55 protein-coding genes and 1 pseudogene (2 of these 56 only partly in view) are annotated in these 57303 nt (G+C 65.1%); 27 read left to right on the top strand and 29 right to left on the bottom strand.

Translation table 11 applies throughout. The annotated features are described in order from the left end of the window. The 7 genes from ACIBG0_RS10060 to ACIBG0_RS10090 all read left to right on the top strand — a co-directional run. Positions 1–539, top strand: partial view of a serine hydrolase domain-containing protein gene (locus ACIBG0_RS10060; RefSeq protein WP_397031240.1) — the 3' portion only. Its footprint begins 685 nt before the window's first position; the window shows 539 of its 1224 coding nt (coding positions 686–1224); its start codon lies off the left edge, out of view; it ends in the stop codon at positions 537–539. A 16-nt stretch (positions 540–555) separates the two neighbouring features. Beyond that, positions 556–1947, top strand: coding sequence for a cytochrome P450 (locus ACIBG0_RS10065; protein WP_397031068.1), 1392 nt, complete (start codon positions 556–558; stop codon positions 1945–1947). 383 nt (positions 1948–2330) lie between these two features. Further along, entirely contained in the window at positions 2331–3236 is a 906-nt protein-coding gene (locus tag ACIBG0_RS10070) for an Ig-like domain-containing protein (protein ID WP_397031070.1), read from the top strand. A gap of 365 nt (positions 3237–3601) precedes the next feature. Then, positions 3602–4531: a carbohydrate ABC transporter permease gene (locus ACIBG0_RS10075; protein WP_397031072.1), complete on the top strand. Its 930-nt coding sequence runs from the start codon at positions 3602–3604 to the stop codon at positions 4529–4531. A gap of 39 nt (positions 4532–4570) precedes the next feature. After that, positions 4571–5458, top strand: a complete 888-nt coding sequence (locus tag ACIBG0_RS10080; protein WP_397031074.1) for a carbohydrate ABC transporter permease — start codon at positions 4571–4573, stop codon at positions 5456–5458. A 12-nt stretch (positions 5459–5470) separates the two neighbouring features. Continuing rightward, positions 5471–6799, top strand: a complete 1329-nt coding sequence (locus ACIBG0_RS10085) for an ABC transporter substrate-binding protein (protein ID WP_397031076.1) — start codon at positions 5471–5473, stop codon at positions 6797–6799. Between the two features lie 26 nt (positions 6800–6825). Next, entirely contained in the window at positions 6826–7905 is a 1080-nt protein-coding gene (locus ACIBG0_RS10090; protein WP_397031078.1) for an ABC transporter ATP-binding protein, read from the top strand. Positions 7906–7931: 26 nt separating this feature from the next. On the opposite strand, the gene ACIBG0_RS10095 is transcribed toward ACIBG0_RS10090, so the two are convergent. The 3 genes from ACIBG0_RS10095 to ACIBG0_RS10105 form a co-directional block, all read right to left on the bottom strand. Then, on the bottom strand, positions 7932–9959 hold the full coding sequence (locus ACIBG0_RS10095; protein WP_397031242.1) for a M13 family metallopeptidase: 2028 nt from the start codon (positions 9957–9959) through the stop codon (positions 7932–7934). Positions 9960–10064: 105 nt separating this feature from the next. Beyond that, the gene (locus ACIBG0_RS10100) at positions 10065–10466 is read right to left on the bottom strand and encodes a DUF397 domain-containing protein (protein ID WP_397031080.1); all 402 of its coding nucleotides are present in this window, start codon (positions 10464–10466) and stop codon (positions 10065–10067) included. Continuing rightward, positions 10453–11304, bottom strand: coding sequence for a Scr1 family TA system antitoxin-like transcriptional regulator (locus tag ACIBG0_RS10105; RefSeq protein ID WP_397031082.1), 852 nt, complete (start codon positions 11302–11304; stop codon positions 10453–10455). Before ACIBG0_RS10105 ends, ACIBG0_RS10100 begins: the two co-directional genes overlap by 14 nt. A 132-nt stretch (positions 11305–11436) precedes the next feature. Here ACIBG0_RS10105 and ACIBG0_RS10110 point away from each other — a divergent pair, with 132 nt between their 5' ends. Further along, positions 11437–11988 carry a hypothetical protein gene (locus tag ACIBG0_RS10110; protein WP_397031083.1) on the top strand — a complete coding sequence of 184 codons (552 nt, stop codon included), beginning with the start codon at positions 11437–11439 and terminating at the stop codon, positions 11986–11988. Here the strand turns inward: ACIBG0_RS10110 and ACIBG0_RS10115 are convergent. Both ACIBG0_RS10115 and ACIBG0_RS10120 read right to left on the bottom strand, forming a co-directional pair. Beyond that, the gene (locus ACIBG0_RS10115) at positions 11966–12487 is read right to left on the bottom strand and encodes a DUF4190 domain-containing protein (protein WP_397031085.1); all 522 of its coding nucleotides are present in this window, start codon (positions 12485–12487) and stop codon (positions 11966–11968) included. The genes ACIBG0_RS10110 and ACIBG0_RS10115 overlap by 23 nt on opposite strands. A gap of 68 nt (positions 12488–12555) precedes the next feature. Next, positions 12556–13338 (bottom strand): pirin family protein, encoded by a 783-nt coding sequence (locus tag ACIBG0_RS10120; protein WP_397031086.1) that lies wholly within the window; start codon positions 13336–13338, stop codon positions 12556–12558. A gap of 294 nt (positions 13339–13632) precedes the next feature. On the opposite strand from ACIBG0_RS10120, the gene ACIBG0_RS10125 reads away from it, so the two are divergent. The 5 genes from ACIBG0_RS10125 to ACIBG0_RS10145 all read left to right on the top strand — a co-directional run bounded on the left by ACIBG0_RS10125 (position 13633) and on the right by ACIBG0_RS10145 (position 21286). Continuing rightward, a complete protein-coding gene (locus tag ACIBG0_RS10125; RefSeq protein WP_397031087.1) occupies positions 13633–14094 on the top strand; it encodes an NUDIX domain-containing protein in 462 nt (153 codons plus the stop codon). A 338-nt stretch (positions 14095–14432) separates the two neighbouring features. Further along, positions 14433–15605 carry an exonuclease SbcCD subunit D gene (locus ACIBG0_RS10130; RefSeq protein ID WP_397031089.1) on the top strand — a complete coding sequence of 391 codons (1173 nt, stop codon included), beginning with the start codon at positions 14433–14435 and terminating at the stop codon, positions 15603–15605. 247 nt (positions 15606–15852) lie between these two features. After that, positions 15853–19086, top strand: a complete 3234-nt coding sequence (locus ACIBG0_RS10135; RefSeq protein WP_397031090.1) for an AAA family ATPase — start codon at positions 15853–15855, stop codon at positions 19084–19086. A 77-nt stretch (positions 19087–19163) separates the two neighbouring features. After that, a complete protein-coding gene (locus tag ACIBG0_RS10140; RefSeq protein ID WP_397031244.1) occupies positions 19164–20771 on the top strand; it encodes a DNA-3-methyladenine glycosylase 2 family protein in 1608 nt (535 codons plus the stop codon). Next, the gene (locus ACIBG0_RS10145) at positions 20768–21286 is read left to right on the top strand and encodes a methylated-DNA--[protein]-cysteine S-methyltransferase (protein WP_397031091.1); all 519 of its coding nucleotides are present in this window, start codon (positions 20768–20770) and stop codon (positions 21284–21286) included. Before ACIBG0_RS10140 ends, ACIBG0_RS10145 begins: the two co-directional genes overlap by 4 nt. A 179-nt stretch (positions 21287–21465) precedes the next feature. Here the strand turns inward: ACIBG0_RS10145 and ACIBG0_RS10150 are convergent, their stop codons facing one another. Both ACIBG0_RS10150 and ACIBG0_RS10155 read right to left on the bottom strand, forming a co-directional pair. Further along, positions 21466–21798, bottom strand: a complete 333-nt coding sequence (locus tag ACIBG0_RS10150; RefSeq protein WP_397031092.1) for a YbdD/YjiX family protein — start codon at positions 21796–21798, stop codon at positions 21466–21468. Further along, positions 21711–24023 carry a carbon starvation CstA family protein gene (locus ACIBG0_RS10155; RefSeq protein WP_397031094.1) on the bottom strand — a complete coding sequence of 771 codons (2313 nt, stop codon included), beginning with the start codon at positions 24021–24023 and terminating at the stop codon, positions 21711–21713. The genes ACIBG0_RS10150 and ACIBG0_RS10155 overlap by 88 nt, the downstream gene beginning before the upstream one ends. A gap of 203 nt (positions 24024–24226) precedes the next feature. On the opposite strand from ACIBG0_RS10155, the gene ACIBG0_RS10160 reads away from it, so the two are divergent. Genes ACIBG0_RS10160 through ACIBG0_RS10170 form a run of 3 tightly spaced genes read left to right on the top strand, consistent with a single transcriptional unit; the run spans position 24227 to position 27326 of the window. Further along, complete coding sequence (locus ACIBG0_RS10160) at positions 24227–25510, top strand: ABC transporter substrate-binding protein (RefSeq protein WP_397031095.1); 1284 nt, start codon at positions 24227–24229, stop codon at positions 25508–25510. A 35-nt stretch (positions 25511–25545) separates the two neighbouring features. Next, positions 25546–26424: a carbohydrate ABC transporter permease gene (locus ACIBG0_RS10165; protein ID WP_397031246.1), complete on the top strand. Its 879-nt coding sequence runs from the start codon at positions 25546–25548 to the stop codon at positions 26422–26424. A gap of 11 nt (positions 26425–26435) precedes the next feature. Further along, entirely contained in the window at positions 26436–27326 is an 891-nt protein-coding gene (locus ACIBG0_RS10170) for a carbohydrate ABC transporter permease (RefSeq protein WP_397031248.1), read from the top strand. Positions 27327–27353: 27 nt separating this feature from the next. Here the strand turns inward: ACIBG0_RS10170 and ACIBG0_RS10175 are convergent, their stop codons facing one another. Genes ACIBG0_RS10175 through ACIBG0_RS10185 form a run of 3 tightly spaced genes read right to left on the bottom strand, consistent with a single transcriptional unit; the run spans position 27354 to position 29301 of the window. After that, positions 27354–27779 (bottom strand): VOC family protein, encoded by a 426-nt coding sequence (locus tag ACIBG0_RS10175; RefSeq protein ID WP_397031097.1) that lies wholly within the window; start codon positions 27777–27779, stop codon positions 27354–27356. A gap of 10 nt (positions 27780–27789) precedes the next feature. Beyond that, positions 27790–28626, bottom strand: coding sequence for a helix-turn-helix domain-containing protein (locus ACIBG0_RS10180; RefSeq protein WP_397031099.1), 837 nt, complete (start codon positions 28624–28626; stop codon positions 27790–27792). Positions 28627–28668: 42 nt separating this feature from the next. Next, positions 28669–29301 carry an NAD(P)-dependent oxidoreductase gene (locus ACIBG0_RS10185; RefSeq protein WP_397031101.1) on the bottom strand — a complete coding sequence of 211 codons (633 nt, stop codon included), beginning with the start codon at positions 29299–29301 and terminating at the stop codon, positions 28669–28671. Positions 29302–29379: 78 nt separating this feature from the next. Between ACIBG0_RS10185 and ACIBG0_RS10190 the strand changes: the two genes are divergently transcribed. Next, on the top strand, positions 29380–29958 hold the full coding sequence (locus ACIBG0_RS10190) for a TetR/AcrR family transcriptional regulator (RefSeq protein WP_397031102.1): 579 nt from the start codon (positions 29380–29382) through the stop codon (positions 29956–29958). A 114-nt stretch (positions 29959–30072) separates the two neighbouring features. Continuing rightward, on the top strand, positions 30073–30996 hold the full coding sequence (locus tag ACIBG0_RS10195; protein ID WP_397031103.1) for a zinc-binding alcohol dehydrogenase family protein: 924 nt from the start codon (positions 30073–30075) through the stop codon (positions 30994–30996). A 5-nt stretch (positions 30997–31001) separates the two neighbouring features. On the opposite strand, the gene ACIBG0_RS10200 is transcribed toward ACIBG0_RS10195, so the two are convergent. Then, positions 31002–31229 carry a hypothetical protein gene (locus ACIBG0_RS10200; RefSeq protein WP_397031105.1) on the bottom strand — a complete coding sequence of 76 codons (228 nt, stop codon included), beginning with the start codon at positions 31227–31229 and terminating at the stop codon, positions 31002–31004. A 124-nt stretch (positions 31230–31353) separates the two neighbouring features. Here ACIBG0_RS10200 and ychF point away from each other — a divergent pair, with 124 nt between their 5' ends. After that, positions 31354–32433: a redox-regulated ATPase YchF gene (ychF, locus tag ACIBG0_RS10205; protein WP_397031107.1), complete on the top strand. Its 1080-nt coding sequence runs from the start codon at positions 31354–31356 to the stop codon at positions 32431–32433. Between the two features lie 215 nt (positions 32434–32648). On the opposite strand, the gene ACIBG0_RS10210 is transcribed toward ychF, so the two are convergent. After that, entirely contained in the window at positions 32649–33488 is an 840-nt protein-coding gene (locus ACIBG0_RS10210) for an alpha/beta fold hydrolase (protein WP_397031250.1), read from the bottom strand. Between the two features lie 397 nt (positions 33489–33885). Then, complete coding sequence (locus ACIBG0_RS10215) at positions 33886–34725, bottom strand: LysR family transcriptional regulator (protein WP_397031109.1); 840 nt, start codon at positions 34723–34725, stop codon at positions 33886–33888. Between the two features lie 102 nt (positions 34726–34827). Between ACIBG0_RS10215 and ACIBG0_RS10220 the strand changes: the two are divergent. Continuing rightward, positions 34828–35373: pseudogene (locus ACIBG0_RS10220) on the top strand (SDR family NAD(P)-dependent oxidoreductase); the annotation flags it as partial. Between the two features lie 208 nt (positions 35374–35581). Here the strand turns inward: ACIBG0_RS10220 and ACIBG0_RS10225 are convergent. The 5 genes from ACIBG0_RS10225 to ACIBG0_RS10245 all read right to left on the bottom strand — a co-directional run bounded on the left by ACIBG0_RS10225 (position 35582) and on the right by ACIBG0_RS10245 (position 41238). Further along, on the bottom strand, positions 35582–35968 hold the full coding sequence (locus ACIBG0_RS10225; protein ID WP_397031111.1) for a VOC family protein: 387 nt from the start codon (positions 35966–35968) through the stop codon (positions 35582–35584). A gap of 592 nt (positions 35969–36560) precedes the next feature. Continuing rightward, positions 36561–38696 carry a protein kinase gene (locus tag ACIBG0_RS10230; protein WP_397031113.1) on the bottom strand — a complete coding sequence of 712 codons (2136 nt, stop codon included), beginning with the start codon at positions 38694–38696 and terminating at the stop codon, positions 36561–36563. Positions 38697–38778: 82 nt separating this feature from the next. Then, on the bottom strand, positions 38779–39723 hold the full coding sequence (locus ACIBG0_RS10235) for a hypothetical protein (protein ID WP_397031116.1): 945 nt from the start codon (positions 39721–39723) through the stop codon (positions 38779–38781). Beyond that, the gene (locus ACIBG0_RS10240) at positions 39720–40283 is read right to left on the bottom strand and encodes a hypothetical protein (protein WP_397031117.1); all 564 of its coding nucleotides are present in this window, start codon (positions 40281–40283) and stop codon (positions 39720–39722) included. The genes ACIBG0_RS10235 and ACIBG0_RS10240 overlap by 4 nt, the downstream gene beginning before the upstream one ends. A gap of 64 nt (positions 40284–40347) precedes the next feature. After that, entirely contained in the window at positions 40348–41238 is an 891-nt protein-coding gene (locus tag ACIBG0_RS10245; RefSeq protein ID WP_397031119.1) for a DMT family transporter, read from the bottom strand. A gap of 62 nt (positions 41239–41300) precedes the next feature. Here ACIBG0_RS10245 and ACIBG0_RS10250 point away from each other — a divergent pair, with 62 nt between their 5' ends. Beyond that, positions 41301–42212, top strand: coding sequence for an AraC family transcriptional regulator (locus tag ACIBG0_RS10250; RefSeq protein ID WP_397031121.1), 912 nt, complete (start codon positions 41301–41303; stop codon positions 42210–42212). Here ACIBG0_RS10250 and ACIBG0_RS10255 read toward each other — a convergent pair. Together ACIBG0_RS10255 and ACIBG0_RS10260 are read right to left on the bottom strand one after the other, a co-directional pair. Then, complete coding sequence (locus ACIBG0_RS10255) at positions 42122–42724, bottom strand: hypothetical protein (protein WP_397031123.1); 603 nt, start codon at positions 42722–42724, stop codon at positions 42122–42124. The genes ACIBG0_RS10250 and ACIBG0_RS10255 overlap by 91 nt on opposite strands. A 61-nt stretch (positions 42725–42785) precedes the next feature. Then, positions 42786–43268: a MarR family winged helix-turn-helix transcriptional regulator gene (locus tag ACIBG0_RS10260; RefSeq protein WP_397031124.1), complete on the bottom strand. Its 483-nt coding sequence runs from the start codon at positions 43266–43268 to the stop codon at positions 42786–42788. Positions 43269–43343: 75 nt separating this feature from the next. Here ACIBG0_RS10260 and ACIBG0_RS10265 point away from each other — a divergent pair, with 75 nt between their 5' ends. Beyond that, positions 43344–44801, top strand: a complete 1458-nt coding sequence (locus ACIBG0_RS10265) for an MFS transporter (protein ID WP_397031126.1) — start codon at positions 43344–43346, stop codon at positions 44799–44801. A 122-nt stretch (positions 44802–44923) separates the two neighbouring features. On the opposite strand, the gene ACIBG0_RS10270 is transcribed toward ACIBG0_RS10265, so the two are convergent. Further along, entirely contained in the window at positions 44924–45652 is a 729-nt protein-coding gene (locus ACIBG0_RS10270; protein ID WP_397031127.1) for a helix-turn-helix domain-containing protein, read from the bottom strand. A gap of 108 nt (positions 45653–45760) precedes the next feature. Continuing rightward, on the bottom strand, positions 45761–46732 hold the full coding sequence (locus tag ACIBG0_RS10275) for a helix-turn-helix transcriptional regulator (protein ID WP_397031129.1): 972 nt from the start codon (positions 46730–46732) through the stop codon (positions 45761–45763). Positions 46733–46843: 111 nt separating this feature from the next. Here ACIBG0_RS10275 and ACIBG0_RS10280 point away from each other — a divergent pair, with 111 nt between their 5' ends. Then, a complete protein-coding gene (locus ACIBG0_RS10280; RefSeq protein WP_397031130.1) occupies positions 46844–47497 on the top strand; it encodes a TIGR03086 family metal-binding protein in 654 nt (217 codons plus the stop codon). Between the two features lie 44 nt (positions 47498–47541). Here ACIBG0_RS10280 and ACIBG0_RS10285 read toward each other — a convergent pair whose 3' ends face one another. Genes ACIBG0_RS10285 through ACIBG0_RS10300 form a run of 4 tightly spaced genes read right to left on the bottom strand, consistent with a single transcriptional unit; the run spans position 47542 to position 51116 of the window. Continuing rightward, positions 47542–48507, bottom strand: coding sequence for a glycine betaine ABC transporter substrate-binding protein (locus ACIBG0_RS10285; protein WP_397031132.1), 966 nt, complete (start codon positions 48505–48507; stop codon positions 47542–47544). Beyond that, positions 48504–49283: an ABC transporter permease gene (locus ACIBG0_RS10290; RefSeq protein ID WP_397031134.1), complete on the bottom strand. Its 780-nt coding sequence runs from the start codon at positions 49281–49283 to the stop codon at positions 48504–48506. The genes ACIBG0_RS10285 and ACIBG0_RS10290 overlap by 4 nt, the downstream gene beginning before the upstream one ends. Further along, complete coding sequence (locus ACIBG0_RS10295) at positions 49280–50473, bottom strand: ABC transporter ATP-binding protein (RefSeq protein WP_397031136.1); 1194 nt, start codon at positions 50471–50473, stop codon at positions 49280–49282. Before ACIBG0_RS10295 ends, ACIBG0_RS10290 begins: the two co-directional genes overlap by 4 nt. Then, positions 50466–51116: an ABC transporter permease gene (locus ACIBG0_RS10300; protein ID WP_397031252.1), complete on the bottom strand. Its 651-nt coding sequence runs from the start codon at positions 51114–51116 to the stop codon at positions 50466–50468. Before ACIBG0_RS10300 ends, ACIBG0_RS10295 begins: the two co-directional genes overlap by 8 nt. A 214-nt stretch (positions 51117–51330) precedes the next feature. Between ACIBG0_RS10300 and ACIBG0_RS10305 the strand changes: the two genes are divergently transcribed. From ACIBG0_RS10305 to ACIBG0_RS10315, 3 genes are all read left to right on the top strand, one after another. Further along, the gene (locus ACIBG0_RS10305) at positions 51331–51921 is read left to right on the top strand and encodes a CHAP domain-containing protein (RefSeq protein WP_397031138.1); all 591 of its coding nucleotides are present in this window, start codon (positions 51331–51333) and stop codon (positions 51919–51921) included. 237 nt (positions 51922–52158) lie between these two features. Then, positions 52159–53286: a hypothetical protein gene (locus ACIBG0_RS10310; RefSeq protein WP_397031140.1), complete on the top strand. Its 1128-nt coding sequence runs from the start codon at positions 52159–52161 to the stop codon at positions 53284–53286. 180 nt (positions 53287–53466) lie between these two features. Then, on the top strand, positions 53467–54174 hold the full coding sequence (locus tag ACIBG0_RS10315) for a DUF1906 domain-containing protein (RefSeq protein WP_397031141.1): 708 nt from the start codon (positions 53467–53469) through the stop codon (positions 54172–54174). 79 nt (positions 54175–54253) lie between these two features. On the opposite strand, the gene ACIBG0_RS10320 is transcribed toward ACIBG0_RS10315, so the two are convergent. Beyond that, entirely contained in the window at positions 54254–54631 is a 378-nt protein-coding gene (locus tag ACIBG0_RS10320; protein ID WP_397031142.1) for a hypothetical protein, read from the bottom strand. Between the two features lie 201 nt (positions 54632–54832). After that, complete coding sequence (locus ACIBG0_RS10325) at positions 54833–55600, bottom strand: hypothetical protein (protein ID WP_397031144.1); 768 nt, start codon at positions 55598–55600, stop codon at positions 54833–54835. A gap of 444 nt (positions 55601–56044) precedes the next feature. On the opposite strand from ACIBG0_RS10325, the gene ACIBG0_RS10330 reads away from it, so the two are divergent. Continuing rightward, positions 56045–57271: a mannosyltransferase gene (locus tag ACIBG0_RS10330; protein ID WP_397031146.1), complete on the top strand. Its 1227-nt coding sequence runs from the start codon at positions 56045–56047 to the stop codon at positions 57269–57271. Here the strand turns inward: ACIBG0_RS10330 and ACIBG0_RS10335 are convergent. Further along, positions 57210–57303: the 3' portion of a 4a-hydroxytetrahydrobiopterin dehydratase gene (locus ACIBG0_RS10335; RefSeq protein WP_397031148.1), read on the bottom strand. It continues 203 nt past the right edge of the window; 94 of the gene's 297 nt are visible here — the last part of the coding sequence; the start codon falls outside the window, past its right edge — the gene reads right to left on this strand; its stop codon occupies positions 57210–57212. The two genes, ACIBG0_RS10330 and ACIBG0_RS10335, sit on opposite strands and share 62 nt — an antisense overlap.

Here is a 57303-nt window from a genome sequence, read left to right on the forward strand (position 1 = left end):
GCGGCCTCGCCGAGGCGGGTATGCCGGAGAGTTTCGACGAACTGGTCCGCGATCCGCGCGTGCACGATGCGGTGATGCCCGGCTGGAACGGTGTCTTTTCGGCGCGCGGACTGGCCAGAATGTATGGGGCCCTGGCGAACGGGGGTCGGGTCGAGGCGCTGGATCCCGAACGCGGCGGTCACCGCATCGAGGCGGCGCAGTTCCTGCGGCCGGAGACGATCGCGATCATCAATCAGACCCAGCGCGCCGACAGCCGCGACTATGTGCTCGGGGTGCCGCTGAAATTCACTCTCGGCTATCACCGGCCGGTGGTGATGTCCAAGCAGCAGCCGCGAAACGCCTTCGGCCACTACGGACTCGGCGGTTCGGGTGCCTATGCCGATCCCGAACTCGGCATGTCGATCGCCTTCGTCACCAATCGACTCGGCAACGCGGTGACCGCACTCGGGGACGCCCGGCTCGCCCGGTTGGCCGCCCTCGCCAGCAATACGGTGCGCAGGGTTCGACCGGCGAGGCCGGTCGAACCGGGACCACCGTGAGTTCGTAGCTATAGATATGGAGCAGGCGGGCGCACCCGACGAAACGGCGGTGGACGCCGCGTCCTCGATGCCGCGCGTACCAAGAATGGTGGTTACGCATGCGGTAGCCGCGGGCATCGATTTCGAACGGTATTTCCGGTGGCGCCGCGAACGCGAGGGCGATCCCTTCTACGTGCGGTTTCCCGGTTTCGGCGCGGTGCTGTTCACCGGCACGGCCGACGGTGCCCGCGAACTCTTCCGCGCGCCGGCCGATCTGCTCGAGCCGCCGCGACCGAATCCGATCGAACCGCTGGTCGGCTCCGCCTCGCTCATCCTGGCCGCGGGTGAACGCCACCGGCGCGATCGGGCATTGCTCGCGCCCGCATTCCATGGCGCGCGGATCCGCGCTTACGGCGAACTCATCCGTGAGTCCACTCTTGCCGAAATGTCCGGCAGCACAGGTGAATCCCGGCCGCCCTGGACACCGGGTACGCGCATCGACGCACGCGCCGCGGCCAGGGCGATCACGCTGCGGGTGATTCTGCAGGCGGTATTCGGGGTGGACAGCCACCAGCGCCGCGCCGAATACACCGCCGCGGTCGCGGAATTCCTCACCGCCTACTCCGGACCGCTGATGCTGGTGCCCGCACTGCGCCACGGGCTGTTCGGTCGGGCGCCATGGGACCGGTTCGTGGCCGCGCGCGAGCGGCTCGACGAGCTGATCCTGACCGATATCGCGCGGCGTCGGGCCGTCGGTTCGGTCGGCGCCGACATTCTCGCTCTACTGCTCGCGACAAGCTATGACGACGGCACCTCGATCACCGATGACGATCTGTGCGAACAATTGCGCACACTGCTCGTGGCCGGACACGAGACCACCGCCACCAGTCTGGTGTGGGCGCTGTTCCATCTGCATCGGGAACCCGAGGTGCTGGCGCGCCTGCGCGCCGAACTGCACGCGGCCGGGCCCGATGCCTCCCCGCTAGAGCTCGCCGGGCTGCCGTTTCTGGATGCGGTCTGCCAGGAAACACTACGGCTGCACCCCGCGGTGCCGATAGTGCTGCGCAGGCTGACCGCGCCGTTCACGCTGCGCGGTGTCGAGCTCGCGGCGGGCGACACCATGGGCGTCGCGCTGCCGCTGCTGCATTCCGATCCCGCGGTATGGACCGATCCCGAACTGTTCGAGCCGCAGCGGTTCCTCGAGCGCAAGTACCGACCGTACGAATTCGCATCCTTCGGCGGCGGGCATCGACGCTGTGTCGGAGCTTCGCTTGCCGACTACGAATTGCGGGTCGTCCTCGCCACGATCCTCGGTCGTCGGGAGCTGCGATTGCCGCCACGTTATGCGCGCGGGCGAACGCCGCTGTCGGTGCCGCACAACATCGCGACGGGGCCGCGGCGGTCGATCCCATTCGATGTCATTTCGTGATTTATCTCACGAAGTAGTTTGCCTATTGCCGGGGTCGGCGGCCTTGACGACCGTCCGGATTAATCGAGTCACACCGATCTGACCGGCCGATTTCACGAAAGATCATGACCCACAACGGCATATGTGTTGCTCACCACACCAGATGGTCAACACGAATTAATCCGAAACGCCGCTGGCCACGGATGGCCCTGGACGGTAGGAAGGACGCCAGGGTCGGGTGCGTCATATACCCGTGGGGTGCTTTGTGTGCCCCGCGCCGTTTTTCCGTGGGCGTTCGCACGGAATCCACGAAGGGTCTTCGTGGAACCGCCCTGCAGCTCCACACCGATGAGAGATCTCGCCGCGCCACCGGCGTAGTGAGAGATGGATTGGACGAGAAACCTATGCATGCCGCTTTGCACACCAGGACGTCGACTGCTCCTCCTCGGGGAGCGCTAGCCCGCCGACTCCGGCAGGGCGTCCTATTGTCGGCGGCCATCGCCGCGGTCGGCATCACCGCCCTCGCGCCGGCTCAGGCCGATCCGGTACTGCCGGGTGTCGGCACCGGCTCCTCTGCCTCGCCCGCCACCGATCCGGGCGTCACGGCGAACTTCGCACCGCCGAGTATCAGCCCCGGCGACGGCGAGACCGTCGGCGTCGCGCAGCCGATCATCATCAACTTCAAGGATCCGGTGACCGATCACGCCACCGCCGAGAAGGCCATCAAGATCACCTCCTCGAATCCGGCGTCGGGTCACTTCTACTGGTTCAGCGACAAGCAAGTGCGCTGGCGGCCGAACGAGTTCTGGCCGGCCAACACCGATGTGACCGTGGAGGCGGGCGGCACCCGCACCGCATACCGGATCGGTGACGCCTTCATCACCACCGCCGACGACGACACCCACACCATCACGATCACTCGCAACGGCGAGGAGATCATGACGATGCCGACCTCGATGGGTAAGACCAAGCACGAGACCCCGAACGGCACCTACTTCGTCGGCGAGCAGCTGCGCAAGATGACCATGGATTCGTCCACCTACGGCGTGCCGACCACCGATCCCGAGGGCTACAAGGTCGAGGTCGAGTACGCCACCCGCATTTCCAACAGCGGCATCTTCGTGCATGCGGCCCCGTGGTCGGTTGCGCAGCAAGGTGTTTCGAACGCCAGCCACGGCTGCCTCAACGTCAGTACCGAGAACGCGAAGTGGTTCTTCGAGAACGCCAAGAAGGGTGATCCGGTCATCGTCCAGAACACCAAGGGCGGCACCCTCAATGCCCGCGACGGCTACGGCGACTGGAACGACTAGACATCCGGTCGAAGTCTCCCGAGCTCAACTCAGCCCAGGCCCGATCAGCCTGGGCTGAGTTCGTTGTTCACTCCGAGTCTTCCGGATTTCCCGGACGACGGACCAGTTGCCAGCTAACCTCCCGAATAGCGCAACGCAACAGCTGATTTCGGGAGCATATGGGTAACTCGCCGGGCACGCCCAGAATCCAGCCACCACGACTGCCGGCGGCCCGCGACGAAACTCCCAAGGCACCCGCGACCGGCACAAGGCTCGGGGAGGCGGACCAGCACATGGGTAACTCGTCGGGCGCGCCCAGCAAGAAGTTCAGCGTATCGACCTTCGGCGTTAACCGATTGTTTGCTACGCGCCGTAAAGTTTCGGCCGTGCGAGCCAGGCCGGAACGAGTGCTGCCCTATCCGCGCGGGCGTGGCCTGCGCAATCGGCCATGGCAGGACTATGCGCTGTTCCTGGTGTTGCTGGGCCCGAATCTGGTACTGCTGACCCTGTTCGTCTACCGCCCGCTGGCCGACAATATCCGGCTCTCGTTCACCGACTTCAATATCTCCGACAACTTTGTGACATACATGGGGTTCGCGAACTACCGGGAGTGGTGGCGCCGCGACGACTCCTGGCAGATCGTCACCAATACGGTGGTTTTCACCGTGGCCGCGGTGGTCGGTAGCATGGTGCTCGGCCTGGCGCTGGCCCTAGTGCTGGACCGTAAGCTATTCGGGCGCAATGTGGTTCGCTCGGCCATCTTCGCGCCGTTCGTCATTTCGGGCGCGGCCATCGGCGTGGCCTTCCAGTTCATCTTCGATCCGAGCTTCGGGCTGATCCAGGATGTGCTGCACCGGATCGGCGTCGACAAGGTCCCGGATTTCTACCAGGACCCGCATTGGGCGCTGCTCATGGTGACGGTCACCTATATCTGGAAGAACCTCGGCTACACCTTCGTCATCTACCTGGCCGCACTGCAGGGCACCCGCGCCGATCTCATGGAGGCGGCGCAGATGGACGGTGCGAGCCGCTGGACCACCTTCACCAAAGTGCTATTGCCGCAACTACGGCCGACGACGTTCTTCCTGTCGATCACCGTGCTGCTGAATTCACTGCAGGTCTTCGACATCATCAACGTGATGACGCGCGGCGGGCCGCTCGGCACCGGCACCACGACCATGGTCTACCAGGTCTACCAGGAGTCCTTCCGCAACTTCCGGGCCGGTTACGGCGCGACGGTCGCCACCATCATGTTCCTGTTGCTGCTGGTCGTCACCCTGGTCCAGGTGCGGGTCATGGATCGGGGCGAGCAGTGAAACACGCGCGGCCGGAGCGAGGGGCGCGGAGGAGGCAGCATGGGTAACCGCGTAGCTACCCGCCATGGATACAGCATCGAGACGCTTTCGTATCGCCGTAGGCAGCGCGCGGTGACGGTGCTCGGTTATGGCGCGATGGTGTGCGTGCTGATCATCATCGGCGTGCCGCTGTTCTGGATCTTCATCACCTCGTTCAAGGCGCGTCCGGATATCTATACCCAGCCCGCGGTGTACTGGCCGCACAGCTGGCATCCGGCGAACTACGAGGACGCGACCACGACGCTGCCGTTCTGGACGTTCCTGCGCAATTCGCTGCTCGTCACCGGGATCATCGCGCTGGTGAAATTCGTGCTCGGGGTGTTCAGCGCGTACGGCCTGGTGTTCCTGCGATTTCCGGGTAAGACATTGGTGTTCCTCGTGATCATCGCGGCGCTGATGGTGCCCAACCAGATCACGGTGATCTCCAACTATGCGCTGATCGCCCAGTTGGGTTGGCGAAATAGCTTCCAGGGCATCATCATTCCGCTCTGCGGGGTGGCCTTCGGGACCTTCCTGATGCGCAATCACTTCCTCTCACTGCGCTCGGAGGTGATCGAGGCGGCCCGGATGGACAGCGCCAACTGGTGGCGCCTGCTCACCCGGGTGGTGCTGCCGATGTCCGGACCGACCATGGTGGCGTTCGCGGTGGTCACGCTGGTCAACGAGTGGAACGAATACCTCTGGCCGTTCCTGATGGCCGATGACACCCGAGTCGCCACACTGCCGGTGGGCCTGACCCTGCTGCAGAACACCGAGAATCCGAGCGTCACCAATTGGGGACCGGTGATGGCGGGGACGCTGCTGACCATGCTGCCGATCCTCATCGTCTTCCTGCTGCTACAGCGCCACATGATCAAGGGCCTCACCTCGGGTGCGGTCAAGGGCTGATAGGAGAAACCAGTGTCCAACTCACCATTCCCGGCACTGTCACGGCGCGGATTCATCGGCCTGGCCGGTGCGCTCGCGGCGGGTACCGCGCTGACCGCTTGCGCGGGCAGCGGCGGTGGCGGTAAGCAGTCCGGTGACGCCAACACCATCACCTTCTGGTCGAATCACCCCGGTACCTCGAAGGAACTCGAGACCGAGCTGATCAATCGGTTCCAGGCGAAGTATCCGGAGCTGAAGGTCAATCTGGTCGACGCGGGTAAGAACTACGAGGAGGTGTCGCAGAAATTCAATGCGGCGCTGTCCGGCGGCGAACTGCCCGATGTCGTTGTGCTGTCGGATGTCTGGTGGTTCAACTACGCGCTCAACGGCACCATCGAACCGCTGGACTCGCACTTCGCCGACGCCGGGGTGAAGCTCGACGACTATGTCGATTCACTGGCCGCCGATTACGTTTTCAACGGTAATCATTACGCGCTGCCGTACGCGCGCTCGACGCCGCTGTTCTACTACAACAAAGACGTGTGGGCGAAGGCCGGTCTGCCCGACCGCGGCCCGCAGAGCTGGCCGGAGTTCGACGAGTGGGGGCCGAAAATCCAATCCGTGGTCGGCGACGGCAAGCTCGCACACGGCTGGGGTGATGCCAAGAACTACCTGGCCTGGACTTTCCAGGGCCCGAACTGGACCTTCGGCGGCGCCTACTCCGATCAGTGGACGCTGAAGTTCACCGACCCCAAAACGCTTGCGGCAGGCCAATTCCTGCGCGATATGATCCACACCAAGAAGTACGCGGGCATCAAACCGCAGATCGCCGTCGACTTCGGCACCGGCGTCATCGCCTCCACCATCGCCTCCACCGGCGATCTGCGGGGCATCAAGAAGAATGCCGAGGGCAAACTGGAATTCGGCACCGCGTTCCTGCCGCATCCCAACGGTCCCGGCGTCACCACCGGCGGTGCCGGGCTGGCGATTCCGTCGCGGATCTCGGATCAGCGGAAGGTGAACGCGCTGAAGTTCATCGAGTTCATCACCAATGCCGCGAATACCGCGTACTTCTCGCAGGGCACCGGATATATGCCGGTACGCAAGTCGGCGGTGACCGATCCGAGCGAGGTCGACTTCCTGGCGAAGAATCCGAATTCGAAGGTTGCCATCGAGCAGCTCGCAGTGACCAAATCGCAGGATTATGCGCGGGTGTTCGTACCCGGCGGTGACCAGATCATCGGCACCGGTCTCGAGCAGATCGGTCTGCAGAATGCGGATCCGGCAACGGCTTTCGCCAATGTGGCCAGTCAACTGCAGACGATCATCGATCGGCAGATCACGCCGAAGCTGCCCAAGTAGTACCGACCAAGAGGGAGATCGACGCCGTGGCAACAGTGCACTTCGACGGGGTGACGCATCAGTATCCCGGTGCGCCGATGCCCGCCGTCGACAACCTGGAACTCGATATCGCCGACGGGGAATTCATCGTCCTCGTCGGCCCATCGGGTTGCGGCAAATCGACCAGTCTGCGGATGCTGGCCGGATTGGAAGCCGTTGCGGATGGACGCATTCTGATCGGCGGTAAGGACGTCACCTTACTGCCGCCGCGCGCCCGCGATGTGGCGATGGTATTCCAGAGCTACGCGCTCTATCCGAATATGACGGTCGCGCAGAATATGGGTTTCGCACTGCGCAATGCCGGAATGAACAAGGCAGATACCGGGATTCGCGTACAGGAAGCGGCGAAGATGCTCGAACTCGAGCATCTGCTCGATCGCAAACCAGCGAAACTGTCCGGCGGACAACGCCAGCGCGTTGCGATGGGTCGTGCCATCGTACGCCGACCTCAAGTCTTCTGCATGGACGAACCGCTGTCCAACCTGGATGCGAAGCTGCGGGTGAGCACCCGCTCCCAGATCGCCGCGCTGCAGAAACGTCTCGGCACCACCACCGTCTATGTCACCCATGACCAGGTCGAGGCCATGACCATGGGCGACAGGGTCGCGGTGCTGCGAGAAGGAAGACTCCAGCAGATCGCCAAACCCCGTGAGCTCTATGACGATCCGGTCAATACTTTCGTCGCGGGCTTCATCGGCTCACCTGGTATGAACCTGCTCGACGCACCGGTGCGCGACGGTGCGGCCGTCCTCGGTGAGCTGCGAATCTCCTTGCCTCGCACCGTAACCGGCGGACGGGTCATTGTCGGCATCCGTCCGGAATCCTGGGAAACCACCACCGAAACCGATAACAGCCTCGCCGTTGCCGCCGAACTTCTCGAGGAACTCGGCGCCGAATCCTTCATCTACAGCCACGGCGTCACCGATGAATGGAATAGCCGCTCGGGCAAGGTGGTGGCCCGGGTGGACCGCCGCTTCCAAGTGGCACTCGGCGATCGCCTGCGGCTGCGCCCGAAGCTCGACGAGATCTTCTTCTTCGACGGTGAAACCGAGGAACGCCTGCGCTGACGCGGCGTCCTCGGCCCGCCGCGTGCTCACCAGATCTTGACGCGCTGTTCGGGTTCCAGATACAGCCCATCACCCGGCTTCACATCGAAGGCCTCGTGGAAGCTGTCGATATTGCGGACCACAGCATTGCAGCGAAACTCCGGCGGCGAGTGTGGATCGGTGGCCAGGCGTCGGATGGCCTCCTCATCGCGGGCCTTGGTCCGCCACACCTGAGCCCAGCCGTAGAAAACGCGCTGCAGACCGGTCAGGCCGTCGATGACCGGTGGCTCCTCGCCTTCGAGCGAAATGCGGTAGGCGGCCAAGGCGATAGACAGCCCGCCGAGGTCCCCGATGTTCTCGCCGATGGTGAATTCGCCGTTGACGGTGTGCTGATCGGACAGCGCTTTGGGCGAGAGCACGTTGTACTGGTCGATCAAAGCCTTTGTGCGCTTACCGAATTCGGCGCGATCGGCGTCGGTCCACCAGTCGACCATATTGCCGTCGCCATCGTATTTGGCGCCCTGATCATCGAAACCGTGGCCGATCTCGTGACCGATCACCGCACCGATGCCGCCGTAGTTGGCGGCGTCGTCGGCATGCATATCGAAGAACGGCGGCCGCAGAATCGCCGCGGGGAAGACGATTTCGTTCATGCCCGGGTTGTAGTAGGCGTTCACCGTCTGCGGTGTCATGAACCATTCGCCGCGATCGACCGGGCCGCCGAGCTTGTTCAGATCGCGATCGTGTTCGGCGGCATAGCCACGGCGGTAGTTGCCGACCAGATCGGACGGGACGATGACGATGGCGGAGTAGTCGCGCCACTTGTCCGGATAGCCGATCTTGGGGGTGAACTTCTCCAGTTTGGCCAGCGCGGCCGCCCTGGTATCCGGCCCCATCCAGTCCAACTCGGCGATATTGCGGCGGTAGGCCTCCTGCAGATTGGCGACCAGCTCGACCATCCGCGCCTTGGCCTCCGGCGGAAAGTGCTCGGCCACATACAGTTTGCCGACTGCCTCACCGAGCAGATCCTGCACCAGCGAAACGCCGCGCTTCCAGCGCTCCCGGTTCTCCTGCGCGCCGGTGAGGGTGCGGCCATAGAAGTCGAAATTCTCCTCGACGATCGGATCGGTGAGATAGGCCGCCCGCGACCGCAACAGCCGCCAGATCGCCCACGCCTGCCAATCGGCGAGCGGCTCGGCGGCCCAGGTCTGGGCAAAGGTGCGCACGTAATCCGGTTGGCGCACAACCACTTCGGCGAACAGGTCGGGACCCGACTTCGAGATCCCCTCGGCAAGCGCGGAAGTCCAGGCGTGCCAATCGAATTCCGGATGCTCTGCGACCAGCGCGTCGTAGGTGGTGAGGTTGTAGCTCAACTCGGCGTCGCGGCGGCGCACCACATCCCAGTGTCCGGCCGCAAGCTTGCGCTCCAATTCGAAGATCCGCTGTCCGACCGTCGTCAGATCGGCGGGTAGCAGCGCGGCGATCTGCGGTTCGGCGGCGGCGAGCGCGAACATCCGACCGATGTGCTCGATGTACTTGGCCCGGATCTCGGCGAACTCGTCCTGCCGGTAGTAGGACTCATCGGGCAGCCCGATCCCGGACTGGGTGGCGTGCACCAGATACCGGTTGGAGTCCTTATCGTCGGTGTCGACATAGAAGCCGAGCGCGCCACCGACACCAGTGCGCTGCAGGCGACCCAAGAGAGCGGCGAAGACACTGCGATCGGTGACCTCGTGGATCTCGGTGAGTTCCCCCGCGATGGGAGCGAGCCCGAGCGAGGCCACCGTATCGGTGTCCATGAAGCTCGAGTACAGATCGCCGATCTTGCGCGCATCGCTGCCGTGCTCGGCCGCCGAATCGGCGGCCCGCTGGATGATCGTCTGCACATCCAGCTCCGCCTGGTCGTACAGCGCCCGGAAGGCGCCGTCGACCGCACGATCCGCCGGTATCTCATAGGTATCCAGCCATTCGCCGTTGACGTGGGCGAACAGGTCGTCCTGCACGCGTACCGCGTGGTCGAGGTGGGTCAGATCGATACCGGAGGGACTGCTCAGATCGGAAGTCACGATCTCCAGTATGCAGAGCTGAGGCGAAGGTTGCCGTCGCCGAGGTTGGTCCCGGCCGCGTCGGCTGGTCGTTTCGAGTGCGCTGCAAGCAGTCGCTACGGCCGGGGTAGGCGGTCAGGCGGGCAGGATGATGCGATCGAATTCGCCGTCGCGCACGCCGGCAATGAACGCATCCCACTCTTCGGGGGTGTAGGAGAGGGTGATATCGCCGTGGCGCAGGGTCGCGCTGCCATCGGCGCACGTTTGTGCGATCAGCTCGTTATGCGATCGGCCGCTGTGGAGAAGGTTGATGAACGAGGTCCAAAGGCTCGCGGTGACGGTGATGATGGGCTCTTCAGCGGTGCGGTTGGCCGGGTTGCGGCGGTATTTGCTGTCACGGATGAGCACCGCGTCACCATCGAACCGAACCTCGACGCATTGATTGCCGTTGTTCGATCGACTCGACGTGAACCAGTCAGTGAAAACCGACCGGAGGGTAGCGGTGGTGGCCATGGGCAGGATTTTACACTCGTGCATACCTGCTGATCAGGGCCAATGATGCTGCACGATTCAACGATTGTTCCAGCGCGCGAACGTAAGCGAAGCTCAAATCGCGCACCTGTTCCGGATCGTCGACCGCGCCGCCGAAGACCGCACTTTCGGCCCACGCGAAGGTCGGCAACTGTTCACCGGCGAAGTCGATCAGATGGAAACTGGATCCGCCGAGCACCGCGCCCGCCCGCGCCGCGAACGGAATGACTCGCACCTCGATATTGTCGAGCTGCTCGATGGTCTTCGCCAGATACTCCAGCTGCCCACGCAGCACCTCCGGCCCACCGGTCTGCTGCAGCAGGGTGCCCTCGCCGATGACCGCGGTCAGCTCGACCGGCCGCTTGCCGCGCAACCGCTCCTGGCGCCGCATTCGGATGGCAACCAGTTGCTCGACCTGAACCGGCCGAATCATCACATCGGCGCTGATGAGCGCTCGCGCGTAATCCTCGGACTGCAGCAAGCCAGGGAAAACCAAACTGTCGTAGCTGCGGATGCTTTGCGCGCCATACTCCATGCCATACAGCCGCTGCAGTTCCGGACCGATCAGTGCCGATGATTTGGCCCACCAGCCCCGCTGCTTACTCGCCTCGAGCAGCGTCAGCAACTCCGCGCGTTCCTCGGCATCCACCTCGAGCAATTCGAGCACCGGGCCGATGGTGTTCGTGGTGAGCACCCGTCGCCCCTTCTCGACGTGCGACCAGTTGGCGGGAGTGAAACCGACCCGCTTGGCGAAGGTGGCCGAATCGAAGCCGCGCTGTTCGCGCAATTCGCGCAGGCGCAATACCAGCTCCCAGCGAGCAACGGTGGGGGAAACGGGCGCCATGGCCGGAAATCGTACGCCGGAAATTTACTCGGCGTGTGACTATTGTCAAGGAACTTGTGCGGGTCTAGGGTCGATTTGAGCGGCAACTTTGGTTTTTACGCCGATCCACTCAGAGTCGAGGCGAGGTTCCTCATGAGTACGTCGCGAATGGAATCGGGTAGCTACCTGGCAGCCCAGGATTTCGCGGCGGCCCAGGACGCATTGGCGCGCTGTCGCCGCTATCGCAAGGACAACGGTCTCTACGGGGTCGTCGATCCGGCACTCGGGCGAATTCTGTTGGAAGTAGGCGCGGTCGGCGCGGTCGTCATGCCCGCCGAACTCGGCAAGCGGGTGCGCGCCCACCTGCTGACCACCAACGGGCGGACCGGCCCCATCATCGCGCATCCGCGCTCCAGCCGATGGTCCTTCCTGACCGGTCCGACCGATAACTCGTACCTGGATATGGCGCTGTTCCCGGAACTGTTCCGGGTTTGCGCCTCGGTGGCGCTGCCCGGCAGCCGGATCGTGCTGCCGTCGCCGACCGATGAGTTCAGCGGCTATCGGGTCTGGATAGCACCGCCCGAGGGCGACTACCGCCCTGACCTCGGCGATGTCATCGCCGCCACCCGGACCTGTGCGAACAGCGGCGGACGGTCGATAGTCGAGGGCATCAAGGGTGTTGTCAAGGGGTCGGGCGCGGAGTGAGCGTCACGCTGAAGCTCTGCTCGATGCTGTGCTCCCACTTGTCCCGGCACTCGTTTTGTTTCGTCTGATCGTTGCCCGCCTTCTGCAGACAGTCCAAATAGTCTTTGCCGCCGGAGTCGACGAAGAAACTCCAGCCGACAATGCTGAGCACAATCGCGGCGACCAAGGCGAGCACCCCCAGGATCAAGCCGGTGACCGCCATGCCGGTGCCACCAGCAGTTCCGGAACGAATCTTGACCAGCGCGATGATGCCGAAGATCAGCGCGAGGGAGCCGAACAGATAGCCGCCGATCAGCGTCCAGCAGCTCAGAAATCCCAGGATGCCCAGCACCAGTGCGGTGATTGCCATGCCCTTGCGCTTGGGGGATTCCTGCCAATAGTTCGGCTGCCCCTGACCAGGTGGCGGCGGGTACTGACCTGATGGAGGCTGCCCCTGGCCCGGTGGCGGCGGATACTGACCGGGCGGCGGATATTGGCCGGGCGGCGGATATTGCGCCATGGGACTTCCTCTCAGCCGGTGCGCTGCAGTCGTCTTCTGAGCACTCCCTGGGATCTGATGCCGGCGCGCTATTGCCCACCCAGCCGCGCGTGCATCTCCCAGACCAGGATCTCGGCGGGACCGTGGGCAGTCACCCGCTGGCCGCCCGATCTGGTCAGGCGCACGGCGTCACCCGAGTACAGCGGACCGACGCCCTCCATCTCGACCTCGCCCCTGGCAACGAAGAAATGCAGGTACGGTGCGTCGGGCAGGTCGATCGCCTGCTCGGTTTCCGAGCTACCCGCAAGCCGCGCCACATGCATCGCCGAATGGCTGCTGCCGATGGCGATCGCGGTGCGATCGCGATAGCGCGGCAGGCCGGAGGCCACGGTCACCAGGCCGCCACGCGCCAATTCATCGTCGATCTCCAGCTGCTGATATCCGGGCTCCAAGCCCGGCTCGTCGGGCACGACCCACATCTGCACGAAATGGACCGGCTGGTCGTGTTCGGTGCCGCGATCCAGGCGCCAGGAGTCGTTCTTCTCCGAATGCAGGATTCCGGTGCCCGCGCTCATCCGCTGTGCCAGGCCGGGATAGATGACGCCGCTGTGCCCGAGCGAATCCTGGTGCACCAGCGAGCCGCCGAGCACCCATGTCACGATCTCCATATCCCGGTGCGGATGGGTTTCGAAGCCCTGACCAGGGGAAACAATGTCTTCGTTATTGACGAGCAGCAGCCCGTGATGGGTGTTGTCGGGATCGTAGTGCTCCCCGAAGGAGAACGAGTGCTTCGAATCCAACCAGGACACGCGCGTTTTCATGCGATCGCCGCCGCGATGGACATCGATGTGTGGTGTCGTGAGTGTGGACATCATGGTCCTCCTCTCGGGACCGTGCACCGATCACCTTTCAGGGTAGGAGCACTTACGACGCGGTACTCCGAATTCCTAGTAAATTGTCGTGCACTCGGCATTTTACGCGAGCTGATCTTCACGAGTGACGTGCAAGGGAGTCAGGCGCGGCTGCGGGTGAATGGCAGCCGAGCAGAACCGACCGGTTAGTCGAGTCGGTGGTCGGCACGGCGCGCCACCGACGACGGGGTCTGTAGGCGCCCACGTCGGATTCGTAACATCATGTGCCACAACGGAATCGGAGGTGACGAACGGATGCGAACCGAGGTACTCGCTCGCATCGAGCGGCAACTCCGCGATGCGGCGCAGCGCGACGGAATCAGCGACTTCGTCGTCGGTGTCGCGGTATTCCGCGATCGCAAACTCCTGGTAGTGCGCCGCGTACCGGACGACTACCACGGCGGCATGTACGAACTGCCCGGTGGCGGAGTCGAATCCGGGGAAACCCTGGCCGAATGCGTGGTGCGCGAACTCTTCGAGGAGACCGGGCTGCGGGTGCGCGCCATCACCGAGTTCCTCGGCGATTTCGACTACGCCACCAGGACCAAGCCCCGAGTGCGCAAGTACAGCTTCATCGTCGAGGTGGAACCGGGCGAGGTCGCCCTGGCCCCTGGCGAACACGACGCGTACGCCTGGATCGATGCCGCCACACTCGCCGATCTCCCCATGGCACCGGATATGCGCGAAACAATCTCCACACTGGTCGACTGCGTGTGATCATCCCGGCCCACCTCACCAACTACCACCGAGCGAGTCCTAGAAGCGACCCATTCGCGGCCACCTCACGTCCGAGCCGTCCAAGCACATGCGGCACACTCGCCGAACTCGACCATCCAGCGAGCGCCGAACACCCCCGCCACCACCAACCTCCACGCAGCGAGTCTTACGAGCGACCGTTCGCGGCCCGTCTCGCGTCCGAGCCGTCGAAGCGCATGCGCCGCAGGCGCGAGTCTCGACGGCTCGGACGCGAGACACCAGGGGGCCGCGAACACGCCGCGGCGGAGCCGCGGCCAAATTGTTGAGTGTGTCGGTGCGATCGCCTACGGTTTCGCGACATGCGGATGCTGCACACCTCGGACTGGCACATCGGGCGCACATTCCATGGGGTCGATCTGCTCGCCGATCAGGCCGCCGCGCTCGCGGCCATTGCCGAATTGGTGGCCGTGGAATCCGTTGACGTCGTCGTATTGCCTGGGGATGTGTACGACCGATCGATTCCGAGCGCTGACGCGATCGCGGTGTGTATCCAGGGATTCGAAGCCATCCGCGCGGCCGGTGCGCAGATCGTCGCGACCTCCGGCAATCACGATTCACCGACGCGGCTCGGTGCGGGTGCGAGTTTCGCGGCGGCGGGCGGGCTGCATCTGCGCACCACGGTCGCCGCCGCCGATCAGCCGGTGCTGTTGTCCGACGAGCACGGTGCGATCGCCTGTTACGGCATCCCGTATCTGGAGCCGGAGATCACCCGCGCCGAACTCGGTGTGCCACAGGCGCGTTCGCACGCGGAGATTCTGGACGCGGCGATGAGCCGGATCCGTGCCGATATCGCCGCGCGTCCCGGTGTCCGCACCGTGGTGCTCGCCCACGCCTTCGTAGTGGGCGGCGAGGCAACCGGGTCGGAGCGTTCGATTTCGGTCGGCGGTGTGGAGACCGTGCCGCTCTCGGCATTCGATGGCATCGACTATGTGGCGCTGGGGCATCTGCATTCACCGCAGACGCTCTCGGCATCGGTGCGCTATTCCGGCTCGCCGCTGCCGTATTCGTTCGCCGAGACCTCGCACCGGAAGGCGGTATGGCTCGTCGATCTGGACGCTACCGGCCTGCATTCGGTGCGGCGCCGCGACCTCCCGCTCGTGCGCGGTTTGAGTCGTCTCACCGGCACTCTCGACGAATTACTCAGTGACGAAGCCTATTCCGACGCTGAGGAGCACTATGTCTCGGCGACGCTGACCGACTACGCTCGCCCCGTCGACGCCATGCGCAAACTGCGCGAACGCTTCCCGCATGCGGTGCACGTGGAATGGACACGCCCGGAAGGCAATCCGGAATTGCGCTACCGTGAGCGCGTGCACGGCCGCCGCGATACCGAAGTAGCGCAGAGCTTTCTCACCGATGTCCGCGGGGAACCCACACCGGGTGAAATGGCCTGGCTGGAACGGGCGCTCGCGGCCGCGGTCGCCGAACCGGAACGGGTGCTGGACACTCTGGCCGGGGAACTCTCCGCGTGAGCCGCCCTCAGTCGACGTGTGACCTGCTCAGTCCTGTCACCAGTGGATATTGCTACGGCGAATCCGCGGCGGGCATGCCGAAGGCCCTTCGTGGTCCTGGTTATCGCAACACTTTTGCCTCGAGCGTAGATTCCGGCAGTGGGCTTGCGCGAGGCTGCGCACTGATTGCGACCGACGAGGCCGACCTTGGCGTAAGACGTTTACCGGTGCGGCCCGCTACGTCGATTGCACTCGCCGGCGGTGCTGAATGAGGCTGCACCGGCTGGAGATGACCGCGTTCGGCCCGTTCGCCGAGACAACGGTTGTCGACTTCGACGCGCTCGGGGCGGACGGGCTGTTCCTGCTGCACGGGCAGACCGGCGCCGGAAAGACGACGGTGCTGGATGCGATCGCCTTCGCGCTGTACGGCAGCGTGCCGGGCGCACGTGGCGAGAGTAAGCGGCTGCATTCCGATCATGCCGACGAGCAGACTCCGCCACGGGTGGTGCTGGAGGCGACGCTGGGTGGTCGACGCGTGCGGTTGACGCGCTCGCCGGAATTCCTGCGGCCGAGCAAGCGGGCCAAAAGCGGTTGGGTCAAGGAGAATGCCGCCGCTACCCTGGAATGGCTGGACGGACGCGGCGCGAACCTCGCTCGACTGACCGATATCGGCGACGAAATCATCCGGCTGCTCGGTATGAGCGCGGACCAGTTCTTCCAAGTCGTGTTGCTGCCCCAGGGGGATTTCGCGCGATTCCTGCGTGCGGAGAACGAGGAGCGCGAAAAGCTTCTCGAGAAACTTTTCGACACAGAGCGTTTCGGTAGTGCCGAGCAATGGTTGGCCGACAAACGTCGCGCCTCGGCAGCTGAGGTGGAGTCGCGCAAGCAGGGCATCGATCGGTTGATTGCCCAGGTCGCGGTGGCAGCAGGGGAGACAGCGGCCGAAGCCGTCGGGCCACTCGAGGCGGTCGGCTGGTCGCAAGATCTGCTCGCGACCGCGCGCGAAGCACTCAACGCGACCGCGGCGGATGCCCAACGGTGCCAACAGGAATCGGCGCGCATCAGCTCCTGTGCCGAGGAGCAACGGCGCCTGCACGAACTGCGCCGCCGCATGACGGCGGCCCGTGCTCGGCTCGACGAATACGCCGCTGCCGCCGGCCACCGCGCTGACCTGCAGGCCGAACTCGAATCGGCCCGTCGTGCCGCACCGGTCGCCGAGGCCATCGATGAGGCGCGCGCCGCGGTAATGCACGCCAGGCGCAAATTGGATGAAACCCACCGCATCGCGACGCGATTGGTCGCACTGCTTGCCGAACCCGCTGGTGCGGATGTCGCGGGCAATGAGCTGATCACGGTTGAGCGCGGGCCGGACGGTACGCCGACCGTAGGTGCCGACGCGGACGTCGATGCGGCAATTCGACGGTGGAGCGCCCAGATAGGCGCGCTCGACGAGGTGAGCGCCGATGCGACCACCGCGACCAGGCTCACCTCCGAACTGGCCACGCTGCGCGAGGAGGACACCGCCCTTACCGGCCGCGTGGACAAACTGACCCAGATGCGTCAGCAACTGCCCGAATCGATTGCCGCAATCGAAGCCCGGCTACGCGAAACCACTGAGGCAGCGGCCGAATTGCCGACCCTGACCGCCGAATGTGAACGCCTGCAGACCGCGGCGATGGCGGCCGTCGAACTCGCCAATCGCAGAACAACTCTCGATCACGCACGGATCGAATGGGAGTCGGCCCGCGCCGCCCATCTCGACGCCAAGGAACGCGTGCTCGACCTGCGCGAGCGCAGGCTGGCCGGGATGGCCGCCGAACTCGCCGGTCAGCTGATCGAGGGGCAGCCGTGCACGGTCTGCGGTTCCGCCGATCATCCGGCACCGGCACGCGCCGCGACCAGCGCGGTGTCCAAGGACGCCGAAGATGCGGCGGCCACCGCGGAGCGCGCGGCCGAGGACGCCCGTGACCGAGTGCTGGCCCGAATCACCGAGCTGGAACGCGAAATCGACGCGCTCATCGCCCGCGGCGGCGATGCCGACCGCGTCGAATTGGCCGCCGCCCTGCGCGCCGCAACCGACCGCTACGAAGACGCGTCCGAACTCGCCACCCTCTCCGACAGCCTTACCGCCGAACTGTCCCGCCTGCGCGCCGATGAATCGCGCCTGCACGACGAACTTCGCGAATCCGATACCCGCCGCAGCACCGTCACCGCCCGCATCGCCGCCGCCACCGCGCGCCTGACCGAACTCACCGAACGCCTGCGTACCGCCGCGGGTGCCGACGAAACAATCGAGCGCCGCCGCACCCGCCTGGACACCCTGATCGGCGACGCTACCGCCCTCCGCGACGCCCGCAACGAAGAGTCGGTGGCAGCAGAGCAGGTCACCGTGATCGCCAACCGCGTCGAAAGCCTCGCGCTGGCAGCAGGTTTCGTCATCGAGCAGACCGAGAACTCCGTCGCGACCGGTTCGGATGCTTCGCGGGGTGCCGCCCCGGAGAGCACGGCCAGCAGTGATGCGGTCACCGATGGTGTTGGCGCTGGTGCGCTCGCCGATTCGGCCGAGACGAGCGTCGACCATCCGGAAGCCGCAACGGGCGCAGCCGACGCGCAGCCGCGCGATGACTTGGCTTTGTTGAAGGCATACGCGCAGGTGGTCACCGCTGCCTCGCGAACCGCGCAGCGGCAGAGCGAGATCGAAGCGGAGCTGGTCGCCGCCGATCGGGCTCGTGCGCATGCCGAGGCGGTGCTCGCCGAGCCGGAAATCCAGGCCGCCGCCTCGACCGAGCCCGGTGATCTCGGGGAGCTGGAGTCCGCCGTGGCGGCCGCGCAGACCCAGCTGAATGCCGCGGTTGCCGCGCATGCGGAGGCCGCTCGGCGGGTGAACCTGCTGGAGGATTTGGGTGGTCAGCTCTGGGCCGCCGTGGATCGGATCGCCCCGGTGCAGCGTGCCCATGAGGAACTTGCCGCGCTTGCCGAGGTCGTTGCTGGTCGGGGTGAGAACAATCGGCGAATGTCGTTGCGCTCCTATGTACTCGCCGCCCGGCTGGAAGAGGTGGCATTGGCTGGTTCGGTTCGCCTGCGCCGAATGTCGAGCGGTCGCTACGAATTCGTGCACTCCGACAAGGCTGGCCCACGCGGCCGTCGTGGCGGTCTCGGCCTGGATATCCGCGACGACTACACCGGCGCCGTGCGCCCCGCCAAAACCCTTTCCGGCGGCGAATCCTTCATGGCCGCCCTGTCATTGGCCCTCGGCCTAGCCGACACCGTGGCAGCCGAATCCGGCGGAATAGTGCTCGACACCATCTTCATCGACGAGGGATTCGGCGGGCTCGATGCCGATACCCTCGACGCGGTCATGGGGGTCCTCGACGAGCTCCGTGCGGGCGGCCGCGTGGTCGGCGTGGTCAGCCACGTCGACGAAATGCGCCAGCGCATTCCGAGCCGCCTGCACGTTATCCGCGGGCGAGCGGGCTCCCAACTGCGCACCACCGTCGCTTGAGCACACGTGCGGACGGTCGCGTGCCGTAGCGGTTGATGGCGGATTTCCGCTAGCGCTCGGTGCGGGTTGCTGCCATTGTGGATTGGGTGACGATCACGGCTTTGGATTTCGAACGCTGCTATCGGGCGGTGTCGACCCGCGACTCCCGATTCGACGGCCAGTTCTTCACCGCGGTGCGAACTACCGGAATCTATTGCCGCCCCTCATGTCCGGCGATCACGCCGAAGCCATCGAATGTCACATTCCTGCCGACGGCCGCCGCCGCGCAGCAGGCCGGATACCGGGCCTGCCGTCGCTGCCTGCCTGATGCCGCACCCGGGTCGCCGCTGTGGAATACCCGCGCCGATCTGGCCGCACGGGCGATGCGACTGATCGGCGACGGCGTCATCGAGCGCGGCGGTGTCCCCGCACTGGCCGCCACCCTCGGCTATTCGCAGCGCCAGCTGACCCGGGTGCTCAGCACCGAATTGGGGGCCGGTCCGTTGGCGCTGGCCAGGGCACATCGCGCGCACACCGCGCGGCTGCTGATCCAGACCACGAATATGCCGATGTCCGATATCGCCTTCGCGGCCGGATTCGCCAGCATCCGCCAGTTCAACGACACCGTCCGCGAGGTATTCGCGGTGAGTCCGACCACGATGCGCACCGAGGCGCAGCGGGTGACCCGCTCCGGCAGCCACTTGGTGCCCGCCACCAATGGCTCGCTGACGCTGCGGCTGCCTTTCCGCGAGCCGTTGGACCGCGGTTGGCTCGAGTGGTTCCTCTCTTCGCACGTCGTGTCGGGTATGGAGCTATGGGAGGACCGCGCCTACACCCGGAGCCTGCGCACTCCGCACGGGCATGCGACGACGCGGCTGAGTTTCCAACGCGATCACGTGCGCGCCGAACTGTCCCTGCACGATATGCGTGACCTCGCACCGACCGTCGCACGGTTGCGGCACCTGCTGGACCTGGACGCGGACCCGATCGGTATCGATGAGGCACTCGGCGTGGTGCCCGCTGATACCGACGTTATCGAGACATCCGGGCGAGATCTCCCGGACGCCGGTGCGGCACCGGCCGAGCATCCCTTGAATGTCGGCGCGGCCGCTCGTCGTACTCGAGTCCACCCGCCGTTCACTCCCGGTATCCGGGTGCCCGGTTCCCTCGATGGCCCGGAGTTATTGCTGCGCACCATGATCGGTCAGCAGATTTCGGTATCGGCCGCCGCGACCCACACCGCCCGACTAGTCGAGGCGCTCGGTGACCCGATCGACGGACCGGTCGCACGTCTGTTCCCGAGTCCGGCCGCGATCGCCGAACGCGGAGCCGAGGTATTAACCGGTCCGTCGCGACGGACCCGCTCGATTATCGGCGCGGCCTCGGCTCTCGCCTCCGGCGATCTGGTGCTGCACCAGGGCCGCACCGCCAGCGACCTCCGCCGTGACCTGCTGGCGCTGGAAGGTGTCGGACCGTGGACCGCCGAGTATGTGACCATGCGACTGCTCGCCGATCCAGATGTTCTGCTCGACACCGATCTCGTTGTCCGCCAAGGCGCCACCCTCCTCGGCGTCGATCTCACCGATACCGCGCGGTGGGCGCCGTGGCGTTCGTATCTGTCCATGCACCTGTGGAAGGCCGCGCTCGCTGGTCGCAAAGCCGCACCACCGAAGGCATCCCCGATGAAAGCGAAGACCCGCGCGTGACAACCGATTTCGCGACCACCGACACTCCGATCGGCCCATTCACGGCACTGGTCGACGCCGATGGTGCCGTACTCGCGGCCGGCTGGACCGCGGACGCCGAGAATTTGCGGCAGCTGGTCCACCCGCGGCTGCGGCCAAGCGACCTACGCGGACGTGCTGACCTCGGCGAGGTCACCCGCGCGATCACCGCCTATCATCGCGGTGAACTGGCCGCGATCGACGCGATCGAGGTGCGTCAGCACTCCGGCGAATTCCTCATGCACGCATGGGAAGTGCTGCGCAAGATTCCGGCGGGCGATCCGGTCACCTACACCGAATACGCCGCCATCTCCGGCCGCCCCGACGCCACCCGCGCCGCCGCCAATGCCTGCGCCCGCAATGCCGCGGCGCTTTTCGTGCCGTGCCACCGGGTCCTGCGTATCGGGGGAGCGCTCGGCGGGTTCCGCTGGGGACTGTCGGTGAAGCGTTGGCTGTTGGATCACGAGCGCGGCGCAGCGCAGTTGACCATCGAATAGTCCTGCGCCGGAACGCTCACTACGCAGCGCCGCCGAACCCTTCGACATCGCATGACCTGTCGCATATCCAGTGGCCCCACGCCGCCGCGTACGCCGCCCGCGGGCGACGACCGCGCGGCAGATGGGCCAGCACGGCATCGATGGTCGCCACGGTTACCCGCGTGCGAATCCGCTCCCGTTCAGCAGCAGCGATTCTGCGGATTGGCATCCGCATCCGCATGGCGTCGCCGCCAGTACTCGCGCTCCGACGGAATCTCACAACCGGGGTGATTGCGCTGCAGATGATCCACATAGCGCTGGTAATCCTGGCCGCCCAGCACGGCATCGAACCATGAAACGAACGCGCGAAGCCTGGCGGCCAACCGCAGACGCCGAATGACGGCCGGTCGAGGTGACCGGCCGTCATCAGGCTGAGCTGCTGCGGTCAATGTGCTGGTGTTTCCGCCGTGGCGCCCTTGGCATGTGCTGCGCCCGGTGCCCGGACCTGCCCCGATTCGATCAGGGCATCCCATTCCTTCTGCACCGCCTTCTCTTCGGCGGTGGCGATGAAGCCGCGCGGTGCGAAGATCTTCGACGGTTCGTCCGGCGTTTCGCTGCTCGGTCCGCCGCCCGCCCGCCAGGCACGGAAGCAGACCACCACACCGACCACCGCGACGACCAGCACCAACACCGCGAAGATGATCGACAACGTGCCCTGGATGAACGTATTGCGCACGACCTTGTCCATATCGTCGGCAGTCTTGGCCGGTGCCAACAACTTTCCGGCATCGCGGGCGGCACTGTAGTTATCGTGCTGCTTCCAGTAGCCGATCTTCGGATCGGCGGAGAAGATCTTCTGCCAAGAGGCCGTCATCGTCACGATCAGATCCCAGATCAGCGGCAGCGCGGGAATCCACGCCCACTTCACCAGGCCCTTCTTGATCAGAATGGTCAGCACGACGGTGAGTGCGATCGCGGCCAGCAGCTGGTTGGAGATGCCGAACAGCGGGTAGAGCGTATAGATGCCGCCGAGCGGATCGGTGACACCCATCAGCAGCACCGAACCCCAGGCCGCCACCACGATCGCCGAGCACACCCATGCGCCCGGCCGCCACGACGGATCCTTGAACTTCTTCGCCGGGCCACCAAGGTTGCCGAGCGAGTCCGAGAGCATGAAGCGCGCGACGCGGGTACCGGCGTCGATGGTGGTGAGGATGAACAGCGCCTCGAACATGATCGCGAAGTGGTACCAGAAAGCCTTCATCCCGGAGCCGCCGAGGAATCCGGACATCACCTGGGACATGCCGACCGCCAGCGTCGGCGCGCCACCGGTGCGCGAGATGATGCTGGTCTCTCCGACATCCTTAGCGGTCTGGGTCAGCTCACCCGCGGTGACCGGATCACCGCTCAGGCCAAGGGTGTTGGTGTAGGCAGCCGCCTTCTCGGCGGTACCGCCGGTGAGACCGGCGCCCGCGTTCATGGCGAAGTACAGGTGCTGGTCGATGATGCTCGCGGTGATCATCGCCATGATCGCGACGAACGACTCCATCAGCATGCCGCCGTAGCCGATCATGCGCGCATGCGACTGCTTCTCCAGCAGTTTGGGCGTGGTGCCGGAGGAGACCAGGGCGTGGAATCCGGACAGCGCGCCACAGGCGATGGTGATGAACAGGAACGGGAACAGGCTGCCCGCGAAGGACGGACCGTTGCTGTTGTGCGCGAACTGCGAGACCGCAGGAGCTTTCAGCACCGGCATGGTGAACACGATGCCGAGCGCGAGCAGGCCGATCGTGCCGATCTTCATGAACGTCGACAGGTAATCGCGCGGCGCGAGCAGCAGCCACACCGGCAGTACCGAGGCGATGAAACCGTAGATGATCAGCAGCCAGGCGATGGTCGTGCCGGACAGCGTGAACAGGTCACGACCCCAACCGGATTCGGAAACCCAACGTCCGGAGATGATCACGAACAGCAGCAGTGCGAAGCCGACGATCGATACCTCGCCGACCCGACCCGGTCGCACGAAGCGCAGGTACAGGCCCATGAACAGGGCGATCGGGATGGTCATGCCGATGGAGAACACACCCCACGGGCTGCCGCCGTGCAGCGCGCCGTCCGGACCCTTGACCGCGGCCAGCGCCTGCACGACCACGATGCCGAGTACAGCGAGCAGGATCATCATGATCACCAGCACGGCGACGATCGCGGCGACGCCGCCGATCGGGCCGAGTTCGTCGCGGGCCATCTGCCCGAGGCTGCGTCCACGGCGCTTCGACGATGCCCACAGCACCAGGTAGTCCTGCACCGCGCCGGCGAGGACAACGCCGACGATGATCCAGATGGTGCCAGGCAGATAACCCATCTGCGCGGCCAGCACCGGTCCGACCAGTGGACCGGCACCCGCGATGGCGGCGAAGTGATGCCCGAAGAGCACCCGCCGATCCATCGGCATGTAGTCCTTGCCGTTCTCCAATTCCTCGGCAGGCGTGGCCACATCGTCGCGCGGCTTGGCGATCCGGTATTCGATCAGCCTTGCGTAGAACTGGTAGGCGGTGACATAGGTACAGACCGCCGCGATCACGATCCACACGGCGTTGACGTTCTCACCGCGTGAGATGGCGAGGATGGCCCAGGCTATCGCCCCGATGACCGCGATCGCCCCGAAAATCGCCTTCTTGCGTGGCGTGATGGGGGCGTGATCGACCACCCCGACGGGCGGCAGATCGGGATCCGTCCGCAAATATTCGATTGTCGCCATCCGCTTACTCTCCTGAAAAACGCGCAGGATCCTGCTCAAACATCTGACAACGTATCCGATTGGTGAGGTCGATCGGGCTCGTTTCCGATCGGCTTTGGACAACGTTAAGTTTTGTTCGTGTGTCGGCCATCACCTCGGTGTTGCCGAACGTATGCTGCCATGCGATTCCGCCAAGCTCCACACCCGCCTGGAGGAGGGCCTCGTTGCGCAGGCGCACGCTGCTCGGTTCGGTGCTGGCCGCGCCGCTGCTCGCCACCACCGGCTGCGCATCCGATGACGACGCGCTGACGTTTTTCTTCCAGGCCAGGCCGGAGGAGGCCCGGGTCCGGCTGAAGATCATCGACGAGTTCCAGCGGCGGCATCCCGACATCCGGATTCGCACGATCATGTCCGGACCGGATCCGTTGCAGCAGATGCTCACCTACTGCGCGGGCGGCAAATGTCCCGACGTCATGATGGCGTGGGAGTTGCTATATGCCGGACTCGCCGAGCGCGGGGTGCTGCTGGATCTGCGCACGCTGCTCGATCGGGAGCCCGAATACGCTGCCGCACTGCGTGCCGACAGTTATCCGGCGCTCTATGACACCTTCACCTATGGCGGCGGGCAATATGCGTTGCCGGAACAGTGGTCCGGGGTATTTCTGTACTACAACCGAAAGCTTTTCGCCGATGCCGGAGTCACCGCGCCGACTCGGTGGCGCGACGCCTGGTCCTTCGCCGAATTCCTCGATGCGGCAAGCGCACTCACGCGACGTGAGTCGAACCGGCAATGGGGGTTCGCCGATGCCTGGGTGCCGTACTTCTCGGCCGCCTGCTTCGGCATGAACAATGGGGCGCAGTGGTTTTCGCCGTCGGTGGATCCAATCAGGACCGATCTCGGTGATCCACGGTTCGTCGAGGGGTTCCAGTTCTATGCCGATCTCGCGATTCGCCACCGGGTTGCGCCGAAAGTCGCCGATCAACAGTCGGTTTCGGCTCCCGATCTGTTCCGTCGCGGACGGGCGGCGATGGCGATGGGTGGGCATTGGCTGTATTCGGAGTTCGCCGGACAGGATGATTTGCCCATTGATGTGACGGTACTGCCGGTCGGTCCGCACGGTGGGCCGGGGGCGATCACCGATGTGGGGAGTACCGGGTTGTCGATCGCAGCCGATAGTCCGCGCGTCGAACAGGCTTGGGAGTTCGTCAAATTCGCTACCGGTCCGGAGGGGCAGGCCATTATCGCGTCCTCCGGACTTTTCGTACCGGTGCTGAAATCCGCAATGGGCTCTGCGGGATTCGCGGATGCGCATCGCGAGATACGCAACCTTCAAGTATTCACGGAGGGACCGGAGAATTCACGAGCGTTGCCGGTTACTCCGGTGTGGGGCAAGGTTTCCGCGCTGCTCGAACGAGGTGGCAATCGCGTGCTGCGCGGAGCTGCCACCGCCGAGTCCGAGAGTGCGTCTCTGGCTGCTGACATCAATACCCTGCTGGAATCCTCATGAAACCGACTCGTAGTCGGACGCACGCACAAGCGCGGCTGGCGCGGCGGCGTGAGCGCGCCGGCTGGATGTTCGTGGCACCGAATATGCTTGCGGTGCTGGTGTTTCTGCTATTTCCGCTCGGCGTTTCTCTGTATCTGAGTCTGTACTCATGGGACTTGTTCAGCGCACCACGGTTCGTGGGGGTGGCCAACTATCGGCGTTTGTTCGCATCGGATCCGTTGTTCCTCATCGCATTACGCAATACCACCGTGTTCACCATGTTGACGCTGGTGCCGACGGTCGTGATCGGGCTGGCCATTGCCGCAGTGCTCAATCGAAAGCTGGCCGGTATTGGAATCTTTCGAACCATCGCGTTCCTGCCACTGGTTGCCTCGACGGTGGCCATGGCCGTGGTGTGGCGCTTCATCTTCACCACCGACGACGGTCTGCTCAACATCATGCTCGGCTGGGTCGGCATCGATCCGGTGCCGTGGTTGACCGACCCGGATTGGGCGCTGGTCTCGCTGAGCATCGTGACCGTATGGAAGAGCGTGCCGTTCGCGACGGTTATTCTGCTGGCCGCTATGCAGGGCGTGCCCGAGACGCTGTATGAGGCCGCGCGCATTGATGGCGCAGGGGCGATGCGGCGGTTCTGGTCGGTGACACTGCCGTTGATTCGTGGGCCGCTGTCTTTTGTTTTCGTCATCACCATCATCAACTCGGTGCAGGCTTTCGATCAGGCCTATGCCTTGACCGGCCCTAATGGCGGGCCGGAGACCGGGACCTATCTCCTCGGAATCATGCTGTTCCAGAATGCCTTCGGGTTTTACGAGGTCGGCTATGCGGCGGCGCTGGCCTGGGTGATCTTCGCGATCCTGCTGGTGCTGACGCTCCTGCAGCTGTGGTTCGCGCGCCGGTCGGAGGTCGAGTTGTGAATGCATACGAGATGGTTCGGTCGCTTCCGGTGCGGATCGGTGTGCGGGCGCGCGGTACCAGTCGGGTGGAGCGGGCAATTCTGTGCCGGACGGTGCGCGGCGTCCTGATCTACCTGGCGCTCGTTGGTGTCGGCTGGTGTGCGCTGTTTCCGATCCTCTGGGCATTGTCGGGTTCATTGAAGCGCGATGGCGAGATCACCGAACCGACATTGGTTCCCGCGCATCCACAGTGGTCCAACTATGGGAAGGTCTTCGACCTGCTGCCGCTCGGGCGGATGCTGCTCAACACCGCGTGGTACGCGCTATGTGTCACGGCGGGGCAGGTATTCTTCTGCTCGTTGGCCGGATATGCGTTCGCGCGCTTGCGCTTTCGTGGACGCGATGTACTTTTCCTCGCCTACCTCGGCACGCTGATGGTGCCGTTGACGGTTACGGTGATCCCGCAATTCCTGATCATGCGCGCCTTCGGTTGGGTGGACACACCGTGGGCGATGATTGTTCCCGGTCTATTCGGCAGCGCGTTCGGCACCTATCTGATGCGCCAGTTCTTCCGAACGTTGCCCGCCGAGCTCGAAGAAGCGGCGATCGTCGACGGGTGCACTACCTGGCAGGTGTTCTGGCGAGTCTTGTTGCCGCACACCCGTCCTGGGCTCATGGTGCTCGGAGTGCTGACCTGGATCACCGTGTGGAACGACTTCCTGTGGCCGTTGATCATGATCCAACGCAACGACATCGCCACCGCGACCTTGGGTTTGGTGCGGCTGCAAGGTCAGTACCACACGCAATGGCCGATTCTCATGGCTGCGGCCACGGTCATTCTGCTGCCGCTGGTCGTGGTCTATGCAATCGCGCAGCGGGCCTTCGTGCGTGGCATCGCGGCATCGGGCCTGGGTGGGCGTTGACGGCCGCCCTGATGGCGGCCGTCGCTACTACTCGCCCCAATAGGTACCGAAGCTCCAGAGGTTGCCCTCCGGATCACGGACGGTGAAGCCGCGCGAACCGTAGTCCTCATCGCGCAAGCCGCGCACCACCTCCGCGCCCGCCGCGACCGCACGGTCGTGCAGCGCATCGGGTTCCTCGCAGACGAGGTAGATCGAGTCGGTGCCCGGTCCCCTCTCGCAGAACGGGTTATCGCCCTTGCCGATGGAACTGAACATGATTCCACCGCCGAGCGGCCAGCGCAGCTGCCCGTGCTCGATGAACGACGGATCGTCTTCCCTGGCGTAGAGCGCTGTTTCCTCGAAGCCGAATGCGCTGGTCAGGAAGGCGACCGCCGCGCGAGCATCGGTGAAATTGAGACACGGCCATACGGCGGTGCGGGTTGTCGTCTGGGGTAAATCCGTTGGTGTTGTCATGGATCCAGCCTCACTCGCCGGACCCCTCCGGGTCTTGGACGGATGGAATCTCTTCGGCCAACCATGCGGTGGGACTGCAACCAGCCAATTCCGCGAAGTCGCGGTTGAGGTGGGCCTGGTCGTAATATCCGCAGGTCGCGGCCACCTGCGCGAATGTCACATAGGACGGTGTATGCCCGATCATCCGCCTGGCGCGTTCGAAGCGGGCAATCCGAGCGGCGAGTTTGGGACCGAGCCCGAACTCCGCACCGAAGCGCCGGGCCAGATGCTGGCGGCTCCAACCGATCTGTTCGGCGAGCGGGCCGATCTGCGCCGCACCATCGGATTCGACCAAAGTGCGCCAGGCCCAAGTCAATTCGGGCGTCACCAGCCGATCGTGGCAGGCCAGCGCGGTCAAAACGCGATCACAGGCGGCGAATCGCTGCGGCCAGGACGACAGCTCCTGCAATTGCTCCCACAGCTGCCGCCCGACCGGTCCCGTCACCTCGGCACATTCCACCGAAGTGTTCCACAGCGCACTGGCGGGCATTCCGAACAGTGCCCGGCTCCCGAGCGGCGTCAACTCGATCCCGATGCCCTCCTGATAGCCATTGTGCGAAATAACCGCCGAACTGGCCTGCAACCCGCTCAGCACACATTGGTAATCCTGCGGCGACTGCCGCGAATCCGTCTGCGCCACAACGTCGATGCTCGGCCCGATCGACACGATGAACGTCATATGCCGCGACGGCAGCCCCCGGTGCAACCCGGGCGCGAACCCGCTCAGGCGATACCCGACGTACCCATCGATATACGCCGCGAGCGCAGGTGCCGGACGTGCCGTCACCACTTCGGTGGTCGGCTCCATACCCGCCAACGCTACGCCGGCGGTCGGCTAGCGCGAGGTGAGTCAGCCGGCAACGTTGATATTGCGGTGGATCGACCGCGGATCCGCCGCCAGGTCGAGAAGGCAGGTGGCCAGGTCCGCGCGGCTGATCCGGATGCCGAATGTCACGTTGCGGTCGACCGCGGTTTTGTAGGAACCCTTCGCTGGATGGTCAGTGAGTTGCGGTGCTCGCACGATCGTCCAATCCAGTTCGGTCTCGCGCGTCGCCTGTTCGGCCGCGGCCATATCGTCGAGGCTGTGCCGCAGCAGCGGACGCAGAATGAGCGGCTTCACCACGAAGCGGGTGAACCAATCGTCGCCCGGTCCAGCGGTTCTCGCGCTATTACTGATCAGGATCAGCCGCCGTGCACCCACCGATGCCATGGCCTTGGTGATGGCGAGTGTTGCATCGGTGGCGACCGTCGTCGGGCCTTTGTCCCGTGATCCGATGGTGTCGAGCACCGCGTCGGCGCCCCGGACCGCCATAGCGATGTCATCGGGATTCATGATGTCGGCCGTGATCACGCGCAGTTGTGGATGATCTGTCATGGCGTGCTGGCCGCGGACGACCGCGGTCACCTCGTGGCCGGCCGTGAGTGCCTGGCGCACGAGATGTCCGCCGGTACGGCCGGTCGCTCCGAAGATCGTGAATCGCATGTTCAGCCCTTCAGGTTGGTGAGTATTTACTAACCTAGGATGGGTGAGTACTTACTAACCTGTCAACCGGGAGGCCGCATGGGCACGCGCGACCAGATCCTCGACGCCGCGGCGGAGATCATGCGCAACCGCGGCGTGGTGGAGGCCACGACCAAGGAGATCGCGAAGGCGGCGGGCTACTCCGAAGCCGCGCTCTACAAGCACTTCAGCGATAAAGAGGACCTGATTCTGAACGTCCTCCAACACCGTATGCCCGGCCCCGCGGCGACCCGACCCGAACCGGGATCCGCCACGGTCGAAGCCAATCTCGCCGCACTCGCCCGTGCGGCCCTGGCCTTCTATCAGCAGTCCCTACCCTTGCTCGGCGGACTACTCGCACAACCCAAACGCATGGCGGCGCATCGCGATTCGATGCGTCGGCACGGCGCGGGCCCCGGCCACGCCATCGCCGGAATCGCCGCTTACCTGCGTGCCGAACAGCAACTCGGCCGAGTCGACCCCGAAGTCGACGTCGACACCGCAGCCGCACTCCTCGACGGCACCTGCTTCCACCAGGCCTTTCTGCGCTTCTACGAGGAGGGTCCGGACGCCACCCCCGCCCCGGACGAACTTGCCGAGGACCTGGCGCGGACGCTCGTCCGTGGGCTCGGATCGTAGTGCCGCTCACCCTGCGGTCGCGGTGGTGAGATTGCGCACTCGGCGCGGTAAGTAGAAGAGAGTTGTCGCAGCGCCAGGCTACCTTTACCTCTCCTAAGGATTTTTGGAGGTGTAATGCGGCGGGTGCAATACCAGCGCAGCGGTGGTCCAGAGGTACTCGAGGTGGTGTCGGTCGAGGTGCCGACGCCGGGCCCCGGGGAACTGTTGGTCCGGGTCGAGGCGGTTGGTGTCACGCTGCCGGTCGTTCGTAAGGTGCGTGAGCCGCGTGAGCCGATCGCGCTGGGCGGCGAGGTCGCGGGCGAGGTGGTCGCCGTTGGTGAGGGTGTGACCACGTGTATGCCCGGCTACCGTGTGACCGGTCTGGTCTTCGGTCACGGTTATGCCGACTACGCGCTGCTCTCTGCCGCAATGGCCTCGCCGATTCCGGACGGCGCCTCGGCCGTTGACGCGGTCGCGCTGGTCCGCAGCGGTTTGGTCGCACTCGGTGCGCTCGATGCCGCGCACGCCAAACCGGACGAGTCGGCCCTGATCACGGCCGCCGCCAGTGGTGTCGGGCATCTCGCCCTGCAGCTCGCGCGGGTGCGCGGGGCCGCACGAGTGGTGGCGGCGGTCTCCGACCTCGCCAAGGCCGACTTCCTGCGCGGCCTCGGCGCCGACGAAGTCGTCGCGTACGACCAGGAATCATGGGGCGAACCCGTCGATTACGTCCTCGACGCTGTCGGGGGCGACCTTCTCACCCCGGCCATCGCGGCAGTGGCCCCAGGCGGCCGACTCGTCGCCTACAGCTCCGGCGGCGGCACCATCCAGGCCTACGACCTGCTAGTCGGAGCGAAATCGGTCATCGGCTTCCAAATGGCCCGCATCGCCCGCAACTCCCCGGATCGCTACGAACACTGGCGCCAAGAACTCTGGCAATACTTCGCCTCCGGCCTCCTGCACCCGGCCGTCCACGCGGAATTCCCCTTGGCGGACGCCGCCGAGGCCCACGCCGTCATCGAGAACCGCTCGAACCTCGGCAAGGTCATCCTGATTCCCTGACGAAGTCAGCGTGCATCGGGGTGCGTCACGGGCGAGAGCGTCACCAGATCCTCGAGTCCTACGAAGTCCACCGGGTTGACGGTGTACAGCGCCAGTCCATGCGCGGACGCTATCGCGGCGATCAACAGATCGATCCGGCGCGGCTTCGGATTCCGCCCCGCTGCGAGCACCGCCGCGACGACATGGCCATAACGGCGTGCTACGCGCGTATCGAACGGCAGCGGCTCGAACAATGCCTCTGCGTTTTGGACTCGTTCGCAATGCCTACGGTCATGCTACGGGTGCGCTACGGCAATGTGGGCGGCTCGCTCGGCCGCTGCCGAAGCTCTACTTCTTGCCGCGTAGACTCTCTTTCTCGTGAGTCTCACCCTCGGAATCGTCGGCCTGCCCAACGTCGGAAAGTCGACGCTGTTCAATGCGCTGACCAAGAACGACGTGCTGGCCGCGAACTATCCGTTCGCGACCATCGAGCCGAACGTCGGGGTGGTTCCGCTGCCCGACCCACGACTGGACAAACTGGCCGAGATCTTCGGCTCCCAGCGCATCCTGCCCGCCACGGTGTCGTTCGTCGACATCGCGGGCATTGTCAAGGGTGCCTCCGAGGGCGCCGGACTCGGCAACAAATTCCTCGCCAATATCCGCGAAGCCGATGCCATCTGCCAGGTGGTGCGAGTCTTCGCCGACAATGATGTGGTGCACGTCGACGGGCGCGTCGACCCGCTCGCCGATATCGAGGTCATCGAAACCGAACTGATCATCGCCGATATGCAGACGCTGGAGAAGGCGATCCCGCGGCTGGAGAAGGAAGCCAAGGTCAAAAAGGACCGCAAGCCGCTGCTCGACGCGGCCAAGGCGGCCCAGGAAGTTCTCGACAGCGGCAAAACGCTGTACTCCGCGCGCGCCCAACTCGATGGCGAACTGCTGAAAGAACTTTCGCTGCTCACCACCAAGCCGTTCCTCTATGTCTTCAACGCCGACGAGTCGGTGCTCACCGACGAGGCCAAGGTCGCCGAACTGAAAGCCGCTGTCGCACCGGCAGATTCGGTCTTCCTCGACGCCAAGGTCGAAGCCGAACTCCTGGAACTCGACGACGAATCCGCCCTGGAACTACTCGAATCCATCGGCCAGTCCGAACCCGGCTTGCACGCTTTGGCCCGCACCGGCTTCCACACCCTTGGCCTACAGACCTACCTCACCGCCGGTCCGAAAGAGGCCCGCGCCTGGACAATCCACCAAGGCGACACCGCCCCCAAGGCCGCCGGCGTAATCCACACCGACTTCGAGCGCGGCTTCATCAAGGCCGAAGTAGTCGCCTACGACGACCTCATCACCGCCGGCTCCATGGCCGCCGCCAAGGCCGCAGGCAAGGTCCGCATGGAAGGCAAGGACTACGTCATGGCCGACGGCGACGTAGTCGAATTCCGTTTCAACGTTTAGCGTTTCAGCTTCCCTATTACCTTTCCAACGCCTCGACCTGGCGGCGGAGCAGGCAGAATTCGTTCCCCTCGAGGTCGGCCAGCACATGTATCGCTGCTGGTAGAAACTCTGCTGAGCCTCCCATCCGGTGTCGGGGTTGGGGGCTCAGTCGTTTCTCTGGCACCGCACGCTGGGCGGTTCGGTCGTCCCGGCTCAGGATGCCTCCCAACCGGCGGTTACAGGGCGAGCATGGCGGCAGCGACCTGGTCGGCCGCGGCGTGGCGCAGAGCGGTACCCATGTCGTCGAGGACGAGCAGTCGCGCCCTAGGGATTTCGGCGGCGAGGGCCTCGCCGTTGCCGAGCGGAAAGAACGGGTCGGCGCGACCGTGCACCACGAGTGTGGGCACGTCGAGCTCACCGAGCTGGCCCCGCCAGCGCGGGGCGCAGTCGATCCGGGAGAACACCATTCCGAGCTGGTTCGCCTGGTGCACTGCGGGATCGCTCGACGGTGTCCGATCCCAGATTCGGGCTGCCGTCGCCCGCGCGTCCTCCGGATCGTTGCCCATCGGCTCGGCGCCCTCGGCGGCGAATGCCGCGACAGCGTCGCGGTCGGTCCAGTCCGGCAGCGGACGGGAGAGCAGCGCGCCCATGACCGCGGGGTTGTGGTCGGGCAGGTCCTCGTCGACCGGGCCTGGAGCCACCGGCCGAGTGCCGATCAGGGTCAGTGCCGAGAACGCGTCCGGGTGGTCCAGCGCGGCGACCTGAGCGACCATCCCCCCGACGCCGACTCCACCGAGATGGGCGGTCCCGGCACCGAGTACCTCGACGAGCGCGGCCGCGTCGGCGGCGAGATCCCGCAGGTTGTAGGCCGGGTTCTCCGGGTCGAGGGTCGTCGACGCGCCGGAGTCACGCAGGTCGTATCGGACCACGCGCCGCCCGCCCGAGGCGAGCCGCTCGCACAGTGCGTCGGGCCAGGACAACATCGTTGTGCCGCCGGCCAGCAGGACCAGCGGATCGTCCTCGCGGCCGAAGCTCTCGATGCCCAGATCCACACCGTTCGCCCGCACCGAGGTCATGCCCAATCGAAACGGTCTCGTCATGCCTGGACTCCTGTCTGTCGGTATACCCAGAGGTATCGACGGCAGATTCGCCCGAAAGTCATCGGTGCGGCCGGGATTATGTCCACACCCCCGCAATCGCCCCTTGAACTCGGCGGAAGAGGATGTATTGGGGCGCAGTCGGTCTCGCTGTCGGCCGCACCCAGGCTGGCCGGTTCGATCAGCGCGGTATGCGGCCTGAGGGTTTGTTGACCGCCGATAGAATCGGTCCGGGACGATACCGGCCTTATCCGTTGCCGATGCCTAGAACTCGCAGTACATGACGTGCGGGCCGACTCTCCCAGCGTGGGTGGCGAAACGCACTCACAAATCGGCACAAGGCGGCCGAGGAACCACAGTGCCGCAGCAGTGTCGGCTAGAGACGCATCGCGGTGCGGACGAGGTCGGCGACGGCTTTGGATCTGCTGTGTGGTGGCCAGGCGATGACGGTCGTGACCGCCGGTGCGTCCGGCACCGGCACGATCGCGTGATCGTTGCGTAGCTGGGTTCGGACCGACTCGGGCATGATTGCGCAGGTTCGTCCGAGCGCGATCAGCTGGGCCAGTTGGGTGTGGTCGCGAACCTGCGGGCCCGGACCGTCGGGATAGCTCCCGTCGCGTCGGGGCCAGCGCGGCAGGGGCAGATCCGTCAGGGCGGAGACCTCGGCTAACGACATGTGGGGCCGGTAGGCGAGGGGGTGGCCCGCGGGCAGGACCAGGACCTGCTGTTCGGTGTGCAGATCCTCGGTGTCGAAGCCGGCGGTCGTATCGAAGGGCCGGTGGAGCAGGGCGACGTCGGCACGGCCGTCGCGCAGCAGTCCCTCCTGCTCGCCGGGCCCGCACAGCAGCACCTCTACGGTGACAGCGCCCGGTTCGGCAGCGTAGGCGTCGAGCAGCTTCGATAGCAGCTCGCTGGACGCTCCGGCCTTCGTGGCCAGCACCACACCGGGCCGATCGGCGGCGCGGCGGGTGCGGCGCTCCGCGGCTTCAACCGCGTCGAGCGCGGCGCGGGCCTCCCGCAAAAGCACCGACCCGGCCTCGGTCAGGGCGATGGAGCGAGTGGTGCGGTGCAGCAGAACCACGCCGAGCCGCCGCTCGAGCTGTTGGATTGCCCGTGATAGCGGTGGTTGCGCCATGGCGAGCCGCTGTGCCGCTCGCCCGAAATGCAACTCCTCGGCGACGGCGACGAAGTATCGCAACTCCCGAGTCTCCACCATGTCATCGTATCCGGCGCTCACCGCCACAAATACCCGTGCGGTATGAGCGGCCACCCAGCTGGTGTTGGACGCACCACCCGAGACCGAACCAGGATCGACGGTATGAGTGAACAGACGATCGCGCTGGTGACCGGTGCGAACAAGGGAATCGGATACGAGATCGCGGCGGGTCTAGGCGCCCTCGGCTGGCGAATCGGTGTGGGCGCGCGCGATGGACAACGCCGCGACATGGCGGTGGAGAAATTACGCGCGGCTGGGACGGATGCATTCGGCGTTCCGCTCGATGTGACCGACGACGCGAGCGTGGCCGCCGCGGCCGATCTGATCGCCGACCGCGCCGGAGGGCTCGACGTCCTGGTCAACAACGCCGCGATCACCGGCGGTATGCCACAGGAACCCACCTTGGTCGATCCCGCGACCATGCGAGCTGTCGTGGAAACCAACGTGATCGGGGTCATCCGTGTCACCAACGCGATGCTGCCCATGTTGCGCGGTTCGGCAGCACCGAGGATCGTGAACATGTCCAGCAGCGTCGGCTCTCTCACGCTGCAGACCACCCCCGGCACCGACACGGGCCCGATTTCCGCTGCATACGCGGCATCGAAGACCTTCCTGAACGCAGTCACCGTCCAATACGTCAAGGAACTGGGCGACACCAACATCCTGATCAACGCCGGCTGCCCCGGTTACACCGCCACCGACCTCAACGGCTTCCGCGGCGTCCGAACCCCCCCAACAGGGCGCGGCGATCGCGATTCACCTCGCAACCTTGCCCGACGACGGACCGACCGGCGGATTTTTTTCCGACGCTGGAACAGTGCCCTGGTGACAGACTCCCAGCGTTTCAGCTTTCCTATTACCCTTCCAACGCCTCGACCTGGCGGCGGAGCAGGCAGAATTCATTCCCCTCCGGGTCGGCCAGCACGTGCCACGATGCGGTGGTGTTCTGGCCGATGTCGACCTTGCGCGCACCGGCGGCGAGCAGTCGTTCCAGTTCGGCGTCCTGATCGCGGTCGGTGGGGTTCACGTCGAGGTGCAGCGGCAATTTCCCGCGCTTCGGCTCGGTGCTGGGAATGAACACCAAGGTGGGCTGTGGTCCGCCGAAGCCGGTTCCGGGTGGACCGATCTCCAAAGCGTCGCCCTCCCAGCCGAGTTCGACATAGCAGAGGACTTCGCACCAGAAGTTCGCCAGTCGTTGCGGATCGGCGCAGTCGAGGACGAGTTCGGTGATCCGGCAAGCCATGTACGCGACACTACGCGCGCAGGACAGGTTCGGACGGCGGTTCGTTGGTCGCCGCGGTGACGAGGCTGGGTGCCGCCTCGAGCGTTCTCGACACACTGCGCCATCATGCTGACGCTGTAGCGCGGCCAGTCCTGAGCCTCGACATTCACGATCAATTGGGGAGCGGTGAAGAGTAGGATTGTGCTGGTCGGGGACGGATTTGTTCGATGCGCAATGTCGAGGATTGGACGGTCTGAATTGTAGAGTGTGCGCGATCCGTCATCGGTTTGGAGGATTGATCATGTTTCGCTTTTCGCTATTTGTTGCTACTGCTGCTGCCGGGGTGGCCGCGGCGTTGGGTCCGGTGAGTGCGCAGGCTGATCCGGATGATCCTGGGATGCCGTGCGGGGATCAGATGGTTATGAATACGCATCGGGAGTGCGTTCAGATCGGCAGCTTTTGTACTTTGTCGGACGGGATGATCATCGGGAGTATCGGGCCCGATGGGCGGTGTGTTATTCCGGGCACGAATATCTGAGGCTATTGAATTTCCCGTTGCATCTGATTCCAGTTGGGTGCAGGGATTCCGTGGTGCGGGGGGAAATCGGTGGAGTCAGCGGCCTCTGGGGTATTTGGTTACCACGGTGCCGTCGGTGTTCGCGGCCAGATAGGCGCCGCCGTAGTCGTCGGTGAGGTAGACCATGACTGTTGGTTGGTCGTTGTTGAAGGTCCAGGCCGGATCGACGATTACGTAGCGCAGGGTTGGGGTGGGGATGCCGAGACTTTCGTCGGCGGTGCGGAGTAGGTCTGGGAGTATGTCCCAGTTGATAGCGCTCAGGTTTACGGTGGCCTTGTCCGAGAGTGGGCCGCCCGCGCCCTTTCGGGTGGCTGTGCCGTCGCGGTAGACGAACAGGTCGTAGAGGTCGGGTTTGTTTTTGACCGGTGCACCGACGTTGGCATAGGTCGGATAGAACGTTGCTTCGTTGAATTCTTCGCTGCCGGAGACCTTTTCGAGTGCCGTTATGGCTTGTCGGATGCCGGTCGGGGTCAGGAGGTCGATGGTTTTGCCGTTGACGGGTGCTCCGGATGTCGGGAGTGCGGCTCGGCTCGTAGCGGGGAACTCATTGGTGGTGGGATTGCTTCCGGCGGCCTGGTTACCGTTCGAATCGGGGCGCAGGGCCACTATCACTATTGTGGCGACGACGGCAGCGATGACTGCGGCGGCCGCGACGCCGACGACGATCCCGAGTGAAAGTGGTTTGCGTGCAGGGGGATTCGTAGAGCCATACGGGTGCGTGTTGGGTGCAATGCCGCTGGGGCCGTGGAACTCGTCCCCTTTGAAGGCGCCGGGCGCATTTCCCGAGCCTCGCGAATTGAATCCGCCGGGTGCATAGGCTGCATCGGGTGTGCTAAACGCGCCCGGCGTGCTGTATGCGCCTGGCGTGTTGCTCGCGCCCGGTGCGTTGAATGCGCCCGCTGTATCGCTCGCGCCCGGTGCACTGTATGCGCCCGCTGTATCGCCCGCGCCCCGTGCGCTGTATGCGCCCGGTGCGTTGCCCGCGCTTGGTGTGCTGAATCCACCACGTGTGTTGGCCGCGCTCAGCGTATCGAATCCGCCGCGCGAATTACCCGGGGTGTCGAATGCGCTGGGGGTGCTGAAGCTGCCGGGGCCATAGGCTGCGCCTGGTGTGCTGAAGCCGGGTCCATGGGCCGTGCCCGCGGAGTTGAATCCGCCCGGAGCATCGGCCGCGCTTGGCGTACCGAACCCATCCTGTCCGCCGAAACCTTGTGGGCCACTACTCGCGCCGGATTCACCGAGAATGCCGGCACCGCTGCTCTCGTCCGGTCCACCGACAGCCCCTCGACCGCTGCCGGCCTCCGGTCCACCGCGACCTCCCACACCGACCCCGCCGAACACACCCGCAGTGCCACCGAACCCAACCGCCTGCGCAAGCATCAGATCCACTTGCTCGGCACTCGGCCGACGATCCGGATCAGGCACCAACAGCGCCGTCAAAACCGCGGTCAATACCCCGGCCCGCTGCGGCGGCGGGACCTCTCCTCTTATCACGGCGGCAAGGGTGGCAACTGTCGATTCCCGCCGCATGGGGTGAAACCCCTCCACCGCGAAATACAGCAGCAAACCGAACGACCACAGGTCGGAGGCGGTGTGCCCCTCCTGGCCGCTGAGCCGTTCCGGCGCAACGTAATCCAGCGAGCCGACGACACTCCCCGTGGAGGTCAATCCGGTCATATCGTTGAGCGCTGCGATACCGAAATCGGTCAGGACCGGTGAACCATCTTGGCGCAGGAGCACATTCGCGGGTTTGATGTCGCGGTGCAGTACGCCCACTTGATGCGCGGCGCGGAGGGCGGCGAGGATGCCGCGGCCGAGGTGCGCCGCTGGTAAAGGCGGCATCGGTCCACCCGCCAGGTGATCGGCGAGACTCTGTCCGCGAACGAGTTCCATGACAATCCACGGATGCGCGACTTCGGGTGAATCCACGATGTGGTGGATGGCGACGACATTCGGATGACCGATCCTGGCCAGCGCCCTGGCCTCCCGGAGCACCCGCTCGCGGTGCACGCCGGGCGAGCCCGCGCCATCGGTCTCGGCCCGTACCTCTTTGAGCGCGACCTCACGGTGCAGCGCGAGGTCGTACGCACGCCACACCGTCCCCATACCGCCGCTGCCGAGCGGCTCGAGCAACTCGAAACGCCCGTCGACCACTGCACGCTCGGAAATCACGGCGCAAGCCTATGGTATTGCCGCGCCTATGCGACATAGGTGTTTCACATGCCTCATTCGGGCGGAAGATGAGGCAGTCCAGCTACTTCCCGCTGCCGACCAACTGGTCGAAGAAGGCGCGGTAGCTGCGCAGCGTCAGTCGCAGATCTTCGGTGTCGCCATCCTCCTCGCGCGACCACAGCCGTTCCAGCGACTGCTTGCGCTCGGCGAGTGTTGCGGACAACTGCTGAACCGTCGCCATGACGAGCTCGTCGGCCTTTGTCACCGCGTCGTGCGGGCTGTCCACGAAACTGCCCTGCACCTGCCGCCATGCGGTGCGCAGGCGCTCGACATCGGCAGCACCGAAGAGCGGCTGATCTCCGATCTCCTGCGATCCTGAGGCAGCGCTCCCGCCTGCGGTCGTGCTCGCGCCCGCGGTGGCGCGCTGGTCTGCGGTCGTGCTCCCGCTTGCGGTCGCGCGCTGGTCTGCGGTCGTGCTCGCGCCCGCGGTCGCGCGCTGGTCCGCGGTCGTGCTCGCGCCCGCGGCCGTGCGCTGGTCCGCGGTCGTGCTCGCGCCCGCGGCCGTGCGCTGGTCTGCGGCCGTGCCTGTACCTGCCGCGGTGCTCGAAGCCGCGCTCCTGCCTGCGGTCGTGCGTTGGTCCGCGGTCGTGCTCCCGCCCGCGGCCGTGCTCCTATCCGCTACTTCGCGCTGGTCTGCGGCCGTGCCTGTACCTGCCGCCGTGCGCGAACCCGCGCCCGCGCCCGCAGGGGTGCGTTCGTCTGGCGTTGCTCGCTGGTCTGTTGCTGTGCCTCCGCCTGCGCCGGCGGGCCGGTCTCCGGCAGTGCTCTCGCCTGCGCCCGCCCGCTCGTTCTCATCCTCGCCAACCGCTGGCATACCACTGCCCCCACTCGCCTCGGCTTCCGACATCGGCGCGGGCCCATACGACGCAGCCGAATCCGTCTCCGTCCCGGTTCGTGTCGCGGTCGGCGAAACTCCCTCCGGCACTTCGGATTCGAGATTCCGCTGCCGGTCCTGCTCGGTGCTCATTGCTTTACATCCTTCTTGTCGTGCGGCGCATCGCCGAGCAGGTCCTCGAACAACTCGCGATACTGCACCACCGCGAAACGCATATCCTCGGTGGAGATTCGGGTATCGGAGCGCCGGACCGCGATCTCGTGCGCGGCGCGATAGTGGCCCACCGTCGCCGCGTGCTCGACGGATAGATCGGCGAGCTGCTGGTCATACCCTTCGGTGGGATAGCCGCGCTCGGACATGATGTCGGCCACCAGCACATCGGCCGCCGTCACCGCGTCCGCCGGAGCGTCGACGAAGCGTTCCTGCATCCGCGCCCACTCAGTGCGATACCGCTGCTTCTCCGGCTCGGACAGCTCCCGGATATCGAGGTCGGCATGCCGCCGCTCGCGTTCGGCCAGCTCACGGTCGGTGGCCTTATGGCTGTCCAGCTCTTCCATGGTCCGGTCGTATTCGGGGCCGAACTTCTTGCGCAGTCGCCTTCTCCGCAGCATCGGCCACGTCGCGACCAGCAACCCGGCCGCGACCAACACCACTACCACGATGATCACTATCGCTATCGCTGCAGAAGACACCCGATCCTCCTAGCCCAGACGGTCGTGTCGTCCACGTAATGCCTCGCCAGCGGCCATCCAAACCTCAGGAACGCACGTCGACTGGCGCCGGCGCGGGCAGTGGCGCTTCGCTGCGAGTGTTCAGCCGGGCACCGATGAACATGAGTGCCGCGCCGAGAGCCTGCGTCGGCGAGATGGACTCGCCGAGCAACATCCACGCGCAGCTGAGACCGAAGGCGGGTACCAAAAACATCGCCGCGGCCGCGGTCGCCGGACCGACCTGACTCACCGCCCGGTAGTAGAGGACATAGGCGAGAGCCGTGGGCAGCACACCCAGGTAGGCCTGATTGAGCCAGAATCCGAGGTCCAGCTCGGACCATCGGACGTCGGAGAGTTCTGGAGCGGCGATGATTGCGAGCGCGAGCGTGCCCGCGGCGGTGGCATACACGGTGACGGTCGGGGCGGGCAGCCGAGACAACAGCGGCGCTCCGAGCATCGTATAACTCGCCCAGCATGCCGCCGCCGCGAGGAAGACGAGATCGCCGAGCAGCCGATGGGATCCGGTTTCGGGGATGCCGAGAATGAAGACGCCCGCACCGGCGACCGCCACGGTCAGCCCGACCATTCGGATGCGCGACAACCGCGTGCGGCTGAGCGATGCCGTCACGGCGACCGTGAAAATCGGTGCCGCCATGGGGACGATCACGCTGCCGTCCGCCGCGGGGGCCAGGGCAAGGCCCAGAAAGAACAGAAAGTTGTAGCCGAACACGCCGACCAGCCCGATTCCGGCCGCGCGAGCGGCATCGGCGGCGGGCAGGCGCGGCGCCCGCAGGACGACGAGCAGCACAATCGTGCCGATCAGGAACCGTAGAAAACCGGCGACCGCATGAGGCACCTCGTTCACCGCGAGTTTCGAGGAGGCGAAGGCACTGCCCCACAGCGCCATGACCAGTATCAATAGTAATCGGATACGCACAGCTCGATCATCGGCGGGGGCCGCGCCCGAGTATTGAACGCTGGTGCGGTGACAATGAACGGGTGGCCGAGGGTGAATGGGTCGACTACCGGCGAATGGCTAACCGCCCGGTCGAGGTCATGCACGCGCATTTCGAACGGCACGTCTACGACCTGCACAGTCACGAGACGTACTCGTTCGGACTGACCGAATTCGGCGCACAGACCTTCGACTGCCGCGGCGCCACCCGCACCAGCGCGGCGGGGATGGTGATGGCGTTCAATCCGGACGAGCCACACGACGGCCACAGTACGACCGAACTCGGATTCACCTATTGGATCGCGCATATCGGCTCCGAGTTGATCACCGATCTGCTCGCCGACCACGCGGGGCGCCCGATCGGTCTGCCATTGTTCACCGACCCGGTGCTCCGTGATCCGGTACTTTCATCGGCGCTGCACAGGCTCTGTGCGAGTCTGATCGGCCCCGCCACCGAACTCGCTGCCGACGAGGCATTGGCCGCCTCGGTCGCGGCACTGGTGCAGCGCGGTACCCGAACGTCGACGAGAACCGCTGTGGTACAGGCCGGTTCGGCCGCCGATATCGCGCGACGGGTCCGCGCGGTGCTGCATGATCGCCATCTCGACCCCATCTCCATGGACGATCTGGCCGAGGCCGCCGATTGCAGCCGATTCGCGCTCTATCGAGCCTTCCGCGCCAATTACGGTCTGGCCCCGAGTGATTACCAACGGCTACTGCGCCTACGCACGGCTCGCAGATTGATCGCCGCGGGACGACCGATCAGCCAGGCGGCGATCGAGGCCGGATTCGCCGATCAAGCGCATCTGACCCGCTGGTTCCGGCGCTGCTACGGCATTACACCTGGCGTGTATTTCGGAGCGGGTCATGGCTCGACGGGTTCGAGTGTCGCACCGGTGAACGTCACGAAATCCGGTCCCTCGGTGAAACTTTCGGAATCTTCCTCGCCGATGTAGAGGTCGAGGTGCCGTGGGCCGCCGAGTCCCGGCGTGAATTCGTCGCCGATCGTCCACGTCGCGGCACTGAATTTGCCGCATACGCTCTCATGCCCCGCGGCTCCACAACCCGTGAGCCGCAACCGAGTTCCCGGCTCGATGCCATCCGCAGCCGCACTCTCGAAGGGATGCAGCGCCTCGCCACGGGTATCCCTCGGTTCGGTGTCGAGCCAGAAACCGACATCGTAGGACCAGTTCAGGTATTGACTCGCGTGCTCGCCGCTGGTGATCCGGCCGGTGCCCTCATCGCGCACCGCATCGACGAAATCCTCTGGCAGCAGGCCGATTTCGACATTGGCATCGGTGCATTCGAGATCACCGCAGCCGCGCACGGTTTCGAGCGGTCCGTTGTGATAGGACTCGACCGCGGTGTAGTACACCGTCACCGTCCAGCCGTTCCATTCGTCGGCCTCGGTATCGAGTCCGCAGCCCGCGGTGAGCGGCGACGCCACCAACAGCGACGCCGCGACCACTCGACACCCGAACCTCACCGCAGCGATATTGCCCGATGCCGCGGGCGCAGCGCCACTCGGCTTAGCGGGCGCCGGGCGGGCGCGGCCACGGGTTCTCCTCGAGATGCTCTATCGACATATTGAACCGGGAGATGAGCCCGCTCAACTGCGTGATATCGGCGGCCGTCCAGTCGGCGACGACCGCGCCTATGCCCTCTTGACTCTGCTCGCGATCGGCGGCCACCAATTCCAGGCCTTTGGCGCTGGCCCGGATCTTGCGGGCGATGCCGCCGTCCGGATCGGGAACGCGCTCGACCAGGCCCTGCTTCAGCATCGCGGCGACCTGCCGATTAATGGTGGAGATATCGAGCTGGAAGGCCTCCGACAGCTCGCGCAGGCTAAGCGGAGAGTCCATTTCCAGTCTGGTGAGGATCAAGTACGCCGATCGGTCGAGCTGGAATCCGGGGCGGCGCAGCAGCGAGGCCGGGAAGTGCCGGGACAGCAGGGTCAACTCGAAGACGAGGCGGGTGAGCGCATCGTCATCCTCGGGACCTGATTCGGACATGGCCCACACTATGTCGGCTGAATCACGCCTATTGCAAATTGTGCACGATACATAGCATGTGTACCGTACATATTCATGTCTGTTGCCGCCGACGTGCCTTCGACCGTCACCGAGGACGATGCGCCGCGCCGTCCCGCATCCGGTCTGCTCATCGCGACCCTCGGCATGGTCGGTGTCGTCGTCTCGCTGATGCAGACGCTGGTCATTCCGATCATTCCCACCCTGCCGACGCTGCTGGACACCTCGGCATCCAATGCGTCCTGGGTGATCACCGCAGCCCTGCTGGCCGGTGCCGTGGCAACACCGATCAGTGGCCGACTCGGCGATATGTTCGGCAAGCGCCGGGTGCTGTTCGCCAATCTGGTGTCAATGGTCGCCGGGTCGGTGGTGTGTGCGCTGTCCTCCTCGCTGGTTCCCGAAATCATCGGGCGCTCGCTGCAGGGCGCGGCGGTCGGCGCGATCCCGCTCGGCATCAGCATCATGCGTGACGAACTGCCCGCTGAGAAGGTGGGTTCGGCGATGGCGATTATGAGCGCCACGCTCGGTGTCGGCGGTGCGCTCGGTCTGCCGCTTGCGGCGGCGATCGCGCAGAATTCGGACTGGCACATGCTGTTCTGGACCGCGGCCGGGCTCGGTGTCGTCTGTGCCGCATTGGTTTTCGTCTTCGTACCGGAGTCTCCGGTGCGCACGCCGGCGCGTTTCGATTTCGGTGGTGCGGTCGGTCTGTCGATTGCGTTGCTGGCCTTGCTGATTCCGATCACCAAGGGCGCGGACTGGGGCTGGGGCAGTGCGAGCACGCTCGGCCTGTTCGCGCTGTCGGTGGTGACATTCCTCATCTGGGGCTTCTTCGAACTGAAGCAGCGCGCACCGCTGGTCGACCTGCGGGTTTCGGCGCGACCGCGGGTGCTGTTCACCAACTTCGCTTCCATCGCGGTCGGATTCGCGCTCTACGCCATGTCGCTGACCTTCCCACAGCTGATGATGGCACCGGAACAGACCGGATACGGGTTCGGGCTGTCCATGGTCAATGCCGGATTGGCGCTGGCGCCAACCGGATTCGTGATGATTCTGCTGTCGCCGGTTTCGGCACGGCTGTCCGCGGCGCGCGGCCCGAAGGTCACGCTGGCGCTCGGTTCGGCGGTGATCGCGATCGGTTATCTGTGTGCCGTGGTGCTGATGAACAGCGTCTGGGAGCTCATGATCGCGGCGATGATCGTCGCGGGCGGTGTCGGCCTGGCCTATGCCGCGATGCCCGCGCTGATCATGGGCGCGGTGCCGCTGACCGAGACCGCTGCGGCCAACGGCCTCAATTCGCTGATGCGCTCGATCGGCACCTCGACCTCGGCCGCGGTGATGAGCGTGGTGCTCGCCCATATGACGATGCAGCTCGGCCCGCACGTGCTGCCGTCGCGCGACGGCTTCCACACCACCTTCCTGATCGCCACGGCCGCTGCTGTGGTCGCCATTGTGCTCACGCTGATCATCCCCATGCGCAAAGCAGCCGATGCCGCTGACAAGGCCGGGCACGCCTGATCATCGGGTCATGAGCCCGAACGGCCACGGGGCCGGTCCTCAACGGCGAGGATCGGCCCCGTTGTCGTTCGATCCTTACCGAGGCCACGTATGGAGGGATGGCGAACAGTCGCCGGGGCGGATCAGTCGATCGGCACCAGGGTGTACATCCACCACGGCCGCCGGGGGAATTCGGACATGAAGACGTTCAATGTCATTCGGCGCAGTTCGCGCCGCGCCGGATCGCGCACGTGGCGCCAGGGCCGGGCGATATCGTCCGGTGCCACATCGGCGAGCCACAGTTGCTCCCACTCCGGTGCCGATCGGCAGGCGGAGATGATCTTGTCCAGCCGCTCCTGCGGCACCAGGCCCGGTGCCATCATCCGCAGCGCATAAACCATCAGATGCGCCTCCTTGTGCCAATCGTGCACGGTCTGTCTGGCGTCCGGATTCAGCATCGTCCACTCGAGGATATTGTCGCCGGGCTCGAGCCCGGGAAATAGCCGCAGATAAGCGGAGTTCGCGGCGACCAGATCGAAGGTGGGCACGATCTGGAACCAGGCGGGCTGGGCAAGGCTGCGCAAGGTGCGTAGATCGCTTGGCAGCGGCACGCTCGGCACGGGACCGTAGGTATCCGGAAACTGGCTCGCCTGTGTGAGGCTCACGATGTGGTCACGGAAGAACACCGGTACACCCAGCGCATCGAACAACCGGCCCAGCGTTGCCGAGGTGGGCGCGACCACGCCCTGTTCGAAATCCTCGATCACCGTCTGCGCGAATCCGGTGGCCACGGCCATCGCGGCCTGGGTGAGTCCGGCCGCGGCACGGCGCTCACGCAGATAGCGGGCGATCGAAGGGCGGTCGTCCGCCATGGTGATATGCCTCCTGATCGGCGTCGGGATCAAGGGCTGATCCACCTGTTCACTTACCCGCTCCAACCTAACTTCGCCCGAAAACCCTTGCCGCGACGTTGGATAACGCTAAGGTGCCAGTTCGACCGACTCGGTATAACGCCGCGCGAGGGTGCGCAGGTGCGCAACCAGTTCCGGCGGGCCGTCGACCCGGAAATCCATCATGAGCATGCTCAGGTAGATGGCAATGGTCTCGAGGGCATCCGCGCCGGTCAGCAGGATGCAGGTATCGGCGTCGACCGCCTCGACCACGCCCACGGCCGGGTTGATGCGGGCGATCACCGTCTCGGCGGGCGCCAGCACCGTTACCCGGGCGTGCACCTTCCAACCCGTGCTGGCGATATCGCGCATGACGAAGGCCACTAGATCATCATCGGGCAGCGACCGTGCGGCGAATCGGCGTGATCCTGCGACCGCGCGCTGTAGCTGTGCGACGGGAATAGCACGCCAACAATGGGTTTCGAGATCGTAGGCGACCAGGTACCAGCGCCGCTGCCAATTGATCAGTCGGTAGGGCTCGATTTCGTTGTCCGCGTCGGGATTCAGGCCGATCCGCACGGCGGTGCCATCCCGGATGGCGCTCGCGAGTGTGGTCAGTGTCGCGGCCGGGACCGGGGCATCCGGTTCGCGTGAGCCGGTGGTCGCCGGTCCGATGGCGGTCGCGTTGCGCAGCGCGGTCACCTTGCGCTGCAAGCGCTTCGGCAGGATCTGTTCGAGTTTGGCCAGTGCGCGCGCGGCATTATCGGTGATATCGGCAATGCCGGTCGAGCCGTCCTCGGCCAGGCCGATGGCCACGGCCACCGCGACGGCCTCATCGTCGTCGAGCAGCAGTGGTGGCATGGTGCTGCCGCGACCGAGCCGATAGCCGCCGATCGCACCCCGCTCGGCGTGTACCGGATAGCCGAGTTCGCGCAGTCGCTGGATGTCTTTACGCAGCGTCCGGTCCGTGATGTCGAGCCGTTCGGCCAGCTCACGGCCGGTATGTGCGCGATCCTGCAGCAGCGAGAGCAGGCGCAGAACTCGCGTTGTGGTGGCCGCCACCGTCGCCTCCGAAAAATTCTTCTTGATGAAGCCGATGTATTAGGAACGAAACTAGCCTAATGGCCGCATAGGCTTGGTGACATCAGCAAGAAGGAAAAGGAAAGGCCAGCCATGAACATCACCACTGCCGCCGACGCCACCGCGACCCTGCGCCCCGTCTGGCGTGATGTCCTCGCCACCTCCTACCGCGCCCTGACCGATGTGGTGGCGGGTATCGGCGACGACCAGTGGCAGCTGCCGACCCCGTGCTCGGAATGGGATGTCACGCAGGTGATTCAGCACGCCGCGGGCGATCAGCTCGCCTTTGCCGTGGCACTCGGTATCGGAATGGGTCCGGCCTACAACCCCTTTGCCCCGTCCGGCACCATCGACGGCGCCGCCGCCGATTTGGTGCGCGATGCGGTCGAACAAACCGAGACCGCGTGGGCCACTGTCACCGACGAGACCGAGACCGTGCCCACCCCGCTGCCGCACGGCGCATTGCCGACCCCGGTCGCCGCGGTCATGTGCGCATTGGACGCGGCCGTGCACGCCTGGGATATCGCGATCGCGACCGGACAGCCGTCCCCGTTGCACGACGAACTCGCCGGTCACCTGCTGACCGCCGCGCGGACAATGAATCCGGCGCCGGGCGGCGGCCCGGAGGCGGAAATCGTTGAGCCGCTGCGCCAGTGGGGTGCGTACGCCGCAATCGTCGACGGTGCGCAGGACGACACGACGGTCGCCGAGTTGCTGCGCTACCTGGGCCGCGATCCGCAGGCCTGATTCGAATGGGGTCTGAGCGCGCAAAGTGCACGCTCAGACCCATATCACCGGGCCGTGACGAACCCTTGCGCCACCATCCAATCCCGTGCTACCTCAGCGGGTTCGCGGCCATCCACATCGACCTGGCGGTTCAATTCGGTGATCGCCTCATTGGTCAGCTTCTTCGATATCGGCGCCATGATATCGGCGACCTGTGGATGTGCCTCCGCGAAGGACTTTCGCATGACCAGCGCCGCATTGTATTTCGGAAAGAACCCCAAGTCGTCCTTCAGTAAGACGAGCCCGAGCGCCGGAATCCGGCCGTCGGTGGCGGCGACCGAACCGAACCGGCACTGCTTGGCATCGGCGGTCGCCTGATAGACCACCGCATCCTGCACGATCTGCTTATGCACTTTGCCGACATCGATACCGTATTTGCGCGCCATGCCGGGATAACCGTCTTGGCGCACATTGAATTCGGTGCCGACGCATGTCGCGGCCGCGGCTGGATCGGTGACGATCAGCCGAGCGTAGTCGGACAGCGTGACAACACCGGTCTCCTTCGCGGTGTCGGCGCTCATCACCAGCGCGTAGGTGTTGTTCATCGGGGCCATATCCGTCCACACGATGCCGTGCGCGGCCAGATCCGCGTCGCGAACCGCCTCGAACTGCCCGACCTCATCCGGAACCGGTGTCTCGTTGCCGAGATAGTTGATCCACCCGGTCCCGGTGTATTCGTAGGAGATATCGATCTGACCGTGCAACTGGGCATCACGGACACTGTTGGAGCCTTGGATATTCGTCAGATCCCGTACCTGTGCACCCGCCGCGGACAGGGCGAATTCGATGAGGTATCCGAGGATGTTCTGCTCGGTGAAATCCTTGGAGCCCACCGTAATCGAGACCCCGTCGAGTTCCGGTACCGGACGAATACTGCCTGGCCCCACCCGCAGCGGCACCGCGCTTCCGGACTGCAATCCGCAGGCGCTCAATAGGAATACGGCCGCAACACCCAGCACCAACGCTTTCACTTCAACCCCCTCGGCCCCAGGTACTGTTCGGCCAGCGCGCCCAGCCAATCGACGAGCAGCGCCAGCGCGACCGCGAGGACCGCACCGACCACCAACGTGACGTTATCGCGCAGCTTGTATCCGGTATCGATCAGAATGCCGAGACCGCCCGCGCTCACCAGGAACGACAGCGTCGCGGTGCCCACGGCGAGCACCAGCGAGGTGCGCAGCCCGGCGAGGATATAGGGGATCGCGAGCGGAAATTCGATGCGGCGCAATACCATGAGCGCCGACATGCCCTGGCCGCGTCCGGCGTCGATGACCGCCGGATCCACCTGCTGGTAGCCCAGGATCGTATTGCGCAGTACCGGAAGCAGCGAATAGAACGCGATCGGCGCGACGCCGATCCAGAAGCCGGTGGTGCGGGTGGCGAGGTAGAACAGCACGATCAGACCGATCGCAGGAGCTGCGGCGCCGATATTGGCGATACCGACGAAAAGCGGTGCTAGGCGGCGGTATCCGGGCCGGGTGAGCAGTGTTCCCAGCGGCACCGCGACCGCGACGACGATTACCACCACTGTCGCGGTGATCAGCACATGCTGCCAGGTGGCGGTAACGATATTGGATACGCTGATGCTGGCCTGCTGGGTGGCGGTGAGATCGCGCCGGAATGCCCACACCAGCACACCCGCGGTCAGTACGAGCACGAGCGCCGGTTGGACCAGCAGCCGAATGCGTTCGGCCCGACGCAGTGTCGTCGGCGATGCTGTGGCCGCAGCGGTCGTCGCCGTGGTCATGAAGTCGCATCCATCTCCGCGCCCGCATGCGTGGCGCGCATGGCCGACAGATGGCCGACGAGCGTATCGATCGTGATCAATCCGGCGTATTCGCCACGTCGACCGGTGACGACCGCGGTCGCGGTTTGCTCGGCCAGCAACGCCTCCAATGCATCCTGCAGCGTCGACTGCAGCGATAGCTGCTCACCGACCGGGGATCCGACGGTACGCAGCGAATCCGCCTGTGCCAGTTGCTCTCTCGACACCCAGCGCAAGGGCCGCTGCTGCGCGTCGAGAATCAGTGCCCACGGCCAATCCAGTCCGGCCAGCGCGGCGCGGAGATTGTCGACCGAATCGGACTCCGGGGCCGTCGGGCAGCTGCCGAGGTCGACATCGCGGACCCGGGTGAGGGTGAGCTGTTTGAGCGAGGCATCCGCGCCGACGAAACCGGCCACGGTCTCGTCCGCGGGATCGGCCAGGATCGCCGCAGGGGTGTCGTATTGCAGAATCCGAGATTGTTTGCCCAGCACTGCGATTCGATCGCCGAGCTTCACCGCTTCATTGAAATCGTGGGTGACGAACACGATGGTCTTACCCAGTTCGGATTGCAAGCGCAGCAGCTCGTCCTGCAGCAGACCACGGGTGATCGGATCGACCGCACCGAACGGCTCGTCCATCAGCAGCACCGGCGGATCGGCCGCCAAAGCGCGAGCCACCCCGACGCGCTGCTGCTGGCCGCCCGAGAGCTGCCGAGGATAGCGATGACGATAGGTATCGGGATCGAGGCCGACCAGTTCGAGCATTTCGTCGGTCCGCGCGGCGACCTTCTTGCGATCCCAACCGATCAGACCGGGCACTGTCGCAATATTCTTCGCGACCGTCAGATGCGGAAACAATCCCGCCTGCTGGATGGAATAGCCGATGCCCCTGCGCAATTGGTCCGGATTCACCCCGGTGACATCGCGACCGCCGATCGTGATGGTGCCAGAGGTCGGTTCGATGAGGCGGTTGATCATCCGCATGGTGGTGGTCTTACCGCAGCCGGAGGGTCCGACGAGGACGACGATTTCGCCCGCGGGGATGGTCAGCGAGACGCGGTCTACCGCCGGATCTCGTTGGCCCGGATACTGTTTGGTGACCTCATCGAGCACGATCTCGACGCCGGATACCGCCGATGTCCCACTGTCGCCGCGGATTTCGGTATCAGTCACGTATTCCCCTCGAGGTGGTGAGTCGCCCGACGATGACGAAGATCCCATCGAGGACCAGCGCGAGTACGACTATCAGGATCGTGCCGACCAGCGCCTGCGGCACCGCATTCGGACTACCGAGCCGGGCTAGGCCGGAGAAGATCAGATTGCCGAGTCCGGGCCCCTTGGCATAGGCGGCAATGGCCAGAATGCCCATGATCATCTGCGTGCTGACCCGCATTCCGGTCAGAATCGATGGCCAGGCCAGCGGCAATTCGATGCGCGCGAGAACTCGCAGCCGATTCATCCCGACCCCGCGCGCGGCATCCACGATCGCCGGATCCACCGAGGCCAACCCGATGATGGTGTTGCGCAGAATCGGCAGCAGGGCATAGAGCACCAGCGCGGAAATCGTTGGTCCGACACCGAGTCCGAGTAATGGAATCAGCAGCCCGAGCAGCGCGAACGATGGGACGGTGAGAATGGCGCTTGCCAGCGCTGTCGCTACCGAGGATCCGAACGGACTGCGGTAGACCAGCACTCCGATCAGCACCGCCACGATCGTCGCCAGCAGAATCGACTGCACCACCGCCGAGACATGCAAATACGAATCGGTGACCAGCTGCGCGCGTCGATGCACCACGAACGTCCACAGTGTGTCCAGGGCCGTACCTCCGTTCGTGAAACGTGTCGAATACGCGGCACGCTTGCACGACCTGACGAATCAGAGCACCGCACGCTATCACTGAATGTCCTGTGTTGAAAGGAAATTGGGAACAGTCGCAACCTCCACCACATCGGCGGGAACCTCGTGGCGGACCCATTCGTCCTACTGATCGAGAGTCGAATCCTGCAGGGGAGTATGGGGGGTGCATGAGGTGGCCGAGCGGAGACGGTATGTGTGGCCGGTGTTCGGCCTGGTGGTGGTTGCGCTGGTCGCGGTGGGGGTTGTCGGAGTGCGCTGGTGGCAGGATCGCGCACAACCCGCCATCGCGGGAGACCGCTTGACCGCATTTCCCGCGATCGACAGGTCCGGGCTGGACCCCACCCAGGGGCGGATCGTCGCGGTCCTCGAACGCGAATTCGAGGCACCGGGCGATGGTCCGAAGTATGCCGAGGGGGCCGACGAACCGTGGTGCGCCGACTTCGTCAGTTGGGTGCTGCGGGAGGCGGGGGCGCCGCTGGCCAATCCGAATTCCGGATCGTGGCGGATTCCGGGTGTGTACACGCTGGAGGAGTACTACCAGGGCGTCGACCGCTTCGCGCCGATCGGTTCGGAATATCAGCCGCGCACCGGTGACGTGCTGCTCTACGCCGAGGGGAGCCCCTTCAGCCAGCACACGAATTTCGTGCTCACGGCCGCGAACGGGACCGTGACGACCATGGGCGGGAATGAATTCGGCGAGGTCGCGATCCACCGTTTCGCACTGGCGCAGGTGCCAGGGGTGGTGGGATTCGGCCGTTTGTGAATAGGGTTGGTACTCAGCTGGTCTTCCTAGTGGCTATGCATTGTCGGCGGGTCCTCCGCTAGCACTTACCATTGACTAGGCGGCGCCCGGCAGCGCCGTCTTTCGGTCCCTGTCCTGCTACCCCCTCATCAGCAGGACAGGGACCCCGGGTGGGGGCATGTCGGCCCGACCTCGCCGAAATCCGCGTCGCGTACCGTGTCGGTTGTCCGTTGAGAGGTGAGGGTTTCGGAAACTCTGATGCTGCCCATCGAGGAAAAGGCCGATGATCCGGTGTGGATCGACTACGCCGATTTCGGAGAAAGGTTCGTCACCCACGCGGTGACGGCCCAACGGATCGAGGCCGCGGTCTCCGCGATGACCGATCACGGTGTCGCCATCGGTCCGTTCTCCCTCGGACCGGTGGGTTTGGCCGGATTCATGGCCGAGGGCAAGGTGGGCAAGCCGGTCGTGCTGCGGAGCGGTCCGCATGTCACCTTCGAGGTAACCGTGCCGCTGACGATGTCGGTGAAGGTGCTGCTCGGCGGACGGAAAATGCGGCTGGAGGCGGTTGCCGAAATCGATCTCACACTGCACGCGCGGACCGCGGACCCGCTGCTCATCGTCATCGATATCCCGCCGATCACCTCACGTGACGTCAGCTTCGTGCTGCGTGCCCAGGCCATCGACTCGGCGTGGGAATGGTTGCTCGATCCGATCGCCGGGGTGGTGCAGCGCGAGGTCGCCAATCGGGTGAATGCGATGCTCGCCGAACCGCAGGCCCGGCGCGGCCGGGTCTTCGACGTCGAGGCCATCATCAATGAAGTCCGGTCCGAGCACGTCGACCGGGCCGAATTCGACTGGATCGGCTATGACGAATTCGGACATCAGTTCTTCTCCCGCATTGTGACCCGTGATCGGGTCTTCGAATTCGTGGAGCGGATGGCGGGCCGCCCGATCGAGGTCGGGCCGCTGCGCACCGGACCGCGCGACTCCGCCACCGTCACGGTGCAGGGCAATGTGCGAACGCCGCAATTGGCGGATCGCTCGGACGAGCCGGTGTCCTTCGATCTCATCCTGCCGGTGAGCCTGGACATCACCGTCGATGTGCTCAAGGCCAACCGATACCGCGCCGAGGTCGAGATTCCACTGGTGCTAACCGCGCGGGCGGCCGATCCACTGCTGATCGTCGTCGATGTGCCGCCGCCAGCACCCAATGACCTGCGGCTCGAGTTCAAGGCACGCGGAATGCGGGCGGCGACGCTCGGTGCGCTGGCCGGTATCAAAAAGCAGGTCATCGCGCAGGTTGCCGAGGTGGTGCGCCACGAGCTCAGCGACAGCTCGGGCCGCACGATCGATGTCGCGGCGCGGCTCGACAGTATCGCCTAGAACCAGCTATTGACCTGTGTGGCCAGTGTGAACTTCTGTTTCTAGTGGGTCTAGCGGTTCCAATGTGAATATGGTGAAATGAGTGCACGTTCGAGGCTCCCGGCGCTCGAGTGAACCTTGGGGAAGGTGCGCCGGGCACGCTGCCTGTCCATGACCGGTGTTGCGCGAAGGAGTCCTGCGATGCGTTCCATTTCTGTGTCTCGCCGCCAGTTGTTCGCCTACACCGCCGCGGGCGCCGCCGTCGGGATCACCGCAGCCCGCGCTTCAGCGGCCGGTGTGCTCGGCACCCTTGTCGATTACGCGGGCGGCGTTCCGTCCGCCGACGCGATCCTGGATGACGGTCACCTCGGCGTCATCCGCTACGTTTCCGATCGTCGTCCGGGCGCCGAATGGATGGAGGGGAAGCCGTTACGCGCCGAGGAGGTCGACCAACTACACGTCGCCGGTCTGACGATCGTGTCGAACTACCAGTTCGGCAAGGGTGCGACCGCCGACTGGCGCGGCGGCCTGGAGGCGGGCAAGAAGCATGCCGATCGCGGCCTGGAACTGCATCTGGCCGCGGGTGGTCCGGAGAATCGCCCCATCTACGCCTCCATCGATGACAATCCGTCCCCAGCCGATTTCGCGAGCATGATCGCGCCGTACATCCTCGGCTGGGAGTCGGTGCTCGGCAAGCAGAACGTCGGCATCTACGCCAATGCGCCGACCATCGAACTGGCACGGTCCGCAGGCTTGGGTTCCTGGTACTGGCAGCACAATTGGGGCACGCCCAAGGGTTTCGTACACCCCGCCGCGCACCTGCACCAGATCGAAATCGACAAACGCGCCATCGACGGCATCGGCGTCGACGTCAACAACATCCTCACCGCCGAATACGGCCAGTGGTGACTACGGATCAAGATCAGGTGGCACTGCTGGCGGGGATTCTCGAACGATGCCGCCATGGATTCCAACTGATCTTGATCGGTTAGGTTTGGCAGTGGCAGGTGGGGGCTAGGCGGAGTTCGGGTTCGTCGTCGGGGACGACGCGGAGGGTGGGGCGGTTTTCGGGGGCCTCATGGTTGCCTCGCCAGGAGAAGAGGGACCAGCGAGAGATGCCGGAGAAGGCGGAGCCGAGGCTGCCGATGGAGAAGGAGGAGATCACCGAGCCGAAGGAGCCGACAGCGCCGATGGACAGCACCGAGCCCACACTGCCGATCGATAGGATCGAGTAGGCCGAGCCGATGGACAGGATCGAGCCTTCCGAGCGGAAAGACAGGATCGATCGACGCGATCGCCTGCTCCGGATCGAGTGACCCGGGCGGATCGGGGGACGGGACCGGAGCGAATCATCGACAGTCGCCATGTATTCGGTCTACCACAGTTCTCGGGGGGCTACGCAGTTACCGAACGATTCGCGCCATGTGTGGAAACGTTTCGCGACAACAGATTTCGTAGGTACATCGGCGGCGCAGGCATGACTACATGCTCTCTTGCATGCCAGCCGCCGACGTTTACCTTCAGGCGCCTGAGTCCCGGCGCCTGAAGGTTCGAGGAGGCGGGGAGCCTAGGCGACGGTGAAGAAGCCGAGCGTCGGCAGGAACGAGCAGGTTCGCGGGTCGGCGTCATCGGCCTTGGTGGTCAGCGAACCCCCGACGACCGCGACGACCCGGCCCGAGCCGGTGTTGACGATCGCCGAGAGCGTGGCCGGACCATCCGGGTTGATATGCGCCTCGTCGGTCAGCGGCTGAACGCCGGACTGACGGGTGTCGAGATTGAGCCACTGGACCGTCATCGGCGGATTCTGCTCCGGTGTCGGCGACTTGGTGCCGAGTGCGGTGAATACGAATCCGGTCTGACCGGCCTGCGGTCCCGGCGGCGGCAGCTCGGCCGGACCGGGAACGGCAAGTGCGGTACCGATCGAATCGGCGCCGGGGCCGATGCAGCCCTTGCCGATGGTCGGGTAGAGGAACTGGGCGATGGCCGGTCCACCCTGGGGGACTTCCGGGCCGCCGCCGCCGCTGCCGTCCAGGAAGGTGATGATCCGTTCCAGTGTGGACTTGATCTGCGGCGGCAGGTTCAGCGCGTTGAGCAGGGCTCGGACCTGATCGAGGATGGCGTTCTTCGGCGCATCCGCGATGGGCTTGGCATCGGCCGGCCCGGCGATGGCGCCGACGATGGCCGGGGCCAGCGAGGCGAGCGTATCGATCGGGACGCCCTCGGGAACCATCGGAATGGTGTTCCGCGATGCGATGGGGGCGGGGGCCGGTGCCGCGACTGCCGTCGACGGCGCGGCGAGCGAAGCGCTCGCTGCGATGGCGAGCGCGGACAACATGATCCGCGATCCTCGGGTGCGAAGCACTGGTCTAGCCGTCCTTAACCTCGGGTACATCACAGGAGCGATGCAAAAAGCCATCGTTTCGGGGTCACTCTAGGGACAAGAGCGCCATGTTGTACAGCCGACGTGCCCCTACTTCTGTTGTGGACGATCAGTGTTATCAGACGCTACCGCTCCTCTGGTGTTACCAGAGTGAAAGGTGATGCAAATGTTATCAGTGTTGACTGTCGGCCTGGCCAGGTTGCGCGGTACGCAAGCTACCTTCTCGGGGCTCGACAACGCACGCCGTGCCGATAAGGTGTGACCCTTCGTGGCCACGCAAGCTACCTGCTACGGGCTCGACTGTTCATGCCGGGGTCGGTCCAGGGGATTGATGGGATCTCTCGCGGCGGCGGTTAGGCTAGTCGCAGCCTTCCCGGAACCGACTCGAAAGCCTGCGAATTGAACCGAAGCCTCCGATTGGCTGTGCCGGTGCTCGGTCTGTCCGTGTTGGCCAGGCTGCTGTGGATGCTGCTGACGAAGAACGGGATGAATCTCGTCGATCTGCACGTCTATGTCGACGGTTCGGCGGCCCTACTGACCGACCGTCTGTACGACTTCACCTACGCCGAGAAGACCCCGGACTTCCCGCTGCCGTTCACCTATCCGCCGTTCGCGGCGCTGGTCTTCTTTCCGCTGCACTACTTTCCGTTCACCGGGATCGCGGTGCTCTGGCTGCTTGCGATTGTCGTCGCGCTGTATGCGGTGGTGTGGATCGCCTTCGAATTGATCCTCGGCGCGGAGCGGATGCGCGAGCCGCGGTGGCGCACCGCCGCGGTGTGGTGGACCGCGATCGGCATCTGGATGGAGCCGGTGCGGACCACGATCGACTACGGTCAGGTCAATGTGTTCCTGGTGCTCGGGGCCATGCTCGCGGTGCGCAGTTCGCGATGGTGGCTCTCCGGCGGATTGATCGGTGTGATCGCGGGAATCAAACTGACACCGGCGATTTCGGGGCTGTACTTCGTGGCCCGGCGGCGGTGGGGGACCGCGGTGTGGTCGGCGGTGGTTTTCGGAGCGACGGTCGCGGTGAGCTTCCTGATCAACCACAAGGAGGCCAAGCGGTACTTCGGCACGCTGCTCGGTGACGCGGATCGGATCGGTCCGGTGGGTTCGGTCTGGAATCAGTCGCTACGCGGGGCGCTGAGCCGTCTGCTCGGCCATGACGTCCAATCCGGGCCGTGGTGGTCGGCGGCCGTCGTTGTGGTCGCTGTGCTGGCCTTCTTCGCTTGGCGCGCATTGGATCCCGATGATCGGTTGGGCACCCTGATCATCGTGCAGCTGTTCGGGCTGATGGTTTCGCCCATCTCGTGGTCGCATCACTTCGTGTGGCTGCTGCCCACGGTGATGTGGTTGCTGTACGGGCCGCTGCGGCAGGCGTCCGGCGCTCGGATTCTCGCCGGGTATTGGCTGGTCGTAACCCTCGTGGGCGTGCCGTGGGTGCTCTCGTTCGCCCAGCCGTCGATTTGGACTATCTCGCGGCCGGGGGTGCTGTCCTGGCTCGGCGCTGTCGACGTGCTCGGCGTACTGGTGCTCTACGGCTGGGTGATCTGGTCCGGGCACATGGTCAATCGGATTGCGCCGCAAGGCGATCTATCTCGCGAGCCAGCGACACATCAAGCGCCGTGAGTCCGCCCGAGTCGTGGGTCGACAGACTGAAT

It is taken from the genome of Nocardia sp. NPDC050630, assembly GCF_044457245.1.
GTDB lineage: Bacteria > Actinomycetota > Actinomycetes > Mycobacteriales > Mycobacteriaceae > Nocardia.

Coding starts and splice junctions, on each gene's coding strand:
- ACIBG0_RS10065 (WP_397031068.1), top strand. CDS start 556: ATGGAGCAGGCGGGCGCACCCGACGAAACGGCGGTGGACGCCGCGTCC.
- ACIBG0_RS10070 (WP_397031070.1), top strand. CDS start 2,331: ATGCATGCCGCTTTGCACACCAGGACGTCGACTGCTCCTCCTCGGGGA.
- ACIBG0_RS10080 (WP_397031074.1), top strand. CDS start 4,571: ATGGGTAACCGCGTAGCTACCCGCCATGGATACAGCATCGAGACGCTT.
- ACIBG0_RS10100 (WP_397031080.1), bottom strand. CDS start 10,466: ATGCACGAGTGTAAAATCCTGCCCATGGCCACCACCGCTACCCTCCGG.
- ACIBG0_RS10105 (WP_397031082.1), bottom strand. CDS start 11,304: ATGGCGCCCGTTTCCCCCACCGTTGCTCGCTGGGAGCTGGTATTGCGC.
- ACIBG0_RS10110 (WP_397031083.1), top strand. CDS start 11,437: ATGAGTACGTCGCGAATGGAATCGGGTAGCTACCTGGCAGCCCAGGAT.
- ACIBG0_RS10115 (WP_397031085.1), bottom strand. CDS start 12,487: ATGGCGCAATATCCGCCGCCCGGCCAATATCCGCCGCCCGGTCAGTAT.
- ACIBG0_RS10120 (WP_397031086.1), bottom strand. CDS start 13,338: ATGTCCACACTCACGACACCACACATCGATGTCCATCGCGGCGGCGAT.
- ACIBG0_RS10125 (WP_397031087.1), top strand. CDS start 13,633: ATGCGAACCGAGGTACTCGCTCGCATCGAGCGGCAACTCCGCGATGCG.
- ACIBG0_RS10130 (WP_397031089.1), top strand. CDS start 14,433: ATGCGGATGCTGCACACCTCGGACTGGCACATCGGGCGCACATTCCAT.
- ACIBG0_RS10135 (WP_397031090.1), top strand. CDS start 15,853: ATGAGGCTGCACCGGCTGGAGATGACCGCGTTCGGCCCGTTCGCCGAG.
- ACIBG0_RS10150 (WP_397031092.1), bottom strand. CDS start 21,798: ATGGGATGCCCTGATCGAATCGGGGCAGGTCCGGGCACCGGGCGCAGC.
- ACIBG0_RS10155 (WP_397031094.1), bottom strand. CDS start 24,023: ATGGCGACAATCGAATATTTGCGGACGGATCCCGATCTGCCGCCCGTC.
- ACIBG0_RS10170 (WP_397031248.1), top strand. CDS start 26,436: ATGGTTCGGTCGCTTCCGGTGCGGATCGGTGTGCGGGCGCGCGGTACC.
- ACIBG0_RS10175 (WP_397031097.1), bottom strand. CDS start 27,779: ATGACAACACCAACGGATTTACCCCAGACGACAACCCGCACCGCCGTA.
- ACIBG0_RS10180 (WP_397031099.1), bottom strand. CDS start 28,626: ATGGAGCCGACCACCGAAGTGGTGACGGCACGTCCGGCACCTGCGCTC.
- ACIBG0_RS10185 (WP_397031101.1), bottom strand. CDS start 29,301: ATGCGATTCACGATCTTCGGAGCGACCGGCCGTACCGGCGGACATCTC.
- ACIBG0_RS10190 (WP_397031102.1), top strand. CDS start 29,380: ATGGGCACGCGCGACCAGATCCTCGACGCCGCGGCGGAGATCATGCGC.
- ACIBG0_RS10195 (WP_397031103.1), top strand. CDS start 30,073: ATGCGGCGGGTGCAATACCAGCGCAGCGGTGGTCCAGAGGTACTCGAG.
- ACIBG0_RS10210 (WP_397031250.1), bottom strand. CDS start 33,488: ATGACCTCGGTGCGGGCGAACGGTGTGGATCTGGGCATCGAGAGCTTC.
- ACIBG0_RS10215 (WP_397031109.1), bottom strand. CDS start 34,725: ATGGTGGAGACTCGGGAGTTGCGATACTTCGTCGCCGTCGCCGAGGAG.
- ACIBG0_RS10225 (WP_397031111.1), bottom strand. CDS start 35,968: ATGGCTTGCCGGATCACCGAACTCGTCCTCGACTGCGCCGATCCGCAA.
- ACIBG0_RS10235 (WP_397031116.1), bottom strand. CDS start 39,723: ATGAGCACCGAGCAGGACCGGCAGCGGAATCTCGAATCCGAAGTGCCG.
- ACIBG0_RS10260 (WP_397031124.1), bottom strand. CDS start 43,268: ATGTCCGAATCAGGTCCCGAGGATGACGATGCGCTCACCCGCCTCGTC.
- ACIBG0_RS10265 (WP_397031126.1), top strand. CDS start 43,344: ATGTCTGTTGCCGCCGACGTGCCTTCGACCGTCACCGAGGACGATGCG.
- ACIBG0_RS10270 (WP_397031127.1), bottom strand. CDS start 45,652: ATGGCGGACGACCGCCCTTCGATCGCCCGCTATCTGCGTGAGCGCCGT.
- ACIBG0_RS10280 (WP_397031130.1), top strand. CDS start 46,844: ATGAACATCACCACTGCCGCCGACGCCACCGCGACCCTGCGCCCCGTC.
- ACIBG0_RS10290 (WP_397031134.1), bottom strand. CDS start 49,283: ATGACCACGGCGACGACCGCTGCGGCCACAGCATCGCCGACGACACTG.
- ACIBG0_RS10310 (WP_397031140.1), top strand. CDS start 52,159: ATGCTGCCCATCGAGGAAAAGGCCGATGATCCGGTGTGGATCGACTAC.
- ACIBG0_RS10315 (WP_397031141.1), top strand. CDS start 53,467: ATGCGTTCCATTTCTGTGTCTCGCCGCCAGTTGTTCGCCTACACCGCC.
- ACIBG0_RS10320 (WP_397031142.1), bottom strand. CDS start 54,631: ATGGCGACTGTCGATGATTCGCTCCGGTCCCGTCCCCCGATCCGCCCG.
- ACIBG0_RS10325 (WP_397031144.1), bottom strand. CDS start 55,600: ATGTTGTCCGCGCTCGCCATCGCAGCGAGCGCTTCGCTCGCCGCGCCG.